The organism is Pantoea sp., assembly GCF_028283705.1.
In the GTDB taxonomy this organism is placed as follows: domain Bacteria; phylum Pseudomonadota; class Gammaproteobacteria; order Enterobacterales; family Enterobacteriaceae; genus Pantoea.
In genome coordinates this window covers 692058-748095 of record NZ_JAPWKD010000011.1, presented here as the reverse complement: position 1 = coordinate 748095, position 56038 = coordinate 692058, and the positions used below count along the sequence as shown (strand labels likewise).

The 56038-nt window shown below is 61.8% G+C and carries 56 protein-coding genes, 1 tRNA gene and 3 pseudogenes (2 of these 60 only partly in view); 33 read left to right on the top strand and 27 right to left on the bottom strand.

The window, feature by feature from the left end:
* On the bottom strand, positions 1-1808 hold the 5' portion of the coding sequence (locus PW844_RS10455) for a beta-galactosidase (protein WP_299451050.1). It extends 532 nt beyond the left edge of the window; 1808 of the gene's 2340 nt are visible here — the first part of the coding sequence; it begins with the start codon at positions 1806-1808; its stop codon lies off the left edge, out of view.
* A 108-nt stretch (positions 1809-1916) separates the two neighbouring features.
* Positions 1917-4061, bottom strand: coding sequence for an ATP-dependent DNA helicase DinG (dinG, locus tag PW844_RS10450; protein WP_299451049.1), 2145 nt, complete (start codon positions 4059-4061; stop codon positions 1917-1919).
* Between the two features lie 130 nt (positions 4062-4191).
* On the opposite strand from dinG, the gene PW844_RS10445 reads away from it, so the two are divergent.
* Positions 4192-4656, top strand: a complete 465-nt coding sequence (locus PW844_RS10445) for a DUF2269 family protein (RefSeq protein ID WP_299451046.1) — start codon at positions 4192-4194, stop codon at positions 4654-4656.
* Between the two features lie 477 nt (positions 4657-5133).
* Here PW844_RS10445 and PW844_RS10440 read toward each other — a convergent pair whose 3' ends face one another.
* From PW844_RS10440 to PW844_RS10430, 3 genes are all read right to left on the bottom strand, one after another.
* On the bottom strand, positions 5134-5907 hold the full coding sequence (locus PW844_RS10440; protein ID WP_299451044.1) for a hypothetical protein: 774 nt from the start codon (positions 5905-5907) through the stop codon (positions 5134-5136).
* The gene (locus tag PW844_RS10435) at positions 5900-6175 is read right to left on the bottom strand and encodes a DUF1145 domain-containing protein (RefSeq protein ID WP_299451042.1); all 276 of its coding nucleotides are present in this window, start codon (positions 6173-6175) and stop codon (positions 5900-5902) included. Before PW844_RS10435 ends, PW844_RS10440 begins: the two co-directional genes overlap by 8 nt.
* 179 nt (positions 6176-6354) lie before the next feature.
* The gene (locus PW844_RS10430; RefSeq protein ID WP_299451039.1) at positions 6355-6990 is read right to left on the bottom strand and encodes an OmpA family protein; all 636 of its coding nucleotides are present in this window, start codon (positions 6988-6990) and stop codon (positions 6355-6357) included.
* Positions 6991-7312: 322 nt separating this feature from the next.
* Here PW844_RS10430 and PW844_RS10425 point away from each other — a divergent pair, with 322 nt between their 5' ends.
* Complete coding sequence (locus tag PW844_RS10425; RefSeq protein WP_299451036.1) at positions 7313-7810, top strand: DUF6231 family protein; 498 nt, start codon at positions 7313-7315, stop codon at positions 7808-7810.
* Entirely contained in the window at positions 7791-8294 is a 504-nt protein-coding gene (locus PW844_RS10420) for a YchJ family protein (protein ID WP_299451033.1), read from the top strand. The genes PW844_RS10425 and PW844_RS10420 overlap by 20 nt, the downstream gene beginning before the upstream one ends.
* Positions 8295-8458: 164 nt before the next feature.
* Here PW844_RS10420 and PW844_RS10415 read toward each other — a convergent pair whose 3' ends face one another.
* On the bottom strand, positions 8459-9079 hold the full coding sequence (locus PW844_RS10415; RefSeq protein WP_299451031.1) for a hypothetical protein: 621 nt from the start codon (positions 9077-9079) through the stop codon (positions 8459-8461).
* A gap of 109 nt (positions 9080-9188) precedes the next feature.
* Between PW844_RS10415 and PW844_RS10410 the strand changes: the two genes are divergently transcribed.
* The 3 genes from PW844_RS10410 to PW844_RS10400 all read left to right on the top strand — a co-directional run bounded on the left by PW844_RS10410 (position 9189) and on the right by PW844_RS10400 (position 11698).
* Entirely contained in the window at positions 9189-9674 is a 486-nt protein-coding gene (locus PW844_RS10410) for an LEA type 2 family protein (RefSeq protein WP_299451029.1), read from the top strand.
* A 4-nt stretch (positions 9675-9678) separates the two neighbouring features.
* Positions 9679-9891: an SEC-C metal-binding domain-containing protein gene (locus PW844_RS10405; RefSeq protein ID WP_299451026.1), complete on the top strand. Its 213-nt coding sequence runs from the start codon at positions 9679-9681 to the stop codon at positions 9889-9891.
* Positions 9892-10099: 208 nt separating this feature from the next.
* Complete coding sequence (locus PW844_RS10400; RefSeq protein WP_299451023.1) at positions 10100-11698, top strand: efflux transporter outer membrane subunit; 1599 nt, start codon at positions 10100-10102, stop codon at positions 11696-11698.
* Here the strand turns inward: PW844_RS10400 and PW844_RS10395 are convergent.
* From PW844_RS10395 to PW844_RS10370, 6 genes are all read right to left on the bottom strand, one after another.
* A complete protein-coding gene (locus PW844_RS10395; protein WP_299451021.1) occupies positions 11592-12398 on the bottom strand; it encodes a flavin reductase family protein in 807 nt (268 codons plus the stop codon). The two genes, PW844_RS10400 and PW844_RS10395, sit on opposite strands and share 107 nt — an antisense overlap.
* Positions 12399-12464: 66 nt before the next feature.
* Positions 12465-12941 carry a hypothetical protein gene (locus tag PW844_RS10390; protein WP_299451019.1) on the bottom strand — a complete coding sequence of 159 codons (477 nt, stop codon included), beginning with the start codon at positions 12939-12941 and terminating at the stop codon, positions 12465-12467.
* Between the two features lie 132 nt (positions 12942-13073).
* Positions 13074-13919, bottom strand: a complete 846-nt coding sequence (locus PW844_RS10385) for an anti-sigma factor (RefSeq protein WP_299451017.1) — start codon at positions 13917-13919, stop codon at positions 13074-13076.
* On the bottom strand, positions 13916-14440 hold the full coding sequence (locus PW844_RS10380) for an RNA polymerase sigma factor (protein ID WP_299451015.1): 525 nt from the start codon (positions 14438-14440) through the stop codon (positions 13916-13918). The genes PW844_RS10385 and PW844_RS10380 overlap by 4 nt, the downstream gene beginning before the upstream one ends.
* A gap of 8 nt (positions 14441-14448) precedes the next feature.
* Positions 14449-14823 (bottom strand): hypothetical protein, encoded by a 375-nt coding sequence (locus tag PW844_RS10375; RefSeq protein ID WP_299451013.1) that lies wholly within the window; start codon positions 14821-14823, stop codon positions 14449-14451.
* Between the two features lie 100 nt (positions 14824-14923).
* Positions 14924-15439: a DinB family protein gene (locus PW844_RS10370; protein WP_299451012.1), complete on the bottom strand. Its 516-nt coding sequence runs from the start codon at positions 15437-15439 to the stop codon at positions 14924-14926.
* A gap of 107 nt (positions 15440-15546) precedes the next feature.
* Here PW844_RS10370 and PW844_RS10365 point away from each other — a divergent pair.
* A tRNA-Pro gene (locus tag PW844_RS10365) sits at positions 15547-15623 on the top strand.
* Between the two features lie 39 nt (positions 15624-15662).
* Positions 15663-16184, top strand: coding sequence for a MarR family winged helix-turn-helix transcriptional regulator (locus PW844_RS10360; RefSeq protein WP_299451010.1), 522 nt, complete (start codon positions 15663-15665; stop codon positions 16182-16184).
* 23 nt (positions 16185-16207) lie between these two features.
* Here PW844_RS10360 and PW844_RS10355 read toward each other — a convergent pair whose 3' ends face one another.
* The 4 genes from PW844_RS10355 to PW844_RS10340 are packed head-to-tail and all read right to left on the bottom strand — an operon-like array spanning position 16208 to position 20708.
* Positions 16208-17182, bottom strand: coding sequence for a tripartite tricarboxylate transporter substrate binding protein (locus PW844_RS10355; protein WP_299451009.1), 975 nt, complete (start codon positions 17180-17182; stop codon positions 16208-16210).
* 27 nt (positions 17183-17209) lie between these two features.
* A complete protein-coding gene (locus PW844_RS10350; RefSeq protein WP_299451006.1) occupies positions 17210-18988 on the bottom strand; it encodes a thiamine pyrophosphate-requiring protein in 1779 nt (592 codons plus the stop codon).
* On the bottom strand, positions 18985-20181 hold the full coding sequence (locus tag PW844_RS10345; protein WP_299451004.1) for an FAD-dependent monooxygenase: 1197 nt from the start codon (positions 20179-20181) through the stop codon (positions 18985-18987). Before PW844_RS10345 ends, PW844_RS10350 begins: the two co-directional genes overlap by 4 nt.
* Positions 20178-20708, bottom strand: a complete 531-nt coding sequence (locus PW844_RS10340; protein ID WP_299451001.1) for a cupin domain-containing protein — start codon at positions 20706-20708, stop codon at positions 20178-20180. Before PW844_RS10340 ends, PW844_RS10345 begins: the two co-directional genes overlap by 4 nt.
* A gap of 275 nt (positions 20709-20983) precedes the next feature.
* Between PW844_RS10340 and PW844_RS10335 the strand changes: the two genes are divergently transcribed.
* From PW844_RS10335 to PW844_RS10305, 7 genes and pseudogenes are all read left to right on the top strand, one after another.
* Complete coding sequence (locus PW844_RS10335) at positions 20984-22246, top strand: aromatic ring-hydroxylating dioxygenase subunit alpha (protein WP_299450998.1); 1263 nt, start codon at positions 20984-20986, stop codon at positions 22244-22246.
* A gap of 26 nt (positions 22247-22272) precedes the next feature.
* Positions 22273-23601 (top strand): annotated as a pseudogene (locus PW844_RS10330) (dihydroorotase family protein); the annotation flags it as partial.
* Between the two features lie 102 nt (positions 23602-23703).
* Positions 23704-24300, top strand: a complete 597-nt coding sequence (locus PW844_RS10325; protein WP_299451142.1) for an NADPH-dependent FMN reductase — start codon at positions 23704-23706, stop codon at positions 24298-24300.
* Positions 24301-24364: 64 nt separating this feature from the next.
* Positions 24365-25885, top strand: coding sequence for an ABC transporter substrate-binding protein (locus PW844_RS10320; protein ID WP_299450995.1), 1521 nt, complete (start codon positions 24365-24367; stop codon positions 25883-25885).
* Positions 25886-26905, top strand: coding sequence for an ABC transporter permease (locus tag PW844_RS10315; RefSeq protein WP_299450992.1), 1020 nt, complete (start codon positions 25886-25888; stop codon positions 26903-26905).
* Positions 26902-27810: an ABC transporter permease gene (locus tag PW844_RS10310; protein ID WP_299450989.1), complete on the top strand. Its 909-nt coding sequence runs from the start codon at positions 26902-26904 to the stop codon at positions 27808-27810. Before PW844_RS10315 ends, PW844_RS10310 begins: the two co-directional genes overlap by 4 nt.
* The gene (locus PW844_RS10305; protein ID WP_299450986.1) at positions 27807-29660 is read left to right on the top strand and encodes an ABC transporter ATP-binding protein; all 1854 of its coding nucleotides are present in this window, start codon (positions 27807-27809) and stop codon (positions 29658-29660) included. Before PW844_RS10310 ends, PW844_RS10305 begins: the two co-directional genes overlap by 4 nt.
* A gap of 50 nt (positions 29661-29710) precedes the next feature.
* Here the strand turns inward: PW844_RS10305 and PW844_RS10300 are convergent, their stop codons facing one another.
* The 4 genes from PW844_RS10300 to PW844_RS10285 form a co-directional block, all read right to left on the bottom strand.
* Positions 29711-30643, bottom strand: coding sequence for a LysR family transcriptional regulator (locus PW844_RS10300; RefSeq protein WP_299450983.1), 933 nt, complete (start codon positions 30641-30643; stop codon positions 29711-29713).
* Between the two features lie 184 nt (positions 30644-30827).
* On the bottom strand, positions 30828-31163 hold the full coding sequence (locus PW844_RS10295; RefSeq protein ID WP_299450981.1) for a hypothetical protein: 336 nt from the start codon (positions 31161-31163) through the stop codon (positions 30828-30830).
* Positions 31164-31207: 44 nt separating this feature from the next.
* A complete protein-coding gene (locus tag PW844_RS10290) occupies positions 31208-31594 on the bottom strand; it encodes a VOC family protein (protein WP_299450978.1) in 387 nt (128 codons plus the stop codon).
* Positions 31594-32586 carry a 2-oxoglutarate and iron-dependent oxygenase domain-containing protein gene (locus tag PW844_RS10285; protein ID WP_299450975.1) on the bottom strand — a complete coding sequence of 331 codons (993 nt, stop codon included), beginning with the start codon at positions 32584-32586 and terminating at the stop codon, positions 31594-31596. The genes PW844_RS10290 and PW844_RS10285 overlap by 1 nt, the downstream gene beginning before the upstream one ends.
* A gap of 297 nt (positions 32587-32883) precedes the next feature.
* Between PW844_RS10285 and rutA the strand changes: the two genes are divergently transcribed.
* Positions 32884-33996 (top strand): pyrimidine utilization protein A, encoded by a 1113-nt coding sequence (gene rutA, locus PW844_RS10280; RefSeq protein ID WP_299450972.1) that lies wholly within the window; start codon positions 32884-32886, stop codon positions 33994-33996.
* On the opposite strand, the gene PW844_RS10275 is transcribed toward rutA, so the two are convergent.
* Entirely contained in the window at positions 33993-34163 is a 171-nt protein-coding gene (locus PW844_RS10275) for a hypothetical protein (RefSeq protein WP_299451148.1), read from the bottom strand. The genes rutA and PW844_RS10275 overlap by 4 nt on opposite strands.
* On the opposite strand from PW844_RS10275, the pseudogene rutB reads away from it, so the two are divergent.
* From rutB to PW844_RS29425, 9 genes and pseudogenes are all read left to right on the top strand, one after another.
* Positions 34093-34762, top strand: a pseudogene (rutB, locus tag PW844_RS10270) (pyrimidine utilization protein B). The gene PW844_RS10275 and the pseudogene rutB overlap by 71 nt on opposite strands.
* A 30-nt stretch (positions 34763-34792) precedes the next feature.
* On the top strand, positions 34793-35185 hold the full coding sequence (rutC, locus tag PW844_RS10265) for a pyrimidine utilization protein C (protein WP_299450969.1): 393 nt from the start codon (positions 34793-34795) through the stop codon (positions 35183-35185).
* Between the two features lie 14 nt (positions 35186-35199).
* Positions 35200-35982: a pyrimidine utilization protein D gene (gene rutD, locus PW844_RS10260; RefSeq protein ID WP_299450966.1), complete on the top strand. Its 783-nt coding sequence runs from the start codon at positions 35200-35202 to the stop codon at positions 35980-35982.
* Positions 35983-36005: 23 nt separating this feature from the next.
* Positions 36006-36485 carry an aldehyde dehydrogenase family protein gene (locus tag PW844_RS10255; RefSeq protein WP_299450964.1) on the top strand — a complete coding sequence of 160 codons (480 nt, stop codon included), beginning with the start codon at positions 36006-36008 and terminating at the stop codon, positions 36483-36485.
* A complete protein-coding gene (gene rutR, locus PW844_RS10250) occupies positions 36482-37222 on the top strand; it encodes an HTH-type transcriptional regulator RutR (RefSeq protein WP_299450961.1) in 741 nt (246 codons plus the stop codon). The genes PW844_RS10255 and rutR overlap by 4 nt, the downstream gene beginning before the upstream one ends.
* A 254-nt stretch (positions 37223-37476) precedes the next feature.
* Entirely contained in the window at positions 37477-38562 is a 1086-nt protein-coding gene (locus tag PW844_RS10245; RefSeq protein ID WP_299450959.1) for a BMP family ABC transporter substrate-binding protein, read from the top strand.
* Between the two features lie 21 nt (positions 38563-38583).
* Complete coding sequence (locus PW844_RS10240) at positions 38584-40113, top strand: ABC transporter ATP-binding protein (protein WP_299450956.1); 1530 nt, start codon at positions 38584-38586, stop codon at positions 40111-40113.
* Positions 40110-40586 (top strand): hypothetical protein, encoded by a 477-nt coding sequence (locus tag PW844_RS10235; RefSeq protein WP_299450953.1) that lies wholly within the window; start codon positions 40110-40112, stop codon positions 40584-40586. Before PW844_RS10240 ends, PW844_RS10235 begins: the two co-directional genes overlap by 4 nt.
* Positions 40529-40819: pseudogene (locus PW844_RS29425) on the top strand (hypothetical protein); the annotation flags it as partial. The gene PW844_RS10235 and the pseudogene PW844_RS29425, both read left to right, overlap by 58 nt.
* Positions 40820-40841: 22 nt before the next feature.
* Here the strand turns inward: PW844_RS29425 and PW844_RS10230 are convergent.
* Positions 40842-41726, bottom strand: a complete 885-nt coding sequence (locus tag PW844_RS10230) for an ABC transporter substrate-binding protein (protein ID WP_299450950.1) — start codon at positions 41724-41726, stop codon at positions 40842-40844.
* A gap of 13 nt (positions 41727-41739) precedes the next feature.
* Entirely contained in the window at positions 41740-43866 is a 2127-nt protein-coding gene (locus PW844_RS10225; protein ID WP_299450947.1) for a TonB-dependent siderophore receptor, read from the bottom strand.
* A 175-nt stretch (positions 43867-44041) separates the two neighbouring features.
* On the opposite strand from PW844_RS10225, the gene PW844_RS10220 reads away from it, so the two are divergent.
* The 6 genes from PW844_RS10220 to PW844_RS10195 all read left to right on the top strand — a co-directional run bounded on the left by PW844_RS10220 (position 44042) and on the right by PW844_RS10195 (position 51580).
* Entirely contained in the window at positions 44042-45112 is a 1071-nt protein-coding gene (locus PW844_RS10220) for an ABC transporter substrate-binding protein (RefSeq protein ID WP_299450946.1), read from the top strand.
* On the top strand, positions 45081-45794 hold the full coding sequence (locus tag PW844_RS10215) for a substrate-binding domain-containing protein (protein ID WP_299450944.1): 714 nt from the start codon (positions 45081-45083) through the stop codon (positions 45792-45794). Before PW844_RS10220 ends, PW844_RS10215 begins: the two co-directional genes overlap by 32 nt.
* A 355-nt stretch (positions 45795-46149) precedes the next feature.
* Positions 46150-48249 carry an FUSC family protein gene (locus PW844_RS10210; protein ID WP_299450941.1) on the top strand — a complete coding sequence of 700 codons (2100 nt, stop codon included), beginning with the start codon at positions 46150-46152 and terminating at the stop codon, positions 48247-48249.
* A gap of 110 nt (positions 48250-48359) precedes the next feature.
* Complete coding sequence (locus tag PW844_RS10205) at positions 48360-48860, top strand: hypothetical protein (RefSeq protein ID WP_299450939.1); 501 nt, start codon at positions 48360-48362, stop codon at positions 48858-48860.
* Positions 48861-49102: 242 nt separating this feature from the next.
* Positions 49103-50158, top strand: coding sequence for a hypothetical protein (locus tag PW844_RS10200; protein WP_299450936.1), 1056 nt, complete (start codon positions 49103-49105; stop codon positions 50156-50158).
* An 87-nt stretch (positions 50159-50245) separates the two neighbouring features.
* Positions 50246-51580, top strand: a complete 1335-nt coding sequence (locus PW844_RS10195; protein ID WP_299450934.1) for a hypothetical protein — start codon at positions 50246-50248, stop codon at positions 51578-51580.
* A 9-nt stretch (positions 51581-51589) separates the two neighbouring features.
* On the opposite strand, the gene PW844_RS10190 is transcribed toward PW844_RS10195, so the two are convergent.
* Complete coding sequence (locus tag PW844_RS10190) at positions 51590-52471, bottom strand: LysR family transcriptional regulator (RefSeq protein WP_299450933.1); 882 nt, start codon at positions 52469-52471, stop codon at positions 51590-51592.
* A 97-nt stretch (positions 52472-52568) separates the two neighbouring features.
* Between PW844_RS10190 and PW844_RS10185 the strand changes: the two genes are divergently transcribed.
* Positions 52569-53084, top strand: coding sequence for a GNAT family N-acetyltransferase (locus PW844_RS10185; protein ID WP_299451139.1), 516 nt, complete (start codon positions 52569-52571; stop codon positions 53082-53084).
* Here the strand turns inward: PW844_RS10185 and PW844_RS10180 are convergent.
* Entirely contained in the window at positions 53055-53957 is a 903-nt protein-coding gene (locus PW844_RS10180; RefSeq protein WP_299450930.1) for a LysR family transcriptional regulator, read from the bottom strand. The genes PW844_RS10185 and PW844_RS10180 overlap by 30 nt on opposite strands.
* A gap of 99 nt (positions 53958-54056) precedes the next feature.
* Between PW844_RS10180 and PW844_RS10175 the strand changes: the two genes are divergently transcribed.
* Entirely contained in the window at positions 54057-54563 is a 507-nt protein-coding gene (locus tag PW844_RS10175) for a phenolic acid decarboxylase (protein WP_299450928.1), read from the top strand.
* Here the strand turns inward: PW844_RS10175 and PW844_RS10170 are convergent.
* Positions 54560-55204, bottom strand: coding sequence for a TenA family protein (locus PW844_RS10170; RefSeq protein WP_299450925.1), 645 nt, complete (start codon positions 55202-55204; stop codon positions 54560-54562). The genes PW844_RS10175 and PW844_RS10170 overlap by 4 nt on opposite strands.
* Positions 55201-56038, bottom strand: the 3' portion of a protein-coding gene (locus PW844_RS10165; RefSeq protein WP_299450923.1) for a BtpA/SgcQ family protein. It continues 8 nt past the right edge of the window; the window shows 838 of its 846 coding nt (coding positions 9-846); its start codon lies beyond the right edge, outside the window; it ends in the stop codon at positions 55201-55203. The genes PW844_RS10170 and PW844_RS10165 overlap by 4 nt, the downstream gene beginning before the upstream one ends.

Here is a 56038-nt window from a genome sequence, read left to right as displayed (position 1 = left end):
ACACGCTGAAAATATTTGAAGTCATTTTCGATCTCCGGATGCTCAGGGCTCGGCATCGGCGGCTCGAACCCAGGGTCTTCCATCAATTCCCACGCAGGCAAATCAATCCCCCAGGCCTTCGACAGCCCTTCCTGGTTGCGGTATTTGTCGCGTAGCTGTTTGAGGAAGGCGCGCTTGGCCGGCACATCCGTGGTCAGTTTCAGCGTGCCGTAGGCCAGGGCGTAGCGGGCTTTCGGGTCATCGCCCGGCGCGGCCCAGGCCAGTTCGTTGTCGGCGAAATAGCCGATCAGGTATGGGTCGTCGCGATGATCGCGCGCGGCAATGGCGACAGCGCGTTCGGTGGCCATGGCGAAGCGCGGGTCGAACGGGTCGGGCATGCCGCCCCACCAATCATGGCCGGTGCTGATGCTGACGTAATCGCCGACGATGGACAGCGGCAAGGTGTAGGGCACGCGCTCTTTATTGCCCAGCTCAGGCTCGCTCCAGTTACCGATGGTATTGAAGCCCCAGGCCTGAAGGCGTTGCAGGGTGTGATCGACCCAACGTTTGCTGTCCAGAATGACCGGTTTGCATTCAACCACCGGTGCAGGGGCTGCTGGCTTTTCCGACACTGGCGGTGGATTTGTCTGATCACTCGCGCTGTCAGCGTCCGACGTATCAACGTCCTCATCCACCGCTACCGGTACCGGTTTGACCACTTCGACACACTTGGGCGCGCCATAGGTGCGCTGCAGATTCGCTCCATAGAAGTCGAACCAGCGACCCTGATCGAACTGCCGGTCCTTGTTGGCGCCGGTGTCGCGGTTGTCGTCACCCTTGCCATAGAAGGCGGCCAGCGGATCGTCGTTGCCCGGCAGGCCGGTGAACATCGACTCACGCCCTTCGACGTAGGTCTGGCTGTCGTCGGCGGCGATGGCGTTTACGCCCAACGAATAGAACGGATGGCCTTCGGGCGTCACCAGATACCAGCGGTCATCGCGTTTTTCAGTGTGGAAAAAACCCTTCGCCTCGAAGCTCGGGCCTTTGAGCAGGCCGCCGTATTTGTCGTGGGCAGGACGTTCCTTGAGCCACGCCTTGAGCTGCTGTTGCTCCTTGCTGGCGAGGCTTTTGAGCTGATCGTCGCTGGTGATTTTCTCAGGCCATTTGCCGCGGGTGTACTGCCCGTAACCGTCAAGCAGGTTGCTGTAGGCGGCTCTCTGAATGGTGTCGTCTTCCTGCACGCCGAATTTTTCGATCAGCACGCTCTGGGCAACATTGGGCTGGGACAGGGACACCGTGACTGACGTCACCTGGCTCGCATTAAGCTCACCCTCGGTATTGGCCAGCAACACCCGCTGGCCGTCGTACGTCCAGGGCATTGGCGGGCCGACGCGCATGCCCTGGCTCAGCGGTGAACTGGCCTTGAGCGGCACGATCAGCGTTTGCGCGGGGCCGGCGGGCAGGTCGATGCGGCTGTTGAGGGTCTTGCCGTCGCGGCTCTCGATCTGCACATAAAGCGTCAGCGCCCAGTCCATCGCGCTTTGCAGGCGCAGGGTCATGGCGCTGTCGGCGCTCCAGTCCCAGACGCCGGTTTGCGGCGCCAGGCGCAGGCTGGGTTTGGCGACCGGGTTGAAGGTCACGCGGCGCAGGACTTCACCCTCAGCGGTCTGCTCGGCATTGGCCTGAGGCAGGCTCGCGTCCTGCGTGGTGATCTGCACGACATCGGCGGGACGAACAAAATTGAACAGCGTCTGCTGGCCGTCGGGCGCGGCATACACAGGTCCTGCGCAGGCAATGGCGAGGACGGCAGACAATGAACGGCGAATCATGCGATCGGGTGCTCCCTGGTCGTTGGAAGCCCGAACCCTGCGTTTACGCCCAAGGCCCGGACAGACCGAGATAAGACCGGATCAACCGCGTTTCATCCCCGAGCTGCGTCAGGATATTTCACGACGGAACGGCGGCAAGGCATTGAGGATCGCCTTACCATAACGCTGGGTGACCACGCGCCGATCCAGCAGGGTGATAATGCCGCGATCCTTCTCGGTGCGTAGCAGCCGCCCGCAGGCCTGAATCAGACGCAGCGACGCATCGGGCACGGCGATTTCCATGAACGGGTTGCCGCCCCGCGCCTCGATCCATTCGGCCAGCGCAGCCTCTACCGGGTCGTCGGGCACAGCGAAGGGGATCTTGGCGATCACCACGTGCTCGCAGTATGCGCCCGGCAGGTCGACACCCTCGGCGAAACTGGCCAGGCCGAACAGCACGCTCTCATCGCCGCCATCGACCCGCGCCTTGTGCTTGTTGAGGGTTTCCTGCTTGGACAGGTTGCCCTGAATGAACACACGCTTGCGCCAGTCGCGCTCAAGGCCATCAAAGACTTCCTGCATCTGTTTGCGCGAGGAAAACAGCACCAGCGTGCCCTTGGAGCCCTCCACCAGATCCGGCAGCTCACGAATGATCGCTGCCGTATGTTCGGCGGCGTTGCGCGGGTCTGCCTTGAGGTCCGGCACTCGCAGCACACCAGCGTCAGCATGATGAAACGGGCTTGGCACCACGGCCGTGACCGCATCTCTGGGCAGGCCGGCGCGCATGCGGAAGCGGTCGAATTTGCCCAGCGCGGTCAGCGTGGCCGAGGTCACCAGCGCGCCATAAGCCACGTTCCACAGGTTGCGACGCAGCATTTCGGCGGCGAGGATGGGGCTGGCGTTGACCTCGATGTCGAACAGCGAGCCGCTGTCGGCCAGGGTCAACCAACGCGCCATCGGCGGGCTGTTTTCCGGGTCTTCGGCGGTGAAGGCGGTCCACAACTCCCAGTTGCCGTGGGCACGGGCCAGCAGGCTGCCGAACAGCGGGTACCATTCTTCAGCCTGATGGCTGGCGATGCCAATGTTGACCTCGCCATCCATGCCTTCCTTGAGCAGCTCGGTCAGGCGGGTGAACAGGTCGTCGAGGCGGGCGAACCCCTTTTTCAGCTCAATGCCCATCTCGCGCATGTGCTCAGGCACCACGCCGCCAATAAAACGATGACGAGGGCGCTCGCGGCCTTCCATGTCTTCCCCGGCCTTGAAATCGGCCAGCTGCTCGCAAGCGGTGAACATGAACTGTTGATGCGTCTTGATCTCGCGGGCCAGCTCCGGCACCTGCTCGATCAGCTTGCCCAGGTCGCCCGGCAGCGGGTGCTGGGCGAGCAATTTGGTGAGGTTCTTGGCGGTCTGTTCCAGCCAGTCAGCGGTGGAACGCAGGCGGCTGAAATGGGCGAAGTGGCCGATGGCCTTATCGGGCAGGTGGTGGCCTTCGTCGAACACATACAGGGTGTCGCGCGGATCCGGCAGCACCGCACCGCCACCCAATGCCAGGTCGGCCAGGACCATGTCGTGGTTCGTCACGATGACGTCGACTTTTCCCATGCCTTCGCGCGCTTTATAGAAGGCGCACTGCTGAAAGTTCGGGCAATGGCGGTTGGTGCACTGGCTGTGATCGGTGGTCAGTCGCGCCCAGTCCTGATCGGCCAGCTCCTGGGGCCAGCTGTCGCGGTCGCCATCCCATTTGTTGCCGGCGAGCTTTTCGATCATGGAGGTGAACAGCTTCTGACTGGCCTCATCGACCTCGATCTTGAAGCCTTCTTCTTCGAAAAGCTGCGCGGTGGCGCTCTGCGCGTTGCCTTCTTGCAGCAGCACGTCGAGCTTGGAAAGGCACATGTAGCGCCCGCGCCCCTTGGCCAGCGAGAAGGTGAAACTCAGGCCGCTGTTGCGCATGAGGTCGGGAAGGTCCTTGTGGACGATCTGCTCCTGCAGCGCGACGGTCGCGGTGGCAATCACCAGACGCTTGCCCGCCGCCTTGGCCGTGGGGATCGCCGCAATCGCATACGCAACGGTCTTGCCGGTACCCGTCCCGGCCTCCACCGCCACCACTGCCGGGTCGCCCGTACGGCGGCCTTCCTCGTCGGTGTCGATATCCCCCAGCACCTTGGCCACCTCGGCGATCATCAAACGCTGGCCGTAGCGAGGCTTGAGGCTCTTGGCTTCGAGGAAACGCGAATAAGCGCCCTGAATCTGGGATTTGAGTTCGGTACTGATCATGGGCTGGGTCGTTGGCTCGGCGTCACGGGTGCTGAATGAAAACACAAAAAACCGCTGGATATATCTTCAGTAGTCTCAGCGGGCGGCTATCATACCGCGCTAATTCTTTCTGCGCAGATCGGAGTTCTCGATGTCGCTTGTAGCCTTTGTCTACGTGTTGCATGTGTTGTCGGCAGTTTTGTGGGTAGGCGGGATGTTTTTCGCCTGGATGATTCTGCGACCAGCGGTCATCGCAGCCCTTGAGGGGCCGGCGCGGCTGAAGCTGTGGGTGCAGGTGTTTCCTCGGTTTTTCGTCTGGGTGTGGTGTGCGGTGATTCTGTTGCCGGTGACGGGGGTCGGGATGATTCACATGAATTTCAGCGGGTTTCAGACGGCGCCGCGGTATGTGCAGGTGATGATCGGGCTGTATGTGGTGATGGTGGCGTTGTTTCTGCGGATTTCGACGTTGAATCTGCCGCAGTTGCGTAAGGCGGTGGACGCGGAGCAATGGGCGGACGGGGCTGCGGCGTTGGGTGGGATTCGGCGGTTGGTGGGGGTGAATTTGCTGGTGGGGATTGCGGTGGTGGTGATTGCGGCGGCTCGGCCGGGGTTTTGAGTGTTGCCGTTGGGTTCTGCCTAACGGCAGAAGCGTTTCGCCTGCGGCGAGTTACTTGGAAAAGCACCCCAAGTAACCAAGGGTGCCTGCTCCTGGTTGGGCTTCGACTTCGTCGAAGTTCCCTCACTCCGGCGATGCTCCGTGGGCCCGCCGCCATCGGCCATCCATGGCCGGGGGCGGCTCTCGCGGCATCCATGCCGCTCGGCCCACGGACCATCGCCTGCGTTCGGCCTGCACCCAAGTCGCGTTTGGCGGCGTCTGGGATTTCTCGGTAGAAGATCAAAAGCTGAAGCTGGGGCAAGAGCCTGAGCGTTGCGCGCTTTTCTGTAGCAGTCCGGCTTGCCGGCGGCAGCGATTTCACGGACGCCACCGCCGGCAAGCCGGACTGCTACAGGGGTTTTGTGCCTGGCCCAAAATTTGGGTTCGACGCAGTACCTGTGGAAACAGCTCTGCCGTTAGGCAGAGCCCAAAACCACCTCAAATCTTACGAACACTCACCGCTCCAGCAGGCCCTACCGCCCCGGACTGGCCTTTCTCGCCATTCTTCCCGCTCTTGGCGCCATCAGCGCGATAAACCAGGCAGCCCTTCGACACCCCGCCCTTGCCACCGCGACCGCCCTCGCCGCCCAGACCACCGGCGCCGCCCTGCACGTTCACCTTCACGCGCTCATCCGGGAACGACTGCGGCAACTCAAGACGCACCAACGCGCCTGGCGCACCGTCATGCCCATTGCCGCCGTTATCACCATCAAACCCTCGGCTTGCCGAACCCCAGGTGCAACCCGGATCCTTGCCATTGCCACCGTCCAGACCAACATAACCAGGCGAACCCGCGCCACCGCGTGCATCGATCGACAGCACATCAGCGTTCAATTGCTCAACCCGCAGGTTCAGACTGCGCCCCGGCAACGGGCCCTTCTCGAACGTCCCCGGCGCGCCGCGAGCGGTAATCTGCGCGCCCGTCGCCAGCTCACCCTGCTTGACCTGCAACTTGAACGGCTCGGCGCTCGGCACGATGGCGATACGCGACTCATGACCCATCACCAACTGCCCCACCTGAACCTCCGTCAAGCCGGCAGGGATCAGCAGCGTTCCGTAATCGGCCACTTGCAGACGATCCAGTTGCAGCACGCTGGCGTTGCTTGGCAGGCGCATCAGCGAATGCGGCTCCACCGAAATGGTCTGGGCCATCACCAGTGAACTGCCAAGGGCCGATACCAGGCCCGCCGTGATCATCAAACCGTTACGCATGCGAAACCTCCGCCTGACGGCGACTGAAAGATTGCAGGTGGAAAATACCGAAAACCAGAATGTACAAACGGTCACGCCAGGGATGCGAACGCCCCCGCAGGCTACCGTTGAAGAGAAACAGTTCCAACACATGGGTCAGCAGCAACAGGCAGCCGGCCAGTTTGATCAGCCTATCGAAGGGGATCGGCAACACCGCCGCCTGGTTGACCAGCACCACGGCCCAGAACCCCAACGTCAAGATTTTCCCCAACGCCCAAAACACCCTCATGACACGCCCCTGCTGTTTTTTTTGGCTGTGCTGCAAATGCGAACCTGCGCACAGTGCGGTGACGGTGGTGACTATGCCAGAGGACGCGAGCAATTGCGTGAAGATATCCATCCAGCCAAGCGCCGAAAAAGAAAACCCCGGCGCAAAGGCCGGGGTTTTTGGTGGCGCGTGTTACTCGATCAACGATTGATCTTGATCTCGACGCGACGGTTCAGCGCACGGCCTTCAGCGGTTTTGTTGTCCGCTACAGGACGGCTCTCGCCATCACCTTCAACCGAAACAAACGCACTGCGCGCGATGCCTGCGCTGACCAGGTAATCGGTCACCGAATGCGCACGTTTGTCCGACAGTTTCTTGTTGTAGGCGTCACTGCCGACACTGTCGGTGTGACCGCTTACATGCAGCTGAACGTTAGGCGCTTCGGTTTTCAGTTTGGTCGCCACGGCGTCCAGTTGATGTTTGTCAGCTGGGGTCAGGGTGGCCTTGTTGAACTCGAAATGCACGTCACGGATCGTGATGATTTCTTCTTTTGGCTGAACGACCGGAGCCGCTACAGGTTCAGGTGCTGGCGCCACGATCGGGCAACCCGTCGCGTCCACCGGCGTGCCTTTCGGCGTGTTCGGGCACTTGTCGACGCTGTTCAGCACACCATCGCCGTCGTCGTCGCCATCGCCGTGAGCGTAGCAATACGCACCCGCCATCACGCCCACCGCAGCACCGAAGCCCGCCGCGACGGATGCTGACTGGAATGCACCAATCGCCGCGCCGCTGAGCGCACCACCGGCGGCACACAAAGGCCAGTCGGTCTTTTGCAAGCCGGCACAGCCCGTCAAAACACTGGTAACCAAAATCAGAGGTAACGCTGTCCGAATCATGCTCATACAGTTCTTCTCCTTTGGTATCGGCTAAAACCGACTGAAATGGAGTAAAGACGCCGTTGGGGCCATTTGCCACCCGCAAACAGGGGCTTTTGTGGCTTTTCCGCGCGGCAGGCAGGTTCTTTTAGGAATAGCCTTTTCAGGAATAGCCTTTTGCCTTCACTCCGTACGCTTTGTCATGAGCCGCGATAAAAAAGTTCAGGCACTAGGCCACAAAGATTCGGCAGGCTAACCTTGCTGGCTCAATTGAGGGATTTCGATGACCGACAGTTTTTCCACCCGCACCCCGCAACAGGCCTTGGCCGCGCTGCTCGACCGCTACGCGCCCAAACGCCTGCTGCTGATCGGCGCCGACAGTTTTCCCGCCCTGCAGGCCTTTCAGGAAGCTCATCCGAACACCGAGCTGGCTCAAGCCGCACCGGGCGCATTGCCTGCGGAACTCGCCGGTCAGCGGTTTGATCTGGCGCTGGTGGTCGATTGCCTTGAGCACATGCCCAAGCGCGCAGGCCTGCAATTGCTCGGCGGGATTCGCAACCTCAATGCCAGCCGCATCGCCGTGCTGGCCGACATGAACGCCTGCGGCTGGCAGACGACCGACTTTTATTCGCTGGCCCTGCAAGCCAGCGAACGCTTCGCCCGGGACGAACAGGTGCTGACCCTCTTCACCTACGATCTGCGCGAATACAAACAGGTGCCGGACTGGCTGAACGCGAAGTTCTGGGCCAACCCGGAAAACTTTGGCAAGTATTGGTGGTGAGACCCGCATCATGAGCAGTGCAATTTGTCCCTGTGGCAGCGGCAACCTTCTGGACGGCTGCTGCGGTCGCTATCACGCAGGCAACCCCGCGCCGTGCGCCGAAGCCTTGATGCGCTCGCGCTACAGCGCTTATGTGCTGGGGCTGGTGGATTATCTGCTGGACACGACGTTACCGAGTCAGAAGAACGGCCTGGATCGCGAATCGATCAGCCAGTGGAGTGCGCAGAGCACCTGGCTGGGGCTTGAAGTAGAAGGCGCGCAGTTGCTGGGCGGCAAGCCGGAGCATGCTTTCGTTACCTTCACGGCGCGCTGGCACGATGCGGGCGGCGAGCACAGTCATCGTGAGCGTTCGGCCTTCGTGCAGAACAACGGCCGTTGGTATTTCATCGACCCCACCGTGCAGCTCAAGGCCGGGCGCAACGATGCCTGCCCGTGTGGCAGTGAGCAGAAATTCAAGAAGTGCTGTTCGGCCTACATGGCCTGAGTCAGACTTGGTGTTCCCGTTCCCGTAGGAGCGCGCTTGCCCGCGATCGCTGGCTGTCTGTTCCCACGTGGGTAACTGACACAACGCAATCGCGGGCAAGCGCGCTCCTACAGCGATGGCTCGGTTGCCAGGGTTGGGTGCGCAACGTGCGACTGACAGCGGTGTCAGGCGAGCTTCAAGTGTGAAATGTCCGGCACCAACACATGCTCCTCTTCTTTCACCTCGCCCATGTCACTGCCCGCAGGCGCGAGGCTCAGCCCTGACAGATCCAGACGCGGCGCGACCGGCGCGGGTTTCGGGTCCTGCACGTCCTTGCCGAGTTCGGAAAGGGTGAAGTCCGGCGCTTCGACGTCTACAAACGCCGCCATATAGACGTCCCGAGGTTCGAGCTTCGAGGTCTTGTCGGCGGCACGTTGCGGCGCCGTCGGGGCCGAGGGTTGCGCAGCGCGACGCGTCCATGTCGGTTCATCTGGCGGCGGCGCCAGCTCGACTTCTTCAACTTCCATCGGTTCTGACGCGGGCTCAGCTTGCGGCTCGGGCGCTGCCTGCACCTGCCCTGCCATCTCGACAACTTCGGCCTGGGCACCCGCGCGTTCGAGGGTGGAGCGGTATTTTTCGGCGCCGGCCTGATCGAGGTTGTTTTTCAACACCAGACGTCGCCCAGAGAACAACAGCGCGATGCGCTGGGCGTCTGCCTGAAACAATTTCGCCAGATTGGCCTGAACCCGATCGAGCTGTGCGCCAGGTACCAATTGGCCGGAAAAAACAATTTCGTACAGCTTCATGAGTCAATACTCCTTCGACACATGGCGTGAGTATGGCGCAGGCTCTGCGGATCAGCGAGTTGCCCGCCAGGGGCGACTTGCTAGACTCAAGCCCGACGGGAGTGAACCCATGGTGTTTCAGGCAAGCGTTTTCAGAATCATCGGCCTCTTCATGGTGCTGGCCGTATCCGGGTGTTCGTCATTGATGAGCAGCGACGTCAAAGACCCTGAAGTCAAGCTGCTCAAGGTCGACGTGGTCAAGGCCCGGCTGCTCAAGCAGGACATGAAGCTGCGCTTTCGCATCGACAACCCCAACGACTCCAACCTCTGGGTGCGCGGGTTGCGCTACAAGGTCGTGCTCAACGACATCCTGATCGCCGATGGTGAGTACAGCGACTGGTTCATCGTCAAGGCCAATGGCCACAAGAACTTCTCGGTGCCGATCCGCACCAACCTTTGGGAACACCTCAAGGACGTGACCCGGATGCTCGGTAAACCCAAGCAGCCTATTCATTACCGGCTGGAAGGCAAGCTCAAGACCGGATTTTTATTTGGTGACAGCGTGCGTATTGGGCGCGATGGCGACATAATTCCCGGCGATTTGATTCCGGAGTAACCCCATGAGCAACGAACCCCACGTGCACGGCCCTGATTGCAACCACGATCACGATCACGACCACCACGACCATCATCATGACCACGGCCACGTGCATGGCCCGCACTGCAACCACGAGCCGCAAGAGCCGGTGCGTAATGCGCTGAAGGACGTGGGTCGCAACGATCCTTGCCCATGCGGCAGCGACAAGAAATTCAAGAAGTGCCACGGCGCCTGATTGCGCGGTGACCTTTGTAGCAGCACGGCTTGCCGGCGGTGGCGATCACACAGACGCTGCCGCCGGCAAGCCGTGCTGCTACAGGATCGAGACCCGAACACCCCATCCGCTGAAAAATCCTGAAATAAACTCCCGCCCCCGCTTGCGTGGCGCCTGCCTGCTCTCTAACGTAGCGCGTTTCCAACGCCTACCCCGCAGGTGCTCCATCATGGCCTCGCCAGCCCTTTCATCCGTGAAGACACGACTCAGCACAGCTGCTGCCATGTTGGGGCTGTTGAGCCTTGCCGGTTGCCAACTGGGCGGCGAAGACCGTGACAACCTGCCGCCCACCAGCGGCGTCTACGCCATCAAGGGCCTGGCGCAGAACGTTTCCGTGCGCCGCAATGACCTGGGCATGCCGCTGATCGAGAGCAACACCTTCCACGACGCGCTGTTCACATTGGGTTACGTCCACGCCAGCGACCGCATCTCGCAAATGGTGCAAATGCGCCTGTTGGCGCAGGGCCGTCTGTCGGAAATCGCAGGGCCGGGCGCGTTGGATCTGGACCGCATGATGCGCGCCGCCAACCTCAAGCAGACTGCTGGCGATCTGTACAACGCCTCGTCACCGCGCCTCAAGCGCTTCTTCGAGGTGTACGCGCGCGGCGTCAACGCCTACCTGTTCCGCTACCGCGACAAACTGCCATCGGACCTTGCCGATGCGGGCTACAAGCCCGAGTACTGGAAGCCGGAAGACTCGGCGCTGATCTTCAGCCTGCTGAACTTCAGCCTCTCGGTGAACCTGCAGGAAGAAATCTCCTCGCTGGTGCTGGCGCAGAAAGTGGGCGCCGACAAGCTCGCCTGGCTGCTGCCGACCTATCCCGACGAAGATCTGCCGTTCGCCGAGGCCGACGATGCCGCGCTGTTCGTGACCAGCAGCACGCTCAAGACCGCGCGCGAGTCGCTGCAGATCGTGCAGGCGCAATACAACAACGGCATCGGCAACGAGCTGTCGCTCACGCAGGCGCAGGGCGTGGTCAGCCAGGCGCTGGCCAACTTCCAGGCCCAGCTGCGTTCGCGCGCCCAGGCCGAGAACGCCCTGGTCCTGCTGATCGGCCAGCCCCTGCCGGCCGATCTGCCGCCCGGCCTGCCCTTGACGAGCCAGAACATCCTGGCCGACATCCCCGCCGGCCTGCCGTCCGACCTGATCGCGCGCCGGCCCGACATCGCGGCGGCCGAACAAACCCTGCGCGCGGCCAACGCCAACATCGGCGCGGCCCGCGCGGCTTTCTTCCCCACCGTCTCGCTGACGGGCGCCTTCGGCACGGCGGCGCCGGTGCTGGGGCAGTTGTTCGATTCCGGCACCGAACAATGGTCGCTCGCGCCGAGGATCACGCTGCCCTTGTTCGCGGGCGGCGCCAACGTCGCCGGGCTCGAGTCGGCCAACGTGCAGCAGCGCATCGCCATCGAGAAATACCAGAAGGCGATCCAATCGGCGTTCCACGAAGTGGCCGACGGGCTGGCCGCGCGCGGCACCTACGACCAGCAGATCCGCGAGCTGATCCGCCTGACGGATGCGCAGAACCGCCGCCTGGAATTGTCCGACCTGCGCTACCGCAACGGCGTGGACAGCTACCTGTCGGTGATCACCGCGCAGAACGACTACTACGCGGCCCAGCAGTCGCTCATCACCGCGCAGCTGCAGCGCCTGAACAACCTGGTCAGCCTGTACCAGGCCCTGGGCGGCGGCTGGATCGAGCACACCGGCGATACCCCGCGGCCGTCCGATGCGCCGGGGGCCTTCGTGGTCGACAACAAGCACTGGTGACCGCCAGTGCCGCTCGGTGCGGGGCCCTGGCGCATGATGCGCAAGGGCCGGTTCCCTTGCGCCCCGAACGGCGTCGGCTATACAGGCGCTTGATGCTGAAAATCTCGCCCAAGGCCGAGTAGAACGGCCCGCCCAGGCGGGCAATCGGGCGCATCTTCACGCTGTCCACGTGCTTGCCGTCGTAGATCTCGGGAGACAGGTGAAAGGCGACGACTTCGCCGATGAACAAGGTATTCACCCCCTTGCCGAGCGGAATCTCGTGCGCCAGCTGGCACTCCATCTGTACCGGCGCGATGGCGATGCGCGGCGGCTTTACGTGCGCGCTGGGCAGCAAGGGAATATCGAGCTCCTCGGATTCGCTTACGCCCGGCGCGAAATCCGAACCGCTCGCATGCATTTTCTGCAGCGTGGCCTCGGTGGATACGTTCACGACGAATTGGCCGGTTTCGCGGATATTGCGCGCCGTGTCCTTGGCCTCGCCCTTGTGCGCGCCGGCTTCGCGGCGCTGGATGTTGACTCCCAGCATGGGGGGCTGGGTGGCCAGGTAGTTGTACGAACTGAAAGGGGCGACGTTCACGCGGCCCTGGGCATCGACGGTGGTGATCCAGGCCACGGGGCGCGGCACCACGCAGCCGGTCAGCAGGCGGTAGGCGTCCTCGGGCGGCAGGCCTTCGCCGTCCACGCGTATGAAATCGGTCATCTTGGGGCTCCTGCGGAGAAAGGCAGGACTGTATCGTACCGTGGAGCCCGGCAGCGCGCCGCGCGCCTACTTGCTGACCGCTTCCTTGGCCTTGGAAACCGCGCCGCCGACGGTTTTCTTGGTCGCGTCCACGGCGTCGCCGGTCGCTTGCTTGGCCGCGTCGTAGACCTGGCCGGCCTTGTCCTGGACCTTGCCGGCGACTTCCTTGGTGGCCTCGACCGCGCTGCCGGCGGCCGCCTTGGTCGCGTCGACCGCATCGCTCGCGGCTTCCTTGGTCGCATCGATCGCATTGCCCGCGGCTTCCTTGGCCGTATCGGCCGTGCTGCTGGCGGTGTCCTTCGCCGTACCCACGGTGCTGCCGGCCGCTTCCTTGGCCGCGTTGGCGGCGTGGTCGGACGCCTCCTTGGCCGATTCCACCGCCGCCGCGGCCGCCGCTTTCGCGGCGTCGAGTTCGGACGAAGGCGTGTCTTCCTTCTTGCCGCAGGCGGCCAGGGACAGCGATAGGGCGAGCAGGGAAACGATCAGGATGTTCTTGTTCTTCATGCGGGTTCTCCTTTTTCGGGCGAATGAGTGTGGCCGCTATTATGCATTCCCGGCGTGGCTTGGCCATGACGGCGCCCCGCCTGCGAGGCCGAAGCCTTGTTCCACAGCACCGGGTTCTCGCTGTCCGGGTGTCTAGCGCGGGAACAACTGGTCGTACACCCCGCCGGCCAGGTGCTGCAATTCGGCCGCCGGCAGGTCGCCGTTCAGCGCATAGCCATAGCCGTTGTCCACCCAGTAGAAGGCTACGCCGCCGGTGGACGCGACTGAACGGAACGCGGTCCCGTGCGGCGCGACCTCGGGCGGAAAGACCGCCACGTAGAGTGTGACGCGACGGCCGTGCGTATCTTCATACATGAACTGCGCGCGCGCGGCTGGGTTGCCCGCGGCATCGCCCGCCGCGGCCGCGGACGCGACGGCGCCGGCCGGTTCGCCCGGCAATAGCCGGCCGCCAAGCAGGTGAAAGCCCTGGCTCTGCAAATCGGGCGCGACCAATGGCCGGCCCAGCCGGCGGCTGAGCCATTGGACCAGGTGCGCTTCTTCCTGCGCCGTGACCTCCACGGGGTGGCGCACTTCAGGCGCATAGACCGCGTAGGCCGTCGTCGCGTCCTGCACGAATTGCGGCGCGGTGGCGGCGGCGGTGGCTGCCGCGGGCGCGGTCGCTGCCTGCCACGCCCGCGTACCGGCCGCGCCCGCGACGACCAGCAGCAGCGCGGCGGCGGCCTGTGTCCAGGGGTTCCAGCGGGACCGCCGGTGGCGCAAGACCGTCTGCGTGAGCGCATCGGGCGTCGGGCCCGGATCGGCGGCGCGCCGCAGGCGGCGCAAGGCGAGGCGCTGCGCATGCCACTGGGCCGCGCGCACCGCGGCCTCGGGGTGTCGCTGCAGGTGCTGCAGCACGGCCGCGACCCGCGCGGCGTCGAGTTGGCCGTCGACGAACGCGTGCAGTTCGTCGTCGGTGACCAAGGCATCGGTATCGGTCATCGTTTCACCAGATGCAGGGGCGTCGGCGCGGAGGCATCGGCCGCGCCGGTCATTGATAGCCGCACTGCCTCGCGCGCGCGATGCAGCCGGGACATGACCGTGCCGATGGGGATCTGCAGGATCTCCGCGGCTTCGGCATACGTGTATTCTTCCACGCCCACCAGCAGCAGCACCGTGCGCAGCGTGGGCGAGAGCCGCGATAGAGCGAGCTCCAGGTCCGGCAGTTCCGGGGCATGAGCCGGCGGTTCATGGGCGGAACCCGATGCGTCGTCCCAGGAGTCGTGGTTGTCGTCCCGGCCCCAGTCGCGTACCCGGTTCAGGTAGATGTTGTGCATCAGCGTCATCAGCCAGGCGCGCAGCGCCGTGCCCGGCTTCCAGAGCGACCATTTGGCGCAGGCGCGTTCCAGCGTGTCCTGCACGAGGTCGTCCGCGCTGGCCGCATCGCCCGCCAGAAGGCGGGCATAGCGGCGCAGCGCGGGGATGTGGGCGAGGACCTGGTCCACGCCCTCGGCCGGTGGCATGGCGCGGATCAGGGCTTGACGATGTGCCAGGAGCCGACCACGCCGTCGCCGGTCTTGTCGCCAGGCTTCGCGTCCTGGAACCAGTAGTACACGGGCTTGCCCTGGTAGGCCCATTGCTTGCTGCCGTCGTCGCGCGTGACTACGGTCCAGGCGCCGTCGGCCTGGGCGTTGGCCGGCGCGGCGAAGGGCGGCCACTTGGTGGCGCAGTCGCCGTTGCAGACGCTCTTGCCGGTGTTGGCGGCGTCCTTGTCGAAGGTGTAGAGAGTCATGCCCTTGTCGCCGACCAGCACGCCATTGCTGGCCATGCCGGGGGCGGCATAGGCGTGTCCGGCGAGCGCCAGGGCGGCGGTGCCCAGGATGGAAAGAATCGGTTTGCGAACCATAATGCCTCCGTGAAGTGGGTTCATTGGAATGAACACGGCAGGCGTCCGGTTTATTCCGTTCCCGGCGGCGGGACTGCGCGATGGCGTCTTATCGCAGCTGTCAGGCGGCGGCCGCCGCGGCGCGGGCGCGCTTGTACACCGGCAGGTCCACCGTCGGGCGCTTCGCGGGAATCTGCATCAGCAGGTCCGATACGAAGCCGCGGTGATACGAACCGTGGTTGACCGCGTGCAGCAGGATCTCCGCGCAACTCATGCTGCCGGTATTGCCGCCGATCAGCTCATAGCGTTTTTCCTCGGCCAGGCCGGCCTCGGTCAGCTGCGCCGCCCAGGCCATGTACCAGCCGTCCATGGCCTGCTGCGCTTCCCATAGCGCGCCGATTTCTTCGTGCGTCACCGTGTTCAGCGCGGCAATGCCGTGCGGCCGTCCCTCGACGTGGGCTTGCCAGATCAGGTCGACCACGTAGATGTGGTTCAGCGTGCGGGCAATGTTCTTGAACAGGCTGACGCGCTCCTTATAGATTTCCTCGGGAGGCAGCGCCAGCACGATGGCGTAGGTTTCCTGGTTCGCCCACTTTTTGTAGTCGGCGAGCATGCGTGCGGCATCGGGGGTAAGCATGGGAGTTTTCCGGTAGGCTTTATTGGAATGTGACAGAGGCGGACGCGTTTGGTTTCCTGCCGGGGTGCCGGCTTCGAGTACAATTCCATGGCTTTGAAGAAGCACATCGGGGCGTAGCGCAGCCTGGTAGCGCATCTGCTTTGGGAGCAGAGGGTCGCGAGTTCGAATCCCGCCGCCCCGACCAAGAACAAATCAAGCGCTTGAACCGTAAGGGCAGAATTGATTGGCAACACGCCTCAAGCCGCGCGACGCCGGTAGCGAGCCTCCGGAAACCTTTTCCGACGCCGAGCTGTACGAGAGGCCGGGGTTCCTGTTACGTCGGGCACACCAGATATCGGTCAGCATTTTTCTGCAGGAGTGCGAGGAGCTTCGGCTCACCCCGCCTCAGCACAGCATTCTATTCGTTCTGCATCGCTGGCCGGGCCTCGACCAGACTACGCTTGCCCGGGCTATCGGCTTCGACCGCGCCACGGTGGGAGAAACCTTGGGCGGCATGGAAACCCGTGGCCTGCTTCGCCGCGCCGTTTCCGCGCAGGACAAGCGCCGCAAGGTCCTGTTCCTGACCGCCAAGGGGCGCGACGTCATGACCCGGGCCATCGCGGCGATTCACCACACCTCGGACCGCCTGCTGGCGCCGCTGTCGGCTGAGCGGCGCGAGTTGTTCATCGAGATGCTGACGCAGATCACCGGCGAGCTCAACGATGCGTCGCGTTCGCCGGTGCGCCGGCCGGACAGGGCCGACTGAGAGAAGAGCGGGCCGCCCGGCGTTCAGTCCTGGTAAGGCAGTTTCGCGTCGCGCGCGACGTTCTTGAACGCGGCTATGTCGGCGATGAACTTGGCCTTGAACTCGGCGGGCGAGTTGGCGATGACTTCGTTGCCGGCATCTTCCACGAACTTGCGCAGATCGGGTTGCCGGCTCGCCGCGACGACCGCCTGGTGGATCTTTTCGACGACGTCGGGCGGCGTGCCGGCGGGCGCGAACACGCCATGCCAGCTCGTCAGGTCGTAGCCGGGCACGCCGCTTTCCGCCATGGTGGGAACGTCGGGCAGTTTCGCCGAGCGCTTGCCCCCGGTGACCGCGAGCGCTTTCAGGTCGCCGGATTGGATGTGCGGCAGGGCGAGCTGCAGCGAAACGATGGACAGATCCACCTGGTCGGCCAGCAAGGCCTGGAACATCGGGCCTTGGCCCTTGTAGGGGATGGCGATCATATCGATGCCGGTCGCGGTCTTGAGCATTTCCACACCCAGTTGCAAGGGGTCGGCCACTCCGGACGAACCGAAGTTGAGTTTCCCCGGCTCGGCCTTGGCGCGCGCGATCAGCTCTTGCACGGTGCCGACGCCGGTTTTCGGGTGCGCCACCAGGATCAGGGTCGATGCGATGAGCTGCGATACGGGCAGCAGGTCTTTCTCGGTGTCGAACGGCAAGTTGCGGTACAGGGCCGGACCGATGGCGATGCTGTTCGGGCTGTAGAGCAGGGTGTAGCCGTCCGGCGTGGCGCGCGCAACGGAATTGATGCCGATCGAACCCGCCGCGCCGGCGCGGTTTTCCACGATCACCGATTGACCGAGGATCGTGGTGAGTTTGCTGGCCAGCATGCGGCCCAGGGCGTCCACCGCGCCGCCGGGCGAGAACGGCACGACGATCGTGATGGGGTGGGAGGGAAAGGTATCGGCGCGGGCGGAGCCGGCGGTCAGGCAGGCCGCCGCGCACAGGGTGGCCAGGAAGATGCGGAATGGATTCACGGTAGGCTCACTTGCGTTGGAAGAAACTCAGTCGGCGAGCAGATGCCTCGCCAACCAGACGGAAATAACCGCGGGCCGTCCTTTCCGGACTTGGTCGAGCCCACGGCGCAGCGCATCCATGATCAGTAGCGGATCGTGGACGGTTTCTCCGTAGGCTCCCGCGGCTTGTGCCTCCTTGGTGAAATCCATGGGCGGATCGAAATATCCGCCGTCGAAACCTCCTTGCTGCGCATAGCCGTTCGGATAAAGCGCCGCCATGCGCCGCGTGCCGGTGCCCCAGCTGCGGTTCTGGTAGACCACGGTGAGGAAGGGGGCGTTGTAGTGGCGAGCCGACCACAACGCTGCCGTGGCGGTGCCGAACATGTAGAAGCCGTCTCCCGTGACGGCGATCACGTCGCGCCCGGGCGCCGCGAGCTTGGCGCCGAAGGCGGCGCCGGGCGCCCAGCCGCCGCTCGTGCCGGGGGTGAAGAAATAGGAGCCCGGCCGCCGGCAGTCCAGCATTTCGTACAGCCGGTTGTGCGGCAGCGTGTCGTCGAAGACGATGGCGTCGTCGTCCACGAAATCGGCGATCTGGCTACCGAGCCACAGAGGGTCGATCGGCGCGTGGGAAGATGCCGCGCGCGCCTGCTCTTTCAGCGTCGCGCGCGCGGCGCGGTTGGCTTCGCCGACGCGCCGGGCCCGCTGTGCGAGGCGCTGGGCATCGCCGGGGGTGACGATGCCGCGCACGGCCTCGCCGATCGCCTCGATGGCCGGCAGGGGATCGGCCGCCAGGCGCATGTGCGCGGTGAACTCGTAGGTCGGGATCTTGAGCTGGATCGGGTCGTGGGAAATCACGGCCACCCAGGCATCGGCGCCGGGAGCCTGGGGACCGGGCACCCAGGGGACGTCGGCATCGATCGCCAGCACCACGTCGGCGCGGCTCAGGTCGGTGTCCGCCATCATGAGCGGGTGATCCATCGGAAACGAAAGGTAGCGCCGCGTGGCGGAATGCGCCACCGGCAATGCCAGCGCCTCGCACAGCGCGACCAGGGCCGCGACCGTGCGCGTGTCGCGGCCCGACCCGGAAACCACGATGCGCGGCTCGCGCGCCGCGGCCAGCCGCCGGGCGATTTCTTGCACGCCGGCGGGGTCGGGGGAGGCGGAGCGGGTGATGCCCAGCGCCGCCGCGTCGGGAAAGCGCAGGGCGGCGGCGGGGCGCATCGACACCTCGGGCGCGACGCTCAGATAGGCGGGGCCGCGCGGCTCGCTGAGCGCTACTTGCAATGCGCGCGATACCGTCAGCCCGGGGTTGTCGTGCGCTTGCAGGCGGTGGTCCCATTTGACGTACTGGCGCACGATCGCGTGCTGGTCGTAGTTTTCCTGCAGCCACAGATGGCCGCCGGCATTGCGCGCCGCGGCGGAGGTGCCGGAGGGGCTGGTCGGAGGAAAGCCCGCGGTGATGAGCACGGGAAGATTCGCGTGCAAGGCCGTATGCAGCGCCCCGCCATGATGGAGCGTGCCGGCGTCGACGTGGGCGGCCGTGGCGGCGGGGCGGCCGCTCACGGCGGCATAGCCGAGCGCGGCGTTGAGGCTGGCATGCTCGTGCGTGACGGTGATGAGCCGGGGCGCGGGCTTGCCGAGCGCGCGCGCCTTGGCGATGGCTTCCTGGTAGAAGCCGATTTCCGAGCCCGACGTGAAGAACAGATAATCCACGCCGCCGTGTGCCATCGCGGCCACGAGGGCGTCGCCGGCGTCGCTGCCGGAAGGCAGCTCGCACCAGCCGCCGCTGGCGGAGTGGGCGGGAGCCGGCTGTTCCGGCGCGCTCACGCGGCCACCTTGGCGACGTCGTATTCGTAGATCCAGTCGGCGCGCTGGATGGCCGCGCCGGGCTTGAAGCATTGATCGTAGAGATAGCGCAGATCGCGCCGGAAACGGGTCCATGGCGAACTGACCTGGCAGACTTCCGCGCGCGCGCGCGATCCGAGCTGCACGCGGGTGGCGCGTTCCTTGCGCAATTGTTCGTAGCGCCGCAGGGCCGAGCCGACGTTGCCGCCATGGTGCTTGAGCATATCGACGAGGACGATCCCGTCTTCCATCGCCATCGCCCCGCCTTGGGCAAGGAAGGGCAGCATCGGATGCGCGGCGTCGCCGAGCAGGGCGATGCGTTCGCCCACCCAGGTGGGCAGCGGTTCGCGGTCGAACAGCGCCCATTTGTAGCAGCGCTCGGTGGCGTGGAAGAGGGTCTGCAGGGACGGATGCCAGCCTTCGAAGGCATCCAGCAGTTCCTGCTTGTCGCCTTCGACCGACCACGATTCCTCGGCCCAGGCGTCCGTCTTGCGGTGGGCGATCCAGTTCACCAGGCTGCCGGGGCGCACGTAGTAGTGCACCACGCAGCCGCCCGGCCCCATCCAGTTGAGCGAATCGGGGGGAATCAATCCCGGCGGCAGTCGGTCGGCGGCGACCTGGCCGCGCCAGCATATGACTCCGGTGAAGCGAGGATCGTCGCGGCCCAGCAGGGATTCGCGCACCGCCGAATGGATGCCGTCGCTGCCGACGACGACGTCGGCCTGGGCGGTGGAACCGTCCGCGAACCGCAGCACGGCCGTATCGTCCCGGGTTTCCACGCCGGTGCAGCGCATGCCCGGCCGCAGGATTCCGGCGGGCAGCGCGCTGCGCAGGTGAGCGTGCAGATCGGAACGCTGGACCTGGAAGAAGGGCGCGCCGAAGCGTTCGAGGCAGGCGCTGCGCGTTTCCGAGCGGAAGAGCACGCGGCCGCTTCGCCAGCTGCGGCCGACGTGGCGCTCGGGCATCGCGCCGAATTGCCGCAGGCCCGCCTCGAGGCCGAGCGCGCGTAGCGCTTTCACCGCGTTCGGGCCGACCTGGATGCCCGCGCCGATGTCGCCGAAGGCATGCGCTTGATCGTAGACGGCAACAGCGAAGCCGGCGCGGTGCGCGGCGATCGCGGCGGCAAGGCCGCCGAGTCCGGCGCCGACGAAGGCGATGCGTAGAGGGGCGCTCATTCGGCCGCTCTTGGCCCGGGCTTGACCGAGGCTCGTATTTGTTCGGCCGTGGCGTAGCCGGCCTTGTCGAGGATGCGCGCGATGTCGGCCGGCCGTTCGAGATGCTCCGGCGGCGGTTCGCCCGGCCGGCGCGGCTTGCCCGCTCCTTCCACGACGTGCTCGAGCCCCGGCGGCGTGAAGAACCACACGATCTCCATGTCGCCGGGGCCGTCGTTGTAGATGGCATGCTCGACGAAACGGCCCAGCACCACGGTCGAACCGGTTTCCAGGCCGTGCTCGTCGCCGTCGATGACGGCGCGGCCGCTGCCCGCGTGGATGAACAGGATTTCGTCATTGCGGGCATGCCCGTGGCTGCGGATGTGGCAGCCGGCGGGCAGTATCTGCGTGCCCATCGAAAACATATTGGACGGATGGGTGGACGGGCTGACCTTGATGGTCATGTGGCCGAAGTGCGGGCCGGGCTGCCAGTACGAATCCCCTTCTTCCGGCGCAAGCACGGCGCCGGGGCCCTTGACGAGTTCTTGCATGGTCTTGTCTGCCTATCCAGGCGGCCGGTGGCTTTCGAGGCCTGACTGCCGCTTCCGGAAAATTTGTATGGGTACTGACAAATAAGATAGGCAAGTGAAACCGGCGCGTCAAGTCAGCGAATCCTTTCCAGACTGGATGCGAGTGCGAAGCCCGCCGCCCCGAACCGCCGCGGTCATCAACCCAATCTATGACCGCGATCATCCGATAACGGCTACTCCGTTCGAATTTCCATTCCTAGAATCGGTTCCAGGAAGTTTTCGAATGGAGCCATCGAATGAACAAGCCAACGATCGATCTGCGTCACGTGCGTGACGTGGTCGCTGTCGCAGAGGCGTCCCTTGGCCCGGTGGAAAAGGCCGGGATACTGCCGGGCGAGGCGTATACCAGCCCGGGCTTTTGGGAGTTCGAGAAGCAGGCGATTTTTGCCAAAGAGTGGCTTTGCATTGCACACGTCAACGAAATTCCCAACCCTGGCGATTACATACAGCTGACTGTCATGGAGGAGCCGGTGATCGTGGCGCGGGACGAGGCTGGCGAGGTGCATGCCCTGTCGGCGGTCTGCCAGCACCGCGGGCACCCGATCGTCGGCGGCGTGAAGGATGCGCCGCCCGGGAAGTGCCTGAATGCCCGGCGCCTGGTCTGCCCTTACCACACCTGGGCGTACGGCATGGACGGTACCCTCCAGGGCGCCCCGTCCATGGAAGAGACGGTACCGCTGGAGGAGCTGCGGAAGAACAACAGCCTGCCCAGGATCCGGATGGAAATCTTCCACGGCCTGGTGTTCATCAGCTTCGATGCGGATGTGCCGCCGGTGGCGCAGAAGCTCGGCAAGCTCGACGACGAGTTTCGCGGCTACGGCCTGGCGGAGCTGGTGCCCGGGTCGACGTTCGTCCAGCAGGGCCTCGAATGGAACTGGAAGCTGCACCACGAGAACGCCCTGGAGCCCTACCACACCAGCTACGTGCACAGCGGCTACCACAATGCCGTGCCTTCCAACCTGACGCGCTTCTACCCGATCGACCCGCAGGAAGGCCAGGTCTTTCGCACGACCGGCTTTGCCGGGGACGACGGCGATCTCTTCGAGATTGCCAACGTCCGGCGCTTGCCGTCGATTCCCGGGCTGAGCGAGGAGCAGCGGGGCAGGGTGTTCTTCGTGTCCATCCTGCCGTGTGTCGTGGCGGTGCTGGAGCCGACCATGGTGACGATCACGTTCCTGAGCCCGACCGGAGCCGACCGTCTCGATTCGCGCCGAGTGAACCTGTACCCTCGGGCCGCGGCGGAGGTCTCCGAGTTTCCGCAGATCTGCGGAGAGCATCTCGAGAAGGTCAAGGTCATCGTCGGGCAGGATGCCGTGACGCAGATGGCGCTGCAACGCGCCTACCAGTCGCAGTTCAAGCCGCGCGGCCGCTTCTCGCACCTCGAAACCGCGATCTCGCAGCTCAACGACTGGATGGTGTGCCGCTATCGCGACGGCCTGGCCAGGCTGGAGCAGGCGCAGGCCAGGCCGCTGCCGCGGGAAGCCGGTTCGCATGCCTGAGCCGGCGATCTTCAGCGGAGACGCGCATGTTTGATCTTGTGATCCGCGGGGGCACCATCGTCGCCTCGGCCGGCTTGACGCGAGCCGACGTCGGCATTCGGAACGGCGTCGTCCAGGTGCTGGCAGAGCCGGGCGCGGGCATCGCCGGCGCGCAGGAAGTCGATGCCAGTGGACGCATGCTGCTGCCGGGGCTGGTCGATGCGCACGTGCACATCCCGGGGCATTGCCTGTCCAGCCGGCTCGACAACTTCGACACGGCGACGAAAGCGGCCGCGGCGGGCGGGGTGACCACGGTCATGCTCATGCCGACGGACGATCCGCGCACCGCGACGCCGGAGTACTTCGAGCGCAAGCGCCTGGCGGGCGAGCGGGAGTCCTATGTGGACTTCGCCATCCAGGCCATGCTGTCGCCGCGCAGCGAGCGGGTCGACGTGGAGCGGATGGCGGCGCTGGGTGCCGTGTCGTTCGAGCTGTTCCTCGCCTATGGCGGAAACCCGGAGTTCGTCGTCGGCAACGACGATTACGAATTGCACCGCTTGCTGGGCGCCGTGGCGGACGTGGGCGGAGTCGCCGGCATCACGCCGCACTCCGGCTCGATGATCGCCCGCCTGACCAAGGACCAGAAGGGCTACCAGCGTAATCGGAAAGTGCTCTACACGACCGAGCGCCAGAAAGCGCCGCCGCTCATCGAGGCATTCGTGGCGACCCGCCCCGCCTTGTCGGAGGCGCTGGGGATCACCAGGGCCTGTACGGTCGCGGCCGAAACCGGGACCCGGCTGCACTTCCGGGCGCTTTCGTCGCGCAAGAGCGTCGAGCACGTCGCGCGCTTTCAGGGCGCCGCCGTGATTTCCACGGAGGTCATGTCGCACCATCTGGTGTTCACCGAGGAGGAGGCGCTTGCCTTCGGCCCCTACGGCATCATCGTGCCGCCCATCCGGTCGCGCGCCGAACGCGACGCGCTGCGCGCGGCGGTCGGCGGCGGCGGCATCGACATGGTGGTCAGCGACCATTCCCCCGTGCTCGCCGAGGACAAGGAGCAGGGCTGGGAAAATATCTGGACCACCCCGCCGGGGATGCCGGGCCTGCAAACCTTGCTGGCTTCGATGCTCACGCTGGTCGACGCGGGGGCCCTGACGCTCAGCGACATCGCGCGGATTTGCGCCGAGAATCCCGCCGCGGCGTTCGGACTCCTGCCGCGCAAGGGAGCGATCGCGCCCGGCGCCGATGCGGACATCGTGGTTCTCGATGCCGCGCGCCGGACGCGGGTGGTCGACAGCGAGCAGTTCAGCCGGGCCCGCTACACCACGATGAAGGGGCGCGAAGTCCAGGGGTATGTCGAGCGCGTCTACCTGCGCGGCCAACTGGTTGCGCTGGACGGGGCCAATTCAACCGGAACCCAAGGGAATATTCGTCAGGCCATGAAGACTCTTTGGCGCCGACTTTTCAGGAAAATGCTCATGAAAGAAAAAACCACCATGGAACTCGTCACGCTCTGCGGCAGCGTGCGCCGGGACTCCTGCAACGCCGCCTTGCTCCGCGCCCTGCCGGGGTTGGCGCCGGGGGACCTCAAGTTCATCGACGGGCCGAGCGTCGCGGACGTTCCCATCTACGACGCCGACCTCGAGCGGGTGAGCGGTTTTCCGAGCGTGGTGACGTCCCTGGCCAATAGCCTGCGCGAAGCGGACGGCGTGGTGATCGCTTCGCCGGAATACAACTATTCGGTGCCGGGCGGTCTGAAGAACTTGCTGGACTGGATTTCGCGAGTGCCCGATCAGCCCCTGGCCGGCAAGCCCGTGCTCATTCAGTCGGTCTCCGGCGGAGCAATGGGAGGGGTGAGGATGCAGCACCATCTGCGCCAGATCCTGGTCTGCCTCAATGCCCGCACTTTCGCGCGGCCGGAAGTGTCGATAGGAACGGCCGGCCAGAACTTCGATGAAGCGGGCATGCTGATCGACAAGGCGACCCGCGCGGCGGTGCGCGCGCAGATCGATGCCTTTGCCGATTTCGTGCGCGAAGCCGGGATAGTCGAACGCCATATGTCTGGACGGCCCTAGACCGGGCTGCCGCAAGCGAAGCACTTCAACCGCTTTTTTCTCCTAACTTTTTCAGGAGTGACTGATGAATACACGACGAGAGTTTCTGCGTAATGCCTCCATGGCGGCCATGGGCGCCGTCGCCGGCGCGCACAAGGTGTTTGCGGCCACGCCCCGCGACAGCGTGACGATCGCCTACCCGGTCGATGTGCTGAACTGGGACGCGATCGCGTTCTCGAGTCTGCAGGCGATGTCGCTGCTGAAATCGATGAACGCCCAGCCGTTCACGATATCGCCGACCGGGTCGGTCGAACCGGAGCTGGCCACGGACTTCAAATGGCTGGGCAGCGACGGGCTGGCGTTCGAGGTGACGCTTCGCGACGACGTGACGTTCCACAACGGCGACAAACTTACCTCCGACGATTTCAAGTTCACCTTCCTGGATCGCTGCAAGGCCGACAAGACGCTCGCGCTCGGTGCGATATGGAAGCCGATCGTGGGCATAGACACCCCGTCGCCGACGCGGGCCATCGTTCATCTGGGCACGCCGATGGCTGCCGCCAAGCAGCGGCTGGCCTACACCGCGGCTTTCATCCAGCCGAGGAAGTACTTCGAGCAGGTCGGACGCGAGGAATTCCTCAAGCGGCCGATCGGGGCGGGCCCCTACAGGCTGGTCGAGTACCAGCGCGATTCGCGAGCCGTCTTCGAGGCCTACGAGAACTACTGGCGCGGGCCGGCGAAGATCAAGCGGGTCACGGTCGACATCGTCAAGGACGATACCGCGCGGGTTTCGGCCGTCCAGGCGGGCAAGGCCGATATCGCGGTGAACCTGCCGATCCGTGAAGTCGAGCGGCTGGGCAAGGCGCCGGGCCTGACCGGCCTCATCAAGCCGACGCCCGACATCTACACCATCCAGATGGTCAATACCGGTCCGTGGACCGACAAGAATGTGCGGCTGGCGGCCCACCACGCGATCAACAAGGAGGCGCTTTCCAAGGCATTCTTCGGCGGTGTCGCGCCGCCGATCTGGACGCCCTCGGGCCCCGGCACGCCGGCTTACGCGCCCGACTTCAAGCTGGAATACAGCCAGGCCAAGGCCAAGAGCCTGCTGGCGGCGTCCGGGTATTCCCCCGACAAGCCGGTCAAGGTCAAGTTCATCACCACGACCGGCGGTGGCCCGAGCGACTACGACATCGCGCGCGCCATCGTGCAGATGTGGAAAGCGGTGGGTATCGATGCCGACCTGCGGGCGATCGACGTGTCCCAGTTCGCCTCGCTCAGCATGACCAACAAGCTCGACGCGCCGTGCCTGTACGTCTGGCAGAACGGCATGGGCGACCCGAGCATGTACTCGGGCAGCATGCTCCATCCGGACAAGCCGTTCTCGACCTGGAAAAGCGACGACCTGCGCGAGCCCTTGAACAAGCTCGAGGCGGAACTGGATTACGAAAAACGCATCGGCGGCTACCGCGACCTGGACATCTGGGCGGCGCAGCAGGGCTACTCGCTGACGCTGCTGCAAAGCGTCAGCACCACCGTCTACAGGAAAGGGCTGAACTTCGTTCCGTACAACAATGGCTGGATGCTGCCCTACGACTGGAGTTGAATGTTTCAGATCGCACTGAAAATCGCGGCGCGGCGGCTCTTGATGATCGTGCCGATGATGCTGGCGGTGTCGCTCGTGATCTTCGTGTTGTTGCGGCTGCTGCCCAACGATCCGATCGCGCTGTTGCTGCCGGCCGACGCCAAGCCGCAGGACATCGCCGCCATCCGCGCCGCCTATGGCTTCGACCTGCCGGTCTGGCACCAGTATCTGCGCTGGCTGGGTGCGTTGGCGGGGGGGGACATGGGCGAATCGCTGGCCTTCAGGGCGCCGGTGCGGGAGCTGATTATCGAGAGCCTGCCGGCGACCATGGAACTGGTGTTCGGCGCGCTGGTGCTGGGCCTGATCATGGGCGTGGGGGGCGGGCTCTGGATGTTCAGCCTGCGCAAACGGCCCAAGGCCGAACATACCGCCGACCTGGGCGCGTCCATCATGCAGGCCACGCCGGAATTCCTGTGGGCCATCGGGATGATCCTCGTATTCGGGGTGGGCCTGGGCGTGCTGCCCTTCATCGGGCGCCTCGACGGCGATCTGTCGGTGGATCGCATCACGGGCTTCCTGCTGCTGGATGCGCTGCTGACGCGCAACTGGGCCGCCTTGGCCAGCGCGCTCGAGCACCTGGCGCTGCCCACCCTGGCGTTGGCGTTCAGCTTCGCGCCATTCGTCGTCCGGGTCGTGCGTTCCAGCCTGTTGGACGCCATCGAGGAGGACTTCGTCACCGCGGCGCGGCAGCGCGGCCTGTCGGAGCGGCGCATCCTGGTGGCGCATGCCCTGCCGAATGCCGCATTGCCCGCCCTGAGCATGGTGGGCGTCCAGTCGGCCTTCCTGTTCGGTGGAACCTTGCTGATCGAGGTGCTGTTCACCTACCCGGGCATGGGCAACCTGATGATGGCTGCCTTGCGCAACCACGATGTGCCGGTGATCCAGGGAGTCGCGCTGATCTACTGCCTCGTCGCGCTGGTGCTGAACGCGGTCATCGACATCCTCTACCTGATCCTGGATCCCAGGTTGCGCCCCGCATGAGCCTTTTTTCCACCACCACGGCGGCCGGTGCCGGCCGAACCGGGCCGACGATGCCCCAGGCCTTGCGATCCGGGCGAGTGATCGTCGGCGCGGGCATGGTGCTGCTCGTTCTTTTCTGCGCCTTGCTGAGCCCATGGCTGGCGCCGCACGATCCGCTCGAGCAGGATCTGCTGGCCATCGACCTGCCTCCGCTGTTCGCCGGGGGCGGCGATCCGGCCCATCTGCTGGGTACGGATTCCCTGGGGCGGGACGTCCTGTCGCGCCTGCTGTACGGCGCGCGGATAGCTTCCTATGTGGCGGTCGCGGCCGGCGGGATGACCGCGCTGGTCGGCACCGTCCTGGCGATCGCCGCGGGCTACCTCGGCGGCTGGCTGGATTGGCTGGTTTCCCGCGCGGCCGAGCTGTGGATGGCGTTTCCCCAGGTGATCCTGGGGGTGGTGCTGATGATCGCCCTGGGGCCCGGCGTCAACAACGTGGTGCTGTCGGTGATCGTCGTGGACTGGACCCGCTTCACCCGGGTGCTGCGCTCCGACGTGATGAGCGTGGCGCGGCGCGACTACGTCGCCGCGGCCAGGCTGGCCGGCTTCACCAAGCTGCAGGTGATGGTCCGGGAGATCCTGCCGGCGGTGGCGCCCTTGCTCATCACCTTGCTGACGCTGGAGATGGCGTTGGCCGTCACGATCGAGGCAACCCTGAGCTTCATCGGCTTGTCGGTGCCTGCCGATACGCCCGCCTGGGGCGTGATGATCGCGGATGCGCGCTTGCAGGTCTACCAGAACCCGTGGGCCCTGTTCTTTCCGTTCGCCGCGGTTCTGTTCACCGTCCTGGGGCTGAACCTGTTGGGCGACGGTTTGCGCCGGGCCCTGGACCCACGGCAGCAGCAATCGCGGAGACTCGAAAATTGACCACGCTATCCGCGCGCAACATCGACGTGGCCGTGACCGTCGGCGGCCATGAGGTACTGGCTCTCAACGGCGTCTCTTTCGACGTCGAGCCCGGCGAGGTGCTGGGCATCATCGGCGAGTCCGGGGCCGGAAAATCGATGATCGGCCGCCTTATCGGCCGTCTGCTGCCGCCGCAGTTCCGCGTCGCGCGGGGGGCGCTGCGGTTCAAGGGGCAGGATCTGCATGCGCTGACCGACCAGGAGCACCGGGCCTTGCTGGGGCGCGATATCTGTTTCATTCCGCAAGAGCCGCGTGCCGCGCTGGATCCCGTGATGACCATAGGCGCGCAGTTCCACGAGCATCTCGAGCGCATGGGGATAGGCAGCAGGGCGGAGCGGACCCGCGTCGCACGCGACGCGCTGGCGGCCGTCAAGCTGCCCGACCCGGGCCGGATGCTGCATTGCTATGCGCATCAACTCTCTGGCGGGCAATGCCAGCGCGTCCTGATCGCGATGGCGTTCGCCAGCAAGCCCGCGCTCATCGTGGCCGACGAACCGACGACCGCCCTCGACGTGATGACGCAGGCCGTAATCGTGAAACTGCTCGCGGACCTGTGCCGGGAGCACGGCACGGCGGTGATCCTGATCACCCACGACCTCAAGCTCGCCCTTCACGTCTGCGACAAGACCCTGGTTCTTTACGCGGGGGAGGTGGCCGAATCCGGGCGGGCGGGCGATTTATACAGGCAGCCCGCGCATCCCTACACACGTGCCCTGCAGCTCGTGAATCCGCCGCTCACCGGCCCGCGGCGCGAACTGGTTTCGCTGCCGGATCACATGCCCACCTTGGGCAAGCTGGCGGACGTCGCCGGCTGCCGGTTCGCCAGCCGCTGTCCGCAGGCCAGCGCGGAATGTTCGGCGGCGCCGGTTCCCCTGACCGTGCTCTCCGCGACGCAGGCCGTTCGATGCATCAAGGCGCTGCCTGCCCGGGGCCTGGAGGCGCCTGAACGGCTGCCGCCGCTCTTGGCGCATATGGAGCCCGCACCGGAAAGCGCTCCCGCGGTCCTGGAAGTGAGCGGCCTGTCGAAGCAATTCCGCCGGGCCGGAGGCTGGTTCCGGCCCGGCGCACCCGTCGTGGCCGTCAAGGATTTCAACCTGAAGCTCGCGGCCGGCGAGTTCGTCGGCATCGTCGGGCAGAGCGGCAGCGGCAAGTCCACGGTGGCGCGTCTACTCGTGGGCCTGGAAACGCCGACGTCCGGCGCGATCCGGGTCGACGGCCGCAGCGTCGTCGGCGAAGACAAGCCGACCCGCGCCTTGCGCGTGGACAGCATGCAGATGATCTTTCAGGATCCGCAATCGGCCCTGAATCCGCGCCGGACGCTGGGGAGCCTGGTGACCTGCGCGATGACCGCCGGCCACGAGAGGCACGCCGCGCCGGACCGCCTGGTCCGCGCGCGCGAACTGCTGGCCGCCACCGGCCTCGGTCCCGACATGGTCTCGCGCTACCCCGCGCAGCTCTCCGGGGGGCAGCGCCAGCGGGTCAACATCGCGCGGGCCCTGTGCAAGACCCCCCGGATCCTGATCGCCGACGAGATACTGTCGGGGCTGGACGTGTCCGTGCAAGCGCAGATACTGAACCTGCTGCTGAAGCTGCGCCGGGAGTCCGACGTATCGTTGATCCTGATATCGCACGATATCGCCGCGGTCCGCTACCTGTGTTCGCGCGTGCTGGTCATGCACGATGGCGAGGTGGTGGAAAGCGGGCCCGTCGACAGCGTGCTGTCCCAGCCGCGCCATGAGTACACGAGGCGCCTCGTCGCGGCCATTCCGCCGGACGACGTGGACAGCCCCTGGCCACGGCTTGCGGCATGAGACGCGAACAGCGCCACGCGCCTCGATGCCTCCGTGGGGGAAGGCCGTTGTCAGGCGGTCGCGGCCAGCCGGTTCGTGGCCGTTTCGAGGAAAAGCTGCGCGGGGGCGCTGTGCACGCTTTCGTCGCTGGTCATGATGTAGATCGTGCAGCGGGGCGATTCATGGTCGTGCAGCAAGGGCCAGAGTTCCTGCGAAAGGTTGGAGGCGTCGACCACGGGCTTGGGCAGCATGCCGATGCCCATGCCCAGCTTGATCAGCCACATCCTTTCCTGGAGATTGTCGGCGATGCCGCCGATCTGTTTGCCGAGCCCGTGGCCCTGCTTGTAGCGGACGTAGGCCGTGGGCTCGTCATGGGTCACCACGAAGGCGTCGGATTCCAAGGCGCTCGGAGAGACGGGGGGCTTGCCGAACAGGGGGTGGCTTGGCCCGCAGTAGATCTGCTGTTGCTGTTCGATGATGGGGATGTAGATGGTCTTGTCGTCGTGGGCGTCTTTGAAGCCAATGCCCAGCTCGACCTCCGACTTGCTCAGGGCGCGCAGGATATCCCGCCATGGAGCCACGTCGAGACGCACCTCGATGCGCGGGTAGCGCTCATGGAATTCCTGGAGGATGGCGGTCAGTTGCGGCACCAGGTAGAGGTTCGAGATCACCTTGAGGGACAACGAACCGGTGAGCAGGGCCAAGTCCGACGCCTCGGCGCTTTTCTGCACGGTTTGGTACATGGCCTGGCAGGCTTCGAGAACCTGGTGGCCCTGTACCGTCAGCTCGATGCCTCGGCTTGTCCGGGTGCACAGATGCGTGCCCAGGTGGCTTTCCAGCCGTTGAAGGGCGGCGCTGACGCTCGGCTGCTGCTTGTTCAAAGACCGGGATGCGGCACCGATGCCGCCGCGCTGCCCGATCTCGTAGAAAACCTTGAACAGGTTCCAATCCACGTTGCGTGCGAACGTAGCGCCAGGCGATGAAAACGTGACGGACTTGCTCATTTGAACGCCTAAGGCACTTAAAACCCGATACTGCACCGATCGGAGCAATAAGCATGCCTATGTATGGTTTTCTGGCGTGTACGGACCAGAGTCCGCAGACGGCAATGTTTCGTGGCGAGAGTGGCGAGGGTTTTGTGCAAGGAACGCACCGGAATGGTGTGGTTTGCCCCACCGCCCCGATGCCTCAGGGCAGTTCGGCCGGGTAGCTGTCGAGCGCCAGCGCCACCTGGCGGGCGATGTCCCAGGCGGCCAGCTGGGCCTGCACCGGCCCATAGTAGGCGCCGTCCCTGACCAGGTGGAGCGCGGGCAGATGGAAGACCTCGTAGCGCTCGACCAGCCCGCCGTTGCGGCCGGCGTCTATCCAGCATAGGCGCTCCAGCGGCAGTGCCATGTCCGGCAACTGCTCGCGCGCGAGCTTGCAGTCGGCGCAGGTGGCGCTGGTGAACACCAGCAGCGAAATGCCGGGGGCGTCCAGCAGGAAGCGGTCGGCGGTGCCGTCGTCGAGGTCGATTTGTTCCATGCGGGAAATCATCGCATGGATAGATGCTGGGGGGTCCCCACGCCCTACATCATGTAGTTGATGCGGAACACATTCCCTTCCGGATCGAGCAGCACGGCCTGGTACCAGTTGTAGTAGGTGACGTAGGGCGGCTTGAGGAGGGTGGCGCCGGCTTCCACGGCGACGGGCACCATGCGGTCGACGTCGGCCTGGCTGTCGACGTCGATGTTGAGCAGGAACTTCACGCCGCGCGTGTCGGCCTGGTCTTCCAGGTGCAGCAGCTCGTAGGCGTCGTGGGCATTGAAGCCCAGGGCGGACTTGCCCGTGTCGAGCCCGCGGAATATGGGCGAGCGGATGGCCTCGATTTCAGTGAAGCCGAACACGCGCTGGTAGAAGCCGCTGAGCGCGACGATGTCGCGCGCGAAGACATTGACGTAGGAAAGATGTGCCATTACACCGTGCCGCCGAAGGTGGTCTGCTTCACGAACTTGGAGGTGAGGTGGTCGCCGGACGAGACGGGCGCGTACTTGGGCTGCTCGCCGGGGGCCAGGCAGCTCGGCAGGCATTCCACCATGGTGTCGTAGTTGGGCTGGTGGAAGAACACCAGCGACTGGCGCCGGTTGGTCTCGGCTTGCTCGAAGGGAGGGTTGGCGACGCGGTGCATGGTCGAGATCCACTTGTCGTTGGTCCACTGCATCATCAGGTCGCCGATGTTGACCACCAGCGCGCCCGGCAGCAGGGGCACGTCCACCCACTGGCCGGCCTCGTTCAGCACCTGCAGGCCCTCGTCGTCGGGGCGCACGATGGTCAGGCTGCCGTAGTCGCTGTGCGCGCCGGCGCGCAGCTGGTTGGGCAGCGGCGCCTCGCGCTGGGGCGGGTAGCTCAGCACGCGGAACATGCTGATGTGCTTGTCGATGTGGGAGTCGAAATAGGTTTCGGGCAAATCGAGGGCCAGCGCGAAGATGCGCATCAGCGAGCGCGACAGGCCGCTCATCACCTCGAAGTATTCGTCGTAGGCCGCGCGAAAGCCGGGCAGGGTCGGATAGACGTTGGGCTCGAAGTGCGCGCCGGCGGCGGGGCCGCGGTGGTAGTCGTCGTCGGGCACGCCGGCGGGGCCGACGGAGAACGACTCCTTCAGATCGCCGGGCGTGGCTTCTTCCAGGCTGTACGAGAGGCCTTCCTCGCCGACCGCGCTGTAGCCGCGCACGGCGTCGATGCGGGGGCGGTCGACCTTGCGCTTTTCCGCCAGGGGCAGGTCGAAGAAGGCGCGCGAGAGCGAGGCGACGCGGTCGGTGAGCTCGGCCGGGACGCCGTGGTTCTTGATGACGAGAAAGCCGATGCTGCGGCAGGCGTCGTCGACTTCCCGGGCGACCTTGGCGCGTCCTTCGGGCGTGCCTTCGAAGTAGGGTGCCAGGTCGATGACGGGTACATGCAGGAGGGACATGGGGAACGAGGCTCCAGGGGATGGGGGTATCGCCCGGTTGGGGAGGCAACGTTCATGCCAGGCGGACACGTTCCCGGCCGCGTCAGGCGGGCGCTCCGCCTGCGCCATTCGTGGGCGCGCGACGCACCACTTGCGTGATCTTTACGGATCAAATGAACCGCTTTGGACCATTTGGTCAAAACTTTTCTCTGGAAAATATATAACTATTTGATTAAAAAGAAAATTATTTGACGCCAGAAAGCTGGCACGAAGGCTGCTTGGAGGCTGGAACTGTCTTTCCATCCATGCGAGGCACCCATGAAAGTCGGCGTCTTCATTCCCATCGGCAACAACGGCTGGCTGCTGTCCGAGAACGCTCCGCAATACAAGCCCAGCTTCGAGCTCAACAAGCGCATCACGCTGCTGGCCGAGCACTACGGCCTGGATTTCGCGCTGTCGATGATCAAGCTGCGCGGCTTCGGCGGCAAGACCGAATTCTGGGACCATAACCTCGAATCGTTCACGCTCATGGCCGGGCTGGCGGCGGTCACGAGCAAGATCAAGCTGTTCGCCACCTCGGCTTCGCTGGTGCTGCCGCCGGCCATCGCCGCGCGCATGGCTTCCACCATCGATTCGATTTCCAACGGCCGCTTCGGGCTCAACCTGGTCACCGGCTGGCAGCGGCCCGAGTATTCCCAGATGGGCATGTGGCCGGGCGACGAATTCTTCGCCACGCGCTACCAGTACCTGAGCGAATACATCCAGGTGCTGCGCGACCTCTGGGGCGAGGGCAAGTCCGATTTCAAGGGCAGCTACTTCCAGATGGACGACTGCCGCCTGAGCCCGCGCCCGCAGGCCGAGATGAAGGTGATCTGCGCCGGCCAGAGCGATGCCGGCATGGAGTTCTCGGCCAAGTACGCCGACTACAACTTCTGCTTCGGCAAGGGCGTGAACACGCCGCGGGCCTTCGCGCCGGCCGCCCAGCGCCTCATCGAGGCCACCGCGAAGACCGGCCGCCACGTGACTTCCTACGTGCTGATGATGGTGATCGCCGACGAGACCGACGAGGCCGCGCGCGCCAAGTGGGAACACTACAAGGCCGGCGCCGACCAGGAGGCGATCTCCTGGCTGGGCGAGCAGGGCGCCGCCGACAAGAAGTCGGGCGCCGACACCAACGTGCGCCAGATGGCGGACCCGACCTCGGCCGTGAACATCAACATGGGCACGCTGGTCGGCTCTTACGCCAGCGTGGCGCGCATGCTCGACGAAGTGGCCGAGGTGCCCGGCACCGAGGGCGTGCTGCTGACCTTCGACGATTTCGTCGCGGGCGTGCAGGCCTTCGGCGAACGCATCCAGCCGCTCATGAAAAGCCGCGTGGACGCCGATACGCCGGTGCCGTCGCAAGCCGGCGCCGAGGCGGCCGCCGTTTAGGAACTCCCGATGAATGCTTCCGTGAAAACCAACGCCACCCTGACTTCCGACATCCCGGTCGGTCCGCCCGAAGCGCTCGCGCCCGGCGCGGGCGCCCTGGTCTTGCCCGCGCGCCCCGAACCCTTCGCCTTCCTGCCCGCGCAGACGGCGCTGATCGTGGTCGACATGCAGAACGCCTACGCCTCGCTGGGCGGCTACGTGGACACGGCCGGCTTCGACATTTCCGGCGCGCGCGGCACGATAGACAAGATCTCCGCCGCCGTCGCCGCCGCGCGCGCGGCCGGCGTGCTGGTGGTGTTCCTGCAGAACGGCTGGGACCCGCAGTACGTGGAGGCAGGCGGCCCGGGCTCGCCCAACTGGTACAAGTCGAACGCGCTGAAGACCATGCGCAAGCATCCCGAACTGAGCGGCAAGTTCCTGGCCAAGGGCGGCTGGGACTACGAACTGGTCGAGGCCCTGCAACCGCGGGCCGGCGACGTCGTGGTGCCCAAGCCGCGCTACAGCGGCTTTTTCAACAGCGCGCTCGACAGCACGCTGCGCGCGCGCGGCATCCGCAGCCTGGCGTTCACCGGCATCGCCACCAATGTGTGCGTGGAATCCACGCTGCGCGACGCCTTCCACCTGGAATATTTCAGCCGTGCTGCTGGAAGACGCCACCCACCAGCTCGGCAGCGCGGCCATCCAGACCGGCACCGCCTACAACGTGGAAACCTTCTTCGGCTGGGTGTCGTCGGTCGAGCGGTTCCGCCAGACCCTGAGCAAATAGTTCCCCTTCCCAATCAGGAGCATTCCCATCATGCCCAAGCAAGCCATCATCCCTCCGGGAACCAGCGCCCCCATCGCCCCCTACGTTCCCGGCACGCTCGCCGACGGCGTGCTGTACGTGTCCGGCACGCTGCCCTTCGACAAGGACAACAACGTGGTGCACGTGGGCGACGCCGCCGCCCAGACGCGGCACGTGCTCGAAACCATCAAGGGCGTGGTCGAGGCCGCCGGCGGCACGATGGACGACGTCACCTTCAACCAGATCTTCATCCGCGACTGGGCCGACTACGCCAAGATCAACACGGTGTACGCCGAGTATTTCCCCGGCGTGAAGCCGGCGCGCTATTGCGTGCAGGTCGGCCTGGTCAAGCCGGACGCGCTGGTGGAGATCGCCACCTTCGCCCACGTCGGCAAGAAGGCTTGAGGAAAGGGCAGGCGATGACGCTTTACTACGAAGTCCACGGCCCGGCCGACGGCCCTTCCGTCCTGTTGTCTTCCGGCCTGGGCGGCTCCGCCAATTTCTGGGCGCCGCAGCGCCAGGCCCTGGTCGACGCGGGCTTCCGCGTGGTGGGCTACGACCAGCGCGGCACGGGCCGCAGCCCGGGCACCCTGGCCGCCCCCTATTCGATCGCGCACATGGCGCAGGACGTGCTGGAAGTTCTCGACGCCACCCACACCGCGGCTTGCCACTTCATCGGGCATGCCCTGGGCGGGCTGGCGGGGCTGCAGCTCGCGCTGGATGCGCCCGGCCGCGTGTCCAGCCTGGTGCTGGCGAACGCCTGGGCGCGGCCCAACCCGCATTCGGCGCGCTGCTTCGATGCGCGCCTGACGCTGCTCGACGCGAGCGGTCCGCGCGCCTACGTGGAAGCGCAGCCGATCTTCTTGTACCCGGCGGCCTGGGCCGCCGAGCACGCCGGGCAGGTGCAGGCCGAGGTGGACCACGCCTTCGCCCATTTCCCCGACCAGGGCACGATGCGCGCGCGCATCGCCGCGCTGCGGGCCTTCGACGTGAGCGACCGCCTGGCCGGCATCACCGTGCCGGTCCTGGTTTCCGCGGCGCAGGACGACACCCTGGTGCCCTGGACCTGTTCGCAGCTGCTGGCCGACCGCCTGCCCAAGGCCACGCTCGACCTGATGCCGCATGGAGGCCATGCCCATACCGTGACCGAGACGGCCGCCTTCAACGCCGCCATGCTGAAGTTCCTGGCCGCCTACCGCTAACCTCCACGCCAGCAGAGAAGGCCATGTCCGCTCCCGCCCCCCACGCGTCCGACGCCAACGTCGTCCACTTCATCCATGGCGAAGGCGTCGCCGCCTCCGGCGGGCGCACCCAGCCGGTCTGGAATCCCGCCGCGGGCCGGATCGCCCGGCATGTCGCGCTGGCATCCGAGCAGATGGTGAATCGCGCCGCCGCGTCGGCGGCATCGGCCCAGGCCGGCAGGGCCGATGCGCCGCCCTCGCGCCGGGCGCGCATCCTGAACCGCTTTCTCGACCTGATGAACCGCCATGCCGACGAACGGGCGGCCATCATTACCGCCGAGCACGGCAAGGTGTTCTCCGATGCCCGGGGCGAGGTCGGCCGCGGCAACACGGCGCGCGAGTTCGCGCGGCGCGTGCAGGCGGGCATGGTGGGCATCAACGTGCCGATCCCGGTGCCCATGGCCTGGCATGGTTTCGGCGGCTGGAAGCGCTCGCTGTTCGGCGACATGCCCGCCACGCTATGACGGGAGCGAAGAAAGCCGCGAAACCGGTCACCAAGCGGGCCGCTAAACGAGCCGCGAAACCGGCGGCCAAGCGGGCCGCCAAGCCGCGCGCGCCGGCGCGCCGCAGCGAGGCGGCCATCAGCCGCCGCCTGAAGCAGATCGAGGTCAAGCGCGGCGCCATCCTCGCGGCGGCGCTCGAAGTCTTCTCGCGCTACGGCCTGCACGGCGCCAGCCTCGACCAGGTGGCGGAACGGGCCGACGTCTCCAAGAGCAACCTGCTTTACTACTTCTCCGACAAGGAAGAGCTCTATGTCGCGGTGCTGCGCGACATTCTCACGATCTGGCTGGCGCCGCTGAGCGACTTCGGCGCCGAGCGCGATCCGCGCGAGGCGATCGGGGAATACATCGAGCACAAGCTCGCCATCTCGCGCGACCATCCCGCGGCCTCGCGCCTGTTCTGCCTGGAAATGCTCCAGGGGGCGCCGCTGTTGCGCAACGAGCTGGGCATGGCGCTGCGCGACATGGTGGAGCGCAAGTCCGAGGTCATGCGCGAGTGGGCCGCGAGCGGGAGGCTGGCCGACGTCGAGCCGCGCCATTTCCTGTTCATGGTGTGGGCCACGACCCAGCATTACGCCGATTTCGCCGTGCAGGTCGAGGCCTTGACCGGACGCACCCTGGCCGACCCCGATTTCTTCGCGGAAACCGTGCGCAACGTCAAGGCCGCGGTGCTCGACGGCGTGCTGCCGCGGCGCGGCTGAGCCCGGTGCCGGAAAGCCATGTATGGACCAATTGGTCCATATAAGTGCGATTGGTCAAGTTTGGTGCCTGGACGGAACGGGCGGCGCACGCTAAGAGTGCGCCGGGCGGGGGCGGGGCGGCCGGCACCCGCGTGTTTTCCCCGAGCCGGCGCCGGGCCCGGATTGGCACGAACGTTGCGTTATGCCACCAAGACGAAATTCCGCGTCGCACGGTTTTCTTCCTAGCCGTCCAACCTCACTTTCCAAGGTGCCCCATGTTCCGAAAGCTGTTTACCGGCATTGCCCTCGCTTCGGTCGCCGTCGGCGTTGCCCCGGCAGCCCACGCCGACGGCTTCACACTGAAGGACAAGCCGAAGATCGCCATGCTGTACTTCGGCCCGAAAAACGACGGCGGCTGGACCCAGGCCTTCGACGAGGCGCGGGTGAAGATCGAGGCGGCGCTGGGGCAGAAGATCCAGTTCGTCGAAAGCATCCCGGAAGATGCCTCGCAGATCACCCCGGTGGCCGAGCGCTTCATCCAGCGCGGCGCCAACATCGTCATCGGCACCGCCTTCGGCTATTCCGACACCTTCAAGGACCTGGCCGCCAAGCACCCCGACGTGGCCTTCCTGAACGGCTCGGGCACCACCAACGGCCCCAACCTCGAATCGTTCTACGGCCGCACCTACGAAAGCCAGTACCTGTGCGGCATGGCCGCCGCCGCGGCCTCCAAGACCGGCAAGCTGGGCTTCGTCGCCGCCAACCCGTTCGGCGTGGTCAACTGGACCATCAACGCCTATGAACTGGGCGCGCAGAAGATCAACCCCAACGCCACCGTCACCGTCATCTACACCGGCGCCTGGAACGACCCGGTCAAGGAACGCGCGGCCGCCATGGCGCTGATCGACCATGGCGCCGACGTGATCGGCCAGCACGTCGACACGCCCACCCCGCAGCTCGTCGCCCAGGAACGCGGCGTGTACGGCACCGGCCACCACCGCGACCTGCGCGAGTTCGCGCCCAAGGCCACGGTCTGCTCGTCGGTCTGGGTGTGGGACCGCTTCCTGATCCCCGAGCTCAAGAAGGTCATCGCCGGCGGCTGGAAGCCGTCGCCCTACGGCGCCTTCATCGAGATGAAGGACGGCGGCACCGACATCGCCGGCTTCGGCCCGGCCGTGCCCGCCGACAAGCAGAAGATCATCCTGGCCGAGCGCGACGCCATCATGAAGGGCAAGCAGATCTACGCCGGCCCGCTGTCCGACAAGGATGGCAAGGTGCGCGTGTCCGCCGGGCAGACGCTGTCCGACGCCGACCTCTGGAAGATGGACTGGTTCGTCAAGGGCGTGGTCACGCAGCAGTAATCCACAAGATACGGAGCCTTCATGCCCGATGCCCTGCGGCTCGAGGGAATACGCAAGACCTTCGACGGCTTCGTCGCGCTCGACGGCGCGCACTTCTCCCTGCGCTGGGGCGAGGTGCATGCCCTGCTCGGCGAGAACGGCGCGGGCAAGTCGTCGCTCATGAACATCGCCGCCGGCCTCTACGCACCCGAGGCCGGCACGATGCTGGTCGACGACAACCCGGTCCGCTTCGCCGGCCCGAGCGATGCCGCGCGCGAACACATCGGCATGGTGCACCAGCACTTCAAGCTGGTGGCGCCGTTCACCGCGGCCGAGAACATCCTGCTCGGCCTGCCGGCGCAGGGCGGTTCGCACGGCAAGCGCCTGCGGGCCCTGCGCGAGCAGATCCGGGCGCAGGCCAAGGCGCTCGGCTTCGAGATCGACCCCGACCGCCGCGTGGCGCAGCTATCGGTGGCCGAGCAGCAGCGCGTGGAAATCCTCAAGGTGCTGCTGGCGGGCGCGCGCATCCTGATCCTCGACGAACCCACGGCGGTGCTCACCGACGCCGAGGCGGGCCGCCTGCTCGGCACCGTGCGGTCGCTGGCGCGCCAGGGCGCGGCGGTGGTGCTCGTCACCCACAAGATCGCCGACGTGAAACGCTATGCCGATCGCGTCACCGTCATGCGCGGCGGCCGCACGGTGGCCACCGTCGACCCCGGTGCCGCCAGCGAGGCCGAGCTGGTGCGGCTCGCGGTGGGCGAAGCGCCGCCGCCCGTGCAGCGCCAGCGCCCGGAGTCGGGCGCCGAGCAGCTCGTGCTGCGCGGCGTGCGCACCGCGAGCGAAGGCGGCCAGCCGGCGCTCGACGGCGTGGACTTGACGGTGCGGGCCGGCGAAATCTACGGCCTGGCCGGCGTCGGCGGCAACGGGCAGGGTGAACTGGCTTCCGCCATCATGGGTTTGCTGCCCATCCAGGAAGGCGACATCGAACTGGCGGGAGCCGGCAGCCTGCTCGCGCTCGACGCCGAGGCGCGGCGCTCGCTCGGCATCGCCGCCATCCCCGCCGACCGCTACCGCCTGGCGCTGGCCGGGGGGCTGTCGGTGGCCGAGAACTTCGGCGTGGGGCAGGTCAACGCCGGCCGCTACGGCAGCGCCTGGCGGCTCGACCGCGCCGGCCTGGAGGCCGACGCCATGGCGGCGGTGCGCGATTTCGACGTGCACGGCGTGCGCTCGCCCCGGCAGAAGGCGGCCCTGCTGTCGGGCGGCAACGCGCAGAAACTGGTGATCGCGCGCGAGTTCAGCCGCCCCGTGAAGCTGGTGCTGGCGCACAGCCCCAGCCGGGGCCTGGACATGCGCGCCAGCAGCCAGGTGCACGAACGCCTGTGCGCGGCGCGCGATGCCGGCGCGGCGGTGCTGCTCATCAGCGAAGACCTCGACGAGGTCATGAAGCTGGCCGACCGCATAGGCGTGATGGCGCGCGGGCGCATCGTGGCCGAATTCGATACGCCGGCCGACCGCCAGGCCGTGGGCCAGGCCATGGTGGCGACGGCGCAAGCCGAGGCCGAATCCGCATGACCGAACCGATTTCCATGACAGACCTTTCCGTTTCCAAGGGCGCCAAGCCCCGCCGCACGCCGCGGCTGGCGCGCCGCGACACGCTCGAGGTGCGCCCGCAGGTCGGCGTGCGGCGGCAGGCGGCGATCCTGGCCGTGTCGGTGGCGGTGGGCTTGCTGATTTGCGCGGGCATCCTCATGGCCGCCGGCGTCGATGCCGGCGGCCTGCTCGACGAGTTCATCCTCGAAACCCTGTTCGACGGCCAGAACCTGCGCGCCGTGCTGTTCCAGGCCGCGCCCCTGATGATGATCGGGCTGGCGGCCTCGTTGGCTTTCCGCCCGCTTCTGAACCTCGGCCTGGAAGGGCAGATGATCTTCGGCGCGATCGCCGCCACGGCCCTGACGACGTCGGCCCGCCCGGCCTGCGCCTGTGGCTCATGGTGCTGGCCGCGCTGGCCGGCGGGCTGCTGTGGGCGGTGCCGCCCCTGTTCCTGAAACTGAAGATATCCATCAACGAGATCATTTCCAGCCTGATGCTGAACTACGTGGCCGGCGACTTCCTGCTGCACCTGGTCTACGGTTCCTGGAAAGACCCGAAGGACGCCTTTCCCCATTCGCCCAAGTTCCCCGATTTCGTCCACCTGCCCGACATCGTCTCGGGGTTCAGCAGCGCCATCGTGTTCGCGGCGGCGGCGGCGGTGGCGGCCTGGTGGCTGGTGGAACGCAGCCGGGTCGGGCTGTACCTGCGCTTCATCTATGCCAGCGAGAGCGTGGCCACGGCCGTGGGCGCGCTATGCGGCGGCTGCTGGCCGGCACGGTGCTGCTGTCGGGCGCGCTGGGAGGCCTGGCGGGCTTCAATGCGGTGGGCCAGGAGTAATCAGAATCCGCCAGATTGCCCGCACCAGCACCTATGATAATCACGTCCGGGTTCCAGCGAATAACATCCTCCGGAGAAATAGGCTTCATATTGCCATCAATCCCCGCCGCCACATTGCGCCCACCAGCAAGGTTGATCCAGGTATCAATCAGCGTGTTGCGGCCATCCACTTTCAATGGATGGAGCGACTGAATATGCAGCACAGTCGGGCGCTGGCTGTTGGTCAATCCCAGAGTTTTCGCCTGAATGCTGGCGATTTGCTGATCCAGATACTGGTTATAGGCCACAGCTCGTGCCTGCGCCTCAGGCGTGCCAATCACCGCTGCCGTAGTGGTGAGAGAACGCTTCATCGAGCCAAAGTCATCAAACTGCATTTCCAGCACCGGAATGCCCGCCAGGCGGTAGGACTGGGCATCCGGATCATTGGCCGGGACAAAGACCGCATCCACATGGCGCGCCACCAGCGCTTCACTGGCGAAGGTTTTACCATGCGCCTGTAAAGCCTGGTTCAGTGACGGCTGAACCTTAAACATCCACGGCCGATCTGCCGGATGGTTTACCGTCGCGACAATGCGGTCACCCGCCCCCAGCGTCATCAGCAACGAATGATGGGCAAACCAGGCATCCGCAACATGGTTAACCGGATGGGTGATTTCCACCCGGTTACCACGATCGTCAGTCACGGTTTGCGCCAGGCCAGTGGCGCTGGCCAGCAATAACGGCAGCGCCAGCGCTAACCGGCAAATCGGTTTCAACATCGGTGTATTCCCGTCAGAAGTTAAGCTGCATGGATACCTGAACCATACGCGGCTCGCCCAGCTGGGCGCTGGCGTAACCCGAACCGCTGTAACCATTGAGTCCACCTGGTACGATATTGGTCCAGTAGTGGCGATTCGTCAGGTTGGTCACATCCAGGCGGAAGGTGGTGGCGGTATTGAACAGTTGGGTTTTCCATGCTGTTCCTGCATCCAGCGTGGTATAACCGCTCACCCAGCCATTGTTCTGGTTATCGGTGCTGCGCCGACCCACATAATGCAGGCCGCCGTGGATATCCGTGCCACTCAGCATCGGCAGGTCATAGGCAGCAAACAGGCTGGCGACGTAGCGCGACAAACCAACGATTTGCTTATCCTCGGTCTGTTTGCTGGCGGTTTTTAACAAACGCGGGTCCAGCCACGTCATGCCACCGTAAATATGTAAGCGATCAGTGACATCGCCATCAGCCATCAACTCAATACCCCGGTTACGCTGTTCGCCATCGATGGCATAGTCGCCACTGGCATTGGTATAGGCGTAAGGACGCTTGATCTGAAACACCGCGGCGGTGAGGAGAAGTTTGTTGTTAATCGCCAGTTTGCTGCCCATCTCCACCTGACGGCTGCGGTAGGGCGCGAGGATGTTCCCGGCGTTATTCGATCCGGTTGGTGCGGTATCCCCCTGTTGCAGGCTATCCGCGTAACTGACATACAGCGTCAGCGGGTCAACCGGCTTGTACATCAAACTGGCAGAACCGCTAAAGCCACTGTTTGACGATTCGCTGGTACGGCTGCCTGCTTTGTTGTAGTTGGACGAACTGAGCAAACTTTCGCTTCCTGCCAGCAACAGGCTCCATTGCGGTGAAAACGACAGGTTATCGCTCAACAGGAAGGCGTGTTGCGTGGCAGTGGCCGAATGGTAGCGGTCGGTGAAATCCGGGTAATCAGGTTCAGCAAAAGCCTGCGGATTATCCAGCGAGGCACTGCCCAGCGTTGAAGTCCCCCCTGCTATCGGATTCATATTTTTCCAGACAAAACCGCGCAGGCCGGTGGAAATCTGGTGATGAATCCAGCCGGTATCCACTTCACCATTCAGATTCGCCATGTAGCTGTTGATGGTAAAACGACTGGCGGTGGCCGAGGACGTGGTGGTGGTGTAATGGCCTTTATTGTCGGTAAAGGTATTAGTGACTGCCGTTGACTCACGATCGGCGATTTGTCGTAACACCCCCACTTCGCCCTGCCAGTTGCCGTCAAAATCGTGCTTCAGATGGACGCCCGCCGTCAGCGTATGGTTGTTATCACCGGCATAGGACTGGCCCAGATGCGCAGTTTTCGGATCAGGCGCGGCGGGGAATGTCAGGCCACTGCCCAGCGCAAATTTACCCGGCAAGCCTTTGTCATAGAAATGGTAATAGCTAAAGTTGGTCTCCAGCACCGTCTTATCGGTAAGGTTAGCATCCAGCGCCAGACTCACTAACTGACGACGTTTCTTACTGCCTTTTACGTAACCATTACCTTCATCATCCAGCATATTCAGGCGGTAGCGCAGCCGGTCGTTATCATCCAGCGGACCGCTAAAATCACCAGACAGCAGATGGCTGAGCCCGGTTCCACCCCCGACCGTAATGCTATGCTGCGGTGTATCGGTTGGACGCTTGCTGACAAAATTGAATAAGCCAGCCGGGTTGGCGGGGCCATAAAGCGAACCAGCCAGACCATTCAGCACTTCCAGATGATCAAACTGCTCTGCGGCGTAATCGGTGGTTGAGACCACATTCAACCCATCGATCATACTGTTTTGTACCACGCTGCCCTGCATACCCCGCGTCTGTGGACGCGCGCCATCCCCCTGTACCGAAGGCATATAGCGATAGATATCGGTGATGCTTTTCAGTTGCTGCCGCTTCATCAATTGCGGAGAAACTGTCTCAACCGACCACGGGGTATTACGTATTTCCTGGCTGCCTAAATTACCCAAGGTGGCTTTTTTATCGACAGATGAAGGGGTTTGACTGGGTGCTGCGGTGACGGTTAGAGCAGGTTGCTCTGTGGTGTTTTCTGCCGCATTGGCATTAATCGCTATCAGTACGCTTAAGCTAATTAAACTGATAACCGGTGTGTTACGCGAATTAATTTTCATTTCCTGGCCATTGCTTTACTGAATAAAAAAGATTGATTTATGGTATTGTTTTGTAAGGTTATTATTATCGCTATGTAAATTATTATATATCGTTAATTTTTAAAAGAGCAATCGTATATTTAGTCATGGCACATATCGCTATATAATCCTGTGCATATCGATATCAGGAGCCATTATGAACCGCCCTTTTTCCCGCTTTGCCTTAGCCAGCGTTTTACTGCTTACCTCACTGCACAGCTTTGCCAGCCGGGTGGTCACCGATCAGATCGGTCGCCAGGTCACCATTCCCGACAAAGTGGACCGTGTCGTGGTGCTGCAACATCAAACCCTGAATTTGCTGGTGCAACTGAACGCCACCGACAAAATCGTCGGCATCCTGGCAAACTGGAAGCAGCAATTGGGTGACGGCTACGCCACGCTGGTGCCGGAGCTCAATCACAAAGCGATGCTTGGCGATCTTACTCATGTGGATGTGGAAAGCCTGGTGGTACTCCATCCGCAGGTGGTGTTTGTGACCAACTATGCGCCGAAAGAGATGATCGATAAGATTTCCGCCCTCGGCATTCCGGTGATCGCGATCTCTTTGCGGCATGACGACGCTGGTCAGCAGGGCAAAATCAATCCCTCCATGCAGGATGAAGAACAGGCCTATAATCTGGGTATTAAGGAAGGCATCACGCTTATTGGTGAGGTGGTGAATAAGCAGCAACAGGCGCAAGCGCTGATTAATGCTGCCTTTGCAGGTCGCCAGCTGGTGGCCGATCATTTGCGGTCTGTTCCCGAGCAGCAGCGCGTGCGCGCCTATATGGCAAACCCGGACCTCACCACTTACGGTTCCGGTAAATATACCGGGTTGATGATGGCCCATGCAGGGGCACTCAATGTAGCGGCTTCCACCATTCAGGGTTTTAAACAGGTCAGTATGGAGCAGGTTATTGCCTGGAATCCGCAGGTGATTTTTGTTCAGGATCGTTACCCACAGGTGGTGGATGAAATCATCCATAACCCACAATGGCAGACCATTGATGCGGTGAAAAATCATCGCGTATGGTTGATGCCGGAATATGCCAAAGCCTGGGGCTATCCGATGCCCGAAGCCATTGGGCTGGGAGAACTGTGGATGGCGAAGAAGCTCTATCCGGAAAAATTCCGCGATATTGATATGCAGAAACAGGCTGACCAATGGTATCAACAATTTTACCGGACGCATTATCATGACAACGCTGCACATCCTGGCAGCCGGTAGCCTGAAACCGGTATGGCCAGCCTTAATGGCAGAGTTTGGGTTGAATGTCGAGACGGATTTTGGCCCGGCAGGCCTGCTGCGCGAGCGGATTGTGGCGGGAGTTCGCTGTGATTTGTTTGCCTCAGCGAATCTCGCCCACGCTGAAGATTTATTCCAGCGTGGGCTGGCGTTGAAAACTGGCCGCTTTGCGGCCAATGTGCTTTGCCTGACAGTGAAACGTGACCGCGTCACCGAACAGGATAACTGGCTTTCGTTACTGGCACGCCCCGATCTGACGCTCGCCACCTCGACACCGCACAGTGATCCCTCCGGTGACTATACCTGGCAACTGTTCGCCAACATTGAACAACATCATTCTGGATTAGGTCAGCAGATTCAGGCTAAAGCCCGCTGCCTGGTCGGCGGAACAGACAGCCTGACCGTCCCGCCGGGTGAGCTTGCCGCCAGCTGGCTTTTGACCCGGAATCACGCCGATATGTTTATTGGCTATGCCAGTTACGCCCCTCGCCTGACATCCTTTCCGGCACTCCAGGTATTGAGTATCCCGGCACCCTATAACGTTCGGGCTGAATATGCCTGGGCGCTGTGCCAGCCACAGGCATTGGTGCTGGCCGATTTCCTGCAGTCCGCGGCAGCGCAGCAGATTCTCAGGCAATACGGATTTTTAGCGGTAATGGATTGATCTCGCGCAGGGAATCACGTCAGTCAGCGCGAAATTATTTTATGGTGGCAACACGAAAATTGTGGGAATTGGCAAAAACATGATCCAGATCACATTTAACATATTGATGGCAGAGTCGGGATAAAACCCGGAAAACAGCAAAACCTGAACAAAATAACGCCACATTGGCATTCCTCCCGGCGATTCCTTCCCTTTTCCGCATAAGAAATATTTAATAATTAATCGCGAATTGATCACAGAGTAAGAACATCATTTTTGATTGCGAAACAATTTGTCATATTTAACGGGGTGAGTGGTTTTTTAATTCTGGCAGGATACGCCGCACTTAGCGCCTCCTCCTGGTCTTATTACTGTCATGCCGTGGTTTTCAAAAAACGCCGTTTTTTTTGCTGTTAAAACCTGTCTGGCCGCCTTTCTGGCATTATATTTCGCACTTGAACTGAACCTGGATAAACCTGCCTGGGCATTGACCACGGTATTTGTTTCCTCACAGCTTTATTCAGCCTCCACCATCTCCAAATCGGTGTTCCGCCTGATGGGCACCTTGTTGGGTGGCGTGTTTATCTTTTTTATCTTTCCGCTGACAGTGGAACATCCGCTGCTGTTTAGCCTGTGCGTATCGCTCTGGGTCAGCGTCTGTTTGTACCTGTCGCTGCACGATCGCACGCCGAAAAGTTATGTCTTTATGCTGGCCGGTTACAGCGCGGCGATCATGGGGTTCCCGGAAGTCACCACCCCACTGGCGATCACCAATACGGTGTTATCTCGCATTGAAGAGATCACCTTAGGCATCGTGTGCAGCAGCCTGGTACATGGCCTGTTGTTTCCGGTCTCCATGCGCAGCCTGCTGGAGCAGAGTGTCAGCCAGTGGTACCTCAATGGACGCAAGCTATGTAGCGACCTGCTTTCCGGCATCCCGACGGATAAATCCCCTGAGCGTGATGACATTCTGATCCGCATGGCGACCAATCCGCAGCAGGTAGAAATTCTTATCACCCACTGCGTGTACGAGGGGGATGCGGCGCGTCGATTGATTCGTCTGGTCAGTGTGCAGTACCAGCATCTGTCTTATCTGATCCCCACGCTTATCGCGATTGAAATTCGCCTGCAAAAATTGTCAGCGTTGCAAATCACCTTCCCGGAAAATGTGGCACAAACCTTCCGCCAGTTCCTGCTGTGGTTACATGACGGTGAGGCGGTGGGTGAAACCAGCGATATTCAGCAGGCTTTGGCAACCTGTCAGAAGGAACTTAACGAAACCTGGCGTCTGGGCGAGTTGCCTACTGAATCCCACCTATTACTGATCGGTGTACTGGAGCGTCTGACGGACTTTGTGCGTATCGCCGGAGCCTATCAGAGCGTAGGTGGGCTGGTGAGCGATCTTTCAGGTGATACCACGCTGGCGCGCGGCAAACGTACCCACCGCTTTTTTGACAAGGGGCTTATCCGCCTATCCGCCCTCACCGCCTTTTGTGCCACCTTCGGCTCCTGTCTGCTTTGGATGGCGACGGGCTGGCGTGATGGTGCATCCGCTCCGGTGATGGCAGCCATTCTGAGTTCGTTTTTCGCCAGTCTGGATACACCTCTCACCTCCATGAAGCTATTTATTCGTGGTGTTATCGTCGCCATCTTTATCAGCGTGATTTACGTGGCTATCCTGCTGCCGCAGGCGACATCGTTTGAGGCGCTGATGATTTGCCTGGCTCCGGGCCTGATCCTGCTCGGACTGATGATTGCCCGCCCCACTACCAATATGATTGGTCTGAGTGTCGCGATTCAGATTCCTGGTTTTATTGGCCTGGGCCATCATCTGCGCCCTGACCTTGTGGCACTCACCAATACCGCCATTTCCTCGATGACTGGCGTGTTATTTGCCGTCATCCTTACCGCTATCCTGCGCAATAAAAAGCCGTCCTGGACTGCACGCCGCGCGGTACGCATTGGTCTGCGCGAACTGCTGCGTTTTATCAAAGAAACGGAACGCAACGGTTCATCGTTACTGGGACGTCAGCGTTTTATCGGCCTGATGCTGGATAAGCTGAATGTGGTGCTGCCGCGCCTGCGCCTCGATCCACAACCTGATATGACCTCGGCGGGTATGTTGCTGAATGAGGTATGGCTGGGGGTCAACAGCTTTGACTACTACGCACGACATAAAGATTTGCTGGCGAAATATCATCTCGACAGCGGACAGATGTTTCACGAGCTGGGTTTGTTTCTGAAGCGACGTCTGAAATCATTGCAAACCACACCCCACCCGGATCTGCTGGATGAGATCGATACATTGCTGCTGATGCTGGAGCGTCTGGCGATGTGGGACGAGAGTCTGCTGACCCCAATGTTCCATCTTGCCAGCGTGCGGCTTTATTTGTTTCCGCAGCAGGCATGGCCGGTGATGAATGCGCGCCAGGCAGAGTTGATGCAGCAAAAGATGTATCGCCTGCCGCCACGGTAATTCATCCGATCTCCTCAGAGCATTTTATTATCAGGGATGCTTCATATTCTCTGCATAGCACAGGCTTTGCGCTATGCATAGCATTGAGGTTCTATTCTCGGAGGTAAAAAATGATGCCAATTTCACCAACATCTCCTTCGGCAATCACCACGCCGTTGCCACCACAAGCGACATCGCCAGTCAGTACTTTCGTGAATAACTTGTGCAGTTTAGGGAATACGCTGATAGCGATGATCACTCAGCCGTTCTACGGCACTCCGCATGAAAGCAAAATTGATTTATTTGAGGAGTCAATCTATCCCCGATTCAGAGAAAATGCCGAGATAAGAAAACTGGCAAAAAAATGGGAAACAAAAGATATTCCTACTGTTAAGCTGATAGTAAAAAGCCTGCCTGATTATTATCGGGACGATAATTTCAGGATATCTGATCTTTCTTATGAAAATATTTACCTGCACCGTGCACAGCCATTAAAATATACTGACTTAAAATCAAGAAGAATTGCAAATAAAACAGAACCCTATTTTTATCCCGGCAATGGGATTTTTTTCTTAATTTCTCTTAAGAAGAAAGAATGTAACCCTACGCTAAGAGCGATTCTATTGAATTAGTCTGCCATCTTGCTGATGTTTTACGCTGCGGCGGTAAAATCATTGATGATCCTTATAGCTTTACATCAGCAGCAATTTTTATCAGATTACCTGAAAACGAATCAATTCCATTCGAATTGGCGAAAGATCTATAATCTGTCTAATATGATCATTAGATTATCATGGATACTTCATATTTTTTACATTGCGTGATTTTTCAGCAACACCCAGGATGAGCAATCCATTTTATTGAGTGAGAAACCATGAATATTCAACCCGTTGGAGAAACCGTTCTCCTGCCGACACAGCCAGCAGAGTCATCAACCGAAGGACTGGTCAATAATATTCAATATTTAGGCACTGCCAATGAAAGTCTCCTTAGCCAGCAATCATTTGTTGTTTCGCACCAGGTAAATACGGATTCCCCTCTGCGTAAAGATACCTATCACCCATCCAATCGCGTAGAGAAAATGGCAGATATTGCCAGGAAATGGGGGATACAGGATATAGATACCGTTGAAATCATTGCAAACCGTCTTAATTGTACGCTTAACGAACTGACTTATTTATCGCCAGAAAATATTTTTCTCCATCGCTCCACCTCTCAGCATAATACGGAGAGCAACTGCATAACAAAAAGTCAGAGTGTGGAACGGTCAAGATACTTCCCAAATGGTGGTGTCCCGATGCTGATTTCCTTAGAAAGAAGAGTGAGTAACCCCTATGCAAAAACCGGACATGTTGCTCAAATGTGCAAGCTTTCTGACGTTCTCCATTCCGGTAGCAAAATCACAAATAATCTCGTGGCCTACGACACGAGAGCCGTTGTGGTGGTAATTCCACCCGAGGTGTCCATTCCCACAGAAACATTGGCGGCCTATGAGAAATCACTTCAACTGCAATATGAAGCTAATATTACAACCCTGGCCAGTAAATGGGAGACACAAGATATTGAAAGTGTGAAAACAATTGCTTCAGCACTCAATATTGGCTCACACAATCTGGCTAACTTTTTGAATATTCCAGCAGAAAACATCCATCTCCGTCTCACTATGGATCAAGATCAGGTTGTTATTCATAACAATACACTAACAAATAATATTGAATCTACTCCCGACAAACAAAATAGTGGCGTTTCTTTCAAGGTTTCATTAGAAAACACCAAAGAATCCCGTAACGCTATTACCTGTAAACTTTCTAATATTTTACAAACTGGTGGGAAAATCACTCATGACAGAAGCTCCTATAGTGTATGGGATGTTGTTGAACTGCCAAAGGATATATCGATTCCATTTGAATCATCTGCCATACAAGAGTAATTTTTGCTAGCCTTCACTTGGTAGCGGCGTGATTTATCGCGCTGCTACATTTTATGCATAAATCAGAAATGTATAATGAGGGACAGAATGAATACTATATCTGCAACATCAACAAGGCCAGTTTTAAACACCCCCCTGAATGCAACAGAACAATCCACAAGTCAGATGAGCGAGCATCTGATTTCAATCAACAATGATTTAGCAAACCTTTCCTCATTGGAACATGAACTGCAACAGACTTTTTCTAAAGAAATCCTGATTCAAATTCTCAGGAGACTGCACCCGACAAGGCAGGTTGGGCATCCGTGGCAACATCTTTTGCCCGAACGCTATTCGCAGCTACTACAACACTCGGCAAAATTGACAAGCGTGGAAAATGCTCGCGCCTTGCTGGAGAAACTTCCCGATATTCAACAGGAATGGCAGCGTGATGCCATCAATGCGATCAGTGAAAACTTTATTATGAGAATAGATAATTTCAATACTTTCTGTTTCATTATCAATTTTCTCATCTCTGACAACACGTTAAATCAACACCACCTTGAACTTCTTGTCTCTCATCTTATGGGCACCGTGGGGAAGATTATTTCATCCGATATAATCTTTCAGGCCGATCGGGCATTCCTTACTGAAGACGCAGCCAATCCTGAAAATGACCTGACCTACGAAGAAAAAATCATCCATTCAGATTTAAAACTTCAGGATGCTCAAAACTTGCTTTTTTTTCACAAAGTGAGAAGAATTCACTGGGATATAAAGTATGCTAATATCAAAGACGAAAGCAACGCAGACAATGCGCTAAAAAACATTATGATAAAAACTTTTGATGTTGTAGCCAAAAGATACAATGAGAAAATAATCAAAATCGACCAGGATAGAAAACAACTTCTCAAGTTACATCGTGATGATGCAAAAGGATCGCAAGAAAAAATCAAGAAAAGTTTTGAAGCCATCAACCGAAAAATTAAGACTTTCAATGACAGCAGGCACCATCATATCAACCTGATTAATCGCCATGCCTTCGAAATACTCTCAGATTTTATCGCTGAGAATAGAATGCAAACTTCGAACGCTACGCTTGAGAAAATCCAGCTTAAACTCGCCAGAACTATCGGGGATCTACATAAGCAACAGCGGCACATTGCCTTATATGCTATGATTCAAAAAAAACAATGTAATATATTGGTCCTGGCTTATCTGGCAAACACGATTAATGATGCTTTTTATCAGCATCCTTATGACGCAATGCAATTATTCGCTGGCGAAATGGAAACGCAACATAAAAACAATCAGAATGTATCCCCGGTTATTAACGCGATTAAAGCCAATAATAAAAAAGAACCACAAAATATCTGGTGGAGAAATATGGCTTTGCTCTCACCGGGTTGCCAGAAGTTATTGCAGGAAGCTTTCATAGATTGATAACCTTTTTTACCGCCGCAGCTTATCCAGTACCGCCATCATCCCCCGGCTCACTACGCGATCATGGCGCATCACAATACCCAGACTACGCTGTAATACGGGATGTGGTACAGACACACTTAATCCTGCCCGATCTTCTTCCTGCACCAATGCCATCGCTGGCACCAGGCTATAGCCTAACCCGGCACGTACCATTCGTTTGATGGCTTCAACACTTCCCAGCTCCATCACCAGCGTGGGCTTCACACCCGCCTTGCGGAACCAGGCATCGATGACGGCCCGCGTGCCGCTACCTGACTCAAAAACGATCAATGGCAATGATGCCAGCGCCGCTGGCGTGGCCGGTACTGCAACGGTTTCCCTGCTTTCGCCTGACACAATTAACCTGAAATCCTCTTCATATAACTGACTGACATGCACACTTTGGCTGCTAACCGGCAACGTGACCAGGCCGATATCCACCTGATTCTCTTCTACCGCGCGTATAATGGCGGCGGTGTTGCCGGTCCTCACGTCCACTTTCAGCTGTGGATGCTGCTGGCGTAATTGTTGCAGCAACGGGGGTAATAAATGGATACAGGCGGTCGCACCTGTGCCAACTGTCACCGTACCGCTGATCTCATCAGCATGTTGGGTGACGGCGGCCCGTGCCGTGGCAATCACGCTGGCAATATGTTCACTGTGCTCCAGCAGCGCCTGCCCTGCTGCGGTGGCCCTGACCCCGCGCCCGGTGCGTTCAATCAGCCTTGTTTGCAGTGATTGCTCCAGCTGACGGATTTGCAGGCTGACAGCCGGTTGCGAAAGGCCCAGCGCATCTGCCGCGCCGGAAAAACTGCCCCGACTGATAACCAGGCGGAAGGTATCCAGATGATCGAGATTGAGACTGGCCATCTCTAAAAATTCCTTATAGCGTGGATAAGCGCGACGGGCTGCCACAGATTCAGGCAACAGGTTAGCCTGAATGCAGATAACAAACGAGAGTCGTACCATGGAAATTTTGCTGGCAGAAGAACAACATATCCCCGCTATCCAACAGATTTATGCGTACCATGTGTTATACGGTTGCGCGACCTTTGAAACCGAACCGCCTGATGAAGCCACCCTGCTGGCTCGCCTGCAAAAAATTAACGCCGCCGGGCTGCCGTGGTTTGTGGCAATCGAAGACGGTGTGGTGCTGGGCTATTGCTATCTATCGCGCTGGCGCGAACGGTTTGCCTATCGCTTTAGCCTCGAAGATTCGGTGTATATCGACCAGCGATATACCGGACGCGGTATCGGCAGAAAATTGCTGGCGCAGGCGTTGTTATGGGCCGAACAGCACGGATATCGTCAGATGATAGGTGTGGTAGGCAACAGCGAAAACGATGCCTCCATCGCCCTGCACCGTTCAGCCGGTTTTACCGTTACCGGCACGCTACGCTCGGTGGGATTCAAACACGGCCGCTGGCTGGATACGGTGATTATGCAGCGCGAATTAGGTCCCGGAGATCGTACCCTGCCCTGAACAATAGCGGGTAAACAGGTCTACCAATGCAATCACCTGGTCATCCAGCGGGATCAGTTCCTTTTTCACAATCAGATGCATCGGCGTACTGCGCCGACCACCGTGATTAAGCGGTAACGGTTGCAGCACCCCCTGCCGGAGTGCCTCATCGATGCGCTCCTGCGGTAACCAGCCGTATCCCACCTGGTGCATTACCGCTTCAACCGCCGTATCTACCGTCGAGAAAAACCATTGTTCTGATTGCCCCACCGAGGCATTCGGTGCCTGCGAGCGCGAAGTACCGATGCGGATTTGCGGATAGCGTGACAGGTCATATTCCGTCAGCGGCTGCGCTAAGCTCAGCAGCGGATGGTCGCGATGGATAACCGCTAGAAAATCAACATTCATCAGCCATTGCCCGCGTCCGGAGACGTCTTCGCGGCGCGTCATCACCATCACATCGGCATCAGGCACCGCCGGATGCAGCGGATCGTCATATTCCAGCACCTCGGTCAGTTGAATTTGCGTCGCCGGGTATTGTTGCTGGAACTGCTGCAACACGCGAAATAGCGTCTGGCGGGGAAAAATATTGTCAACCACCAGCTCCAGCTGGGTACGCACCCCGTCATGCAAGCTGGCCGCGCGCGACTCCAAAACATGGAAGGCATTCAGCAATGGACGCACCTGCGCCAGCAGGGTTTCCCCCTGCGGGGTCAGCAGCGCACGCCTGCCTTCAATACGCAGCAATGAAATCCCAAGGCGTTGCTGTAGCAGCGAGAGATTGTAGCTGACGGATGACTGGCTGCGATTCATAGCTTCCGCCGCCTGATTATATCCGCCCAATTCAACGACTTTATCCAGGATCGCCCATTGTTCCAGCGTAGTCTTAAACATGAATACATCCATTATTTAGATTAAAACTATCCAAAAATAGCGTTATTCATTCATTTTTTAAAGAGGTATCGTTAGTTCATCAACTGAAGGAGATGAAAAATGAGCACCTTTGATAAACAAGATTTGAGCGGTTTTGTTGGTAAACATCTGGTCTACACCTACGACAATGGCTGGAATTACGAGATCTACGTGAAAAATGCCACCACCCTCGACTACCGTATTCACAGTGGTCTGGTGGGAAATCGCTGGGTGAAAGATCAGCAGGCTTACATCGTGCGGGTCGCCGACGCGGTGTATAAAATTTCCTGGACCGAACCGACCGGCACCGACGTCAGCCTGATCGCCAACCTCGCTGACCTTGTCTTTCACGGCACCATTTTCTTCCCGCAGTGGGTGATGCTGAATCCGGAAAAAACCGTCTGCTTCCAGAATGATCATCTGAGTGAAATGGCGGCGTATCGTGAACAGGGACCCACTTATCCGACCACAGTGATTGATGAATTTGCCACCATTACCTTTGTGCGCGACTGCGGTCCCGATGATGAGAGCGTGATTGCCTGTGCGGCGAGCGAACTGCCCGCCGACTTCCCGGCTAATCTGCGTTAATCCAGCCAGGCTGCGCTGTGGAAATCGATTTCCCAGCACAACACCTCCGCATACAGCTTTGACAGCCGCTGCCGTTCGCTTTCCGGCAGCGTGGCTGTGCAGGCATCCAGTTCGGCTTTCAGCCAGCTCGCCTGTTGATAAAATGCCTCCTCGGCATGCAACTCCACCCAGCGGCGAACATCTGCATCGCTTTGGGTTTGCTGGACCACCCGCGCGCACCAGTGGTAGTACATCCATTCGGCACCAAACATGATGGTGATGATGTCGGCATAGCTGCCCTGCTGCGCCGTGTGCAACATGCCCTGATCGAAACGTTGTACCCCAGGCAGATCGCCCGGAACACTGGCCGGATCAATATTGCGCCGCGCATAAACCTCTTCAAACCAGGCAATCTGCGTATCAACCAGCGCATTCAATACCGTAATCAGCCAGCGCTGCTGGCGGATGCCGGGCGCTTTGCTGATGCCCAGCGCAAAGATGGCGATAGCGGTAGCAACAAAGTTGCCTTCAAACACCAGATACCGATTGAATACCGCCTCATCGAGCTGATCCTGTTCAATATCCAGCACGAAACGATGTTGCTGCATTTCCTGCCAGATAGCCTGATGTTCCTGTAACAGACGATCGGTGAATGACATCACTCCTCCTCCAGCACGGCTTTGGCTACATTCATAAAATGTTTCACGCGCGCCAGTTCCACTTCATTCCACCAGACACCATCACGTTTCAGCGCGCTGGCCACAATCACGCCCTGAGTGCGACCGAGAATTTCGCAGACGTTACCCGGCGTAACACCCGATCCCACCAGCAACGGCAACGAGGTGGCACTGCGGATTTCATCGATTTCGCTTAAGGTGGCGCTATCGCCGGTGCGCTGCCCGGTGGCAATCACTGCATCCGCTTCAAAGAACTCCACATCACGGGTGAGCTCAGGAATGGAACGATCGGCGACAATCGCATGGCTGCCGTGCTTCACATGGCTGTCGGCAAACACCCGAATATGCTCAGCGCGTAGCTGGCTGCGATAACGCAACGCTTTGGCCGCTGCCCCCTCAATCAAACCTTCATTCGCCACATAGGCATTGGCCCATTGATTGACCCGGATAAAATCCGCGCCACCGGCCAGCGCCGTTGCCAGTGCCGGGATCGCCGCATTCGCCAGCACGTTAATTCCCAGTGGTACACCAAAACGGCTGCGAATTTTTTCGGTGATCACCGCCATAAATGCGGCTGTCTCCGGGCCGATATCCTCCGGTTTCGAAAACGGAATATCGCCATGATTCTCAACAATCAAACCATGCACCCCGCCTGCCAGATAATTTTCCGCATCCCGCAGTGCGCGATCGATAATATCAGAAACAGGTGCGCCGTGATATTTTGGCGAGCCAGGAAAAGCATCGCAATGAATAACCCCTATCACTGCTTTTGAACGTGAAAATATTTCTTGAATTGCATCACTCTTTTCTGATGAGATA

Coding starts and splice junctions, on each gene's coding strand:
- dinG (WP_299451049.1), bottom strand. CDS start 4,061: ATGATCAGTACCGAACTCAAATCCCAGATTCAGGGCGCTTATTCGCGT.
- PW844_RS10445 (WP_299451046.1), top strand. CDS start 4,192: ATGTCGCTTGTAGCCTTTGTCTACGTGTTGCATGTGTTGTCGGCAGTT.
- PW844_RS10440 (WP_299451044.1), bottom strand. CDS start 5,907: ATGCGTAACGGTTTGATGATCACGGCGGGCCTGGTATCGGCCCTTGGC.
- PW844_RS10435 (WP_299451042.1), bottom strand. CDS start 6,175: ATGAGGGTGTTTTGGGCGTTGGGGAAAATCTTGACGTTGGGGTTCTGG.
- PW844_RS10425 (WP_299451036.1), top strand. CDS start 7,313: ATGACCGACAGTTTTTCCACCCGCACCCCGCAACAGGCCTTGGCCGCG.
- PW844_RS10415 (WP_299451031.1), bottom strand. CDS start 9,079: ATGAAGCTGTACGAAATTGTTTTTTCCGGCCAATTGGTACCTGGCGCA.
- PW844_RS10410 (WP_299451029.1), top strand. CDS start 9,189: ATGGTGTTTCAGGCAAGCGTTTTCAGAATCATCGGCCTCTTCATGGTG.
- PW844_RS10405 (WP_299451026.1), top strand. CDS start 9,679: ATGAGCAACGAACCCCACGTGCACGGCCCTGATTGCAACCACGATCAC.
- PW844_RS10400 (WP_299451023.1), top strand. CDS start 10,100: ATGGCCTCGCCAGCCCTTTCATCCGTGAAGACACGACTCAGCACAGCT.
- PW844_RS10395 (WP_299451021.1), bottom strand. CDS start 12,398: ATGACCGATTTCATACGCGTGGACGGCGAAGGCCTGCCGCCCGAGGAC.
- PW844_RS10390 (WP_299451019.1), bottom strand. CDS start 12,941: ATGAAGAACAAGAACATCCTGATCGTTTCCCTGCTCGCCCTATCGCTG.
- PW844_RS10385 (WP_299451017.1), bottom strand. CDS start 13,919: ATGACCGATACCGATGCCTTGGTCACCGACGACGAACTGCACGCGTTC.
- PW844_RS10380 (WP_299451015.1), bottom strand. CDS start 14,440: ATGCCACCGGCCGAGGGCGTGGACCAGGTCCTCGCCCACATCCCCGCG.
- PW844_RS10375 (WP_299451013.1), bottom strand. CDS start 14,823: ATGGTTCGCAAACCGATTCTTTCCATCCTGGGCACCGCCGCCCTGGCG.
- PW844_RS10370 (WP_299451012.1), bottom strand. CDS start 15,439: ATGCTTACCCCCGATGCCGCACGCATGCTCGCCGACTACAAAAAGTGG.
- PW844_RS10345 (WP_299451004.1), bottom strand. CDS start 20,181: ATGAGCGCCCCTCTACGCATCGCCTTCGTCGGCGCCGGACTCGGCGGC.
- PW844_RS10340 (WP_299451001.1), bottom strand. CDS start 20,708: ATGCAAGAACTCGTCAAGGGCCCCGGCGCCGTGCTTGCGCCGGAAGAA.
- PW844_RS10335 (WP_299450998.1), top strand. CDS start 20,984: ATGAACAAGCCAACGATCGATCTGCGTCACGTGCGTGACGTGGTCGCT.
- PW844_RS10325 (WP_299451142.1), top strand. CDS start 23,704: ATGAAAGAAAAAACCACCATGGAACTCGTCACGCTCTGCGGCAGCGTG.
- PW844_RS10320 (WP_299450995.1), top strand. CDS start 24,365: ATGAATACACGACGAGAGTTTCTGCGTAATGCCTCCATGGCGGCCATG.
- PW844_RS10315 (WP_299450992.1), top strand. CDS start 25,886: ATGTTTCAGATCGCACTGAAAATCGCGGCGCGGCGGCTCTTGATGATC.
- PW844_RS10310 (WP_299450989.1), top strand. CDS start 26,902: ATGAGCCTTTTTTCCACCACCACGGCGGCCGGTGCCGGCCGAACCGGG.
- PW844_RS10300 (WP_299450983.1), bottom strand. CDS start 30,643: ATGAGCAAGTCCGTCACGTTTTCATCGCCTGGCGCTACGTTCGCACGC.
- PW844_RS10295 (WP_299450981.1), bottom strand. CDS start 31,163: ATGGAACAAATCGACCTCGACGACGGCACCGCCGACCGCTTCCTGCTG.
- PW844_RS10290 (WP_299450978.1), bottom strand. CDS start 31,594: ATGGCACATCTTTCCTACGTCAATGTCTTCGCGCGCGACATCGTCGCG.
- PW844_RS10285 (WP_299450975.1), bottom strand. CDS start 32,586: ATGTCCCTCCTGCATGTACCCGTCATCGACCTGGCACCCTACTTCGAA.
- rutA (WP_299450972.1), top strand. CDS start 32,884: ATGAAAGTCGGCGTCTTCATTCCCATCGGCAACAACGGCTGGCTGCTG.
- PW844_RS10275 (WP_299451148.1), bottom strand. CDS start 34,163: ATGTCGACCACGATCAGCGCCGTCTGCGCGGGCAGGAAGGCGAAGGGT.
- rutC (WP_299450969.1), top strand. CDS start 34,793: ATGCCCAAGCAAGCCATCATCCCTCCGGGAACCAGCGCCCCCATCGCC.
- rutD (WP_299450966.1), top strand. CDS start 35,200: ATGACGCTTTACTACGAAGTCCACGGCCCGGCCGACGGCCCTTCCGTC.
- PW844_RS10255 (WP_299450964.1), top strand. CDS start 36,006: ATGTCCGCTCCCGCCCCCCACGCGTCCGACGCCAACGTCGTCCACTTC.
- rutR (WP_299450961.1), top strand. CDS start 36,482: ATGACGGGAGCGAAGAAAGCCGCGAAACCGGTCACCAAGCGGGCCGCT.
- PW844_RS10245 (WP_299450959.1), top strand. CDS start 37,477: ATGTTCCGAAAGCTGTTTACCGGCATTGCCCTCGCTTCGGTCGCCGTC.
- PW844_RS10240 (WP_299450956.1), top strand. CDS start 38,584: ATGCCCGATGCCCTGCGGCTCGAGGGAATACGCAAGACCTTCGACGGC.
- PW844_RS10235 (WP_299450953.1), top strand. CDS start 40,110: ATGACCGAACCGATTTCCATGACAGACCTTTCCGTTTCCAAGGGCGCC.
- PW844_RS10230 (WP_299450950.1), bottom strand. CDS start 41,726: ATGTTGAAACCGATTTGCCGGTTAGCGCTGGCGCTGCCGTTATTGCTG.
- PW844_RS10225 (WP_299450947.1), bottom strand. CDS start 43,866: ATGAAAATTAATTCGCGTAACACACCGGTTATCAGTTTAATTAGCTTA.
- PW844_RS10220 (WP_299450946.1), top strand. CDS start 44,042: ATGAACCGCCCTTTTTCCCGCTTTGCCTTAGCCAGCGTTTTACTGCTT.
- PW844_RS10215 (WP_299450944.1), top strand. CDS start 45,081: ATGACAACGCTGCACATCCTGGCAGCCGGTAGCCTGAAACCGGTATGG.
- PW844_RS10210 (WP_299450941.1), top strand. CDS start 46,150: ATGCCGTGGTTTTCAAAAAACGCCGTTTTTTTTGCTGTTAAAACCTGT.
- PW844_RS10205 (WP_299450939.1), top strand. CDS start 48,360: ATGATGCCAATTTCACCAACATCTCCTTCGGCAATCACCACGCCGTTG.
- PW844_RS10200 (WP_299450936.1), top strand. CDS start 49,103: ATGAATATTCAACCCGTTGGAGAAACCGTTCTCCTGCCGACACAGCCA.
- PW844_RS10195 (WP_299450934.1), top strand. CDS start 50,246: ATGAATACTATATCTGCAACATCAACAAGGCCAGTTTTAAACACCCCC.
- PW844_RS10190 (WP_299450933.1), bottom strand. CDS start 52,471: ATGGCCAGTCTCAATCTCGATCATCTGGATACCTTCCGCCTGGTTATC.
- PW844_RS10185 (WP_299451139.1), top strand. CDS start 52,569: ATGGAAATTTTGCTGGCAGAAGAACAACATATCCCCGCTATCCAACAG.
- PW844_RS10180 (WP_299450930.1), bottom strand. CDS start 53,957: ATGTTTAAGACTACGCTGGAACAATGGGCGATCCTGGATAAAGTCGTT.
- PW844_RS10175 (WP_299450928.1), top strand. CDS start 54,057: ATGAGCACCTTTGATAAACAAGATTTGAGCGGTTTTGTTGGTAAACAT.